The sequence below is a fragment of the Loktanella fryxellensis genome (assembly GCF_900110065.1).
In the GTDB taxonomy this organism is placed as follows: Bacteria; Pseudomonadota; Alphaproteobacteria; order Rhodobacterales; family Rhodobacteraceae; genus Loktanella; species Loktanella fryxellensis.
In genome coordinates, this window is record NZ_FOCI01000013.1 from 1 (window position 1) to 55,243 (window position 55,243).

Consider the following 55,243-nt stretch of genomic DNA (forward strand, 5'->3'; position numbering starts at 1 on the left):
GGGGGCAGTTGCGAGGTCAGCCGTGATTGCCGGCGTTCTGCAGGTGCGCGATGGACTGCCCCTGTGCCGCGCCCTTGCCTTGGGCGGCCCAGAGGAGGCCACGGCGCAGCATCTCTCGCGGGGTGCCGCTGGCGATGACGTCTGGCGCATGGCCCAGCGCGTTGTAATAGATGCGACCAAGGCCCCAGGCGCGGGTCCACGCGACGGGCATGTCCACCGGGCCGTTGGGGCTGTGATACCACGTGACGACGTCGGTCCGGGTGGTGGCGAGGACCCGGTTGGCGGGGTCGGTGTGCAGGTAGTATTGCTCGGTCTCGACCTCGAAATCCGCCAGCCCCGCCACGAGGGGGTCGTCGCTGGTGATCGTCACGCGGTGGCGGATGCCGTCGCCGCCCGGATGGGCGACCCAGTTCGCCCCGGTGATGAACTGCCACAGGGGATTGCCACGGAACGCATCGCACATGCCGCCGTGGCAGCCCGCAAGGCCGGTGCCGCGGGCGACCGCCTCCGACACATTGGTGGCGGCCTCGCGCGACAGGTCGGCCATGGTCCAGACCGGCACGATCAGGTCGAGCGTGGCCAGGTAGTCGGGATCGTCGAAGGCGTCGAGGGTGTCGGTCACGTCGACCTGCAGCCCTTCGGCGGTCAGCATATCGTGGAACAGGGCGGCTGTGCGCTCCGGCTGGTGGCCGGGCCAGCCGCCCCAGGTGATGAGGGCCTTCATGGGGTCAATCCTTCGTGTCAGGGGTGGCGGCGCACGCCGGCCAGGCGTGGGACCGGCGATGGGTTGGCCGTGATCGCCGCAGCCACAACGGGTTCGCCCCGGTGTGGGGACCGGATCGGTCGGTGACGGGGCTGGACGCGGGCCGCAATGGCGCGGCGCAGGATCGCCCACAGCGCGCGCAGCGCGCCCCAGCCCAGCACGAAGCCGACGCTGCCCGACAGGATACCCGCCACCGTCAGCGGCATGGCGGGCTGGAAGTCGGCCCACGTGGCGGCGAAGGTCGCGGGATCGCTGACCCGCAGCGGCATGGCGATGCGGGCCACGGGACCGGCGGCCCGCAGGGTGGCCAGATCGTCCGACAGCACCGCATGGCGGCGGAACGTGCGGCGCAGGTCCGCCTGCCGGTCACTGAGGAAGGCGGTGCCCGTCATCTCCTCCAACGCCTGATTGCGCGTCAGGCCGGACCGCAGGGCGGAGGCGTCGAAGTCGTCCACCACCATGCCCAGCGCATCCACTTGGCCCCCGAGCCGTTGCAGGTATTGCTGCGTGAACTCCGGGTATTGCGATGTGACCCCCGCCCCCGCGAGGCCCGCAGCCAAGGCCAGCGTGCGGATCATGCCGTCACCGGATCGTCGAGCCACGCGATCACACGGGCGGCGTCCTGATCGGGCGGGAACACGGGATAGTGGACGCGGACGATCACGCCGTCGCGCAGGATCAGCGTGCAGCGCTTCAGCAAGGTCATGCCGTCCGCCTGAAAGGTCGGCAAATTCAGCGCACGGGCAAGCCGCAGGTCCGCGTCGGACAGCAGCGCGTACGGCAGGTGCAGACGGCCCGCCGCCTCGGCCTGCCAGTCGGTGGATTGCGTCGACAGGCCGAACAGATGCGCCACGCCCCGCGCCGCAAGGTCAGCCGCATGGTCGCGGTAGGCGCAGGATTGCGGCGTGCAGCCGCGCGCGCCCGGCGTGGCGTCCCAGCCATCCGGCAGCGGGCGGTCGGGCCGCCCGGTCATGGGATAGAGGTAGACCACCGCAAGACCCGGCAAGCTGGACAGGTCCACGTGGCGGCCATCGGTGGCGGGCAGCGGCACGGACGGCAGCGCAAGGCCGTCCAGATGGGCCGCGCCGCCGTCATCGACCGGCTGCGGCAAAGCCTGCCAGTCCACATGCGTCAGCGCGTGTTGTGTCAGCGACATTCTGTGCCTCGGACTGCTTCTTGTTTTGTGGCCACGATGCCGCAAACCGTGCCACGAGTCCATGCGGTTGCGCGGGACCGCCCCCGCGCAACCCGCAGCCGTCAGATGCCGTCGTAGACGGCCACAAGGCGCGCCACCGCGTCGGCGGGCGACACCTCGACGCTTTCGCCTGTGCGGCGCGAGGTCAGCTCGACCACGCCGGACTTCAGCCCGCGCGGGCCGACGGTGATCCGCCACGGCAGGCCGATCAGGTCCATCGTGCCGAACTTGGCCCCTGCCCGCTCGTCCCGGTCGTCGTACAGCGGATCGAGGCCCGCCTTGCGCAATTGCGCATAGAGGTCCTCGCAGGCGGCGTCCGTCTCGGCGTCGCCCTGACGCAGGTTGACGATGCCCGCGTGGAAGGGGGTGACGCCTTCCGGCCAGATAATGCCCTTGCCGTCGTGATGCGCCTCGATGATGGCACCCAGCAGGCGGGACACGCCGATGCCGTGCGACCCCATGTGGACGGCGGTGGGCTTGCCGTCGGGGCCCTGCACGGTGGCCCCCATCGCGTCGGAATACTTGGTGCCGAAGTAGAAGATCTGCCCCACCTCAATCCCGCGCGCGGTGCGGCGGCGCGCCTCCGGCACCTCGGCGAAGACGGCCTCGTCGTGGGTTTCGTCGGTGCGGGCATAGCGGCTGGTGAACTCGGCCAGCACGGCGGCGCAGGCGGCCTTGTCATCGAAGTCGATGTCGCGGTCGCCGAATGTCAGATCGGTGATCTCGCTGTCGTAGAACACCTCGGACTCGCCGGTCTCGGCCAGCACGAGGAACTCGTGCGTATCCTCGCCGCCGATCGGGCCACTGTCCGCGCGCATCGGGATCGCCTGCAGCCCCATCCGCTCGTAGGTGCGCAGGTAGGTCACGAGGTGACGGTTATAGGAATGCAGCGCATCCTCGGCCGTCAGGTCGAAATTGTAGCCGTCCTTCATCAGGAACTCGCGCCCGCGCATGACGCCGAAGCGGGGCCGCGTCTCGTCGCGGAACTTCCACTGGATCTGGTACAGCGTCAGCGGCAGGTCCTTGTAGCTGGACACGTGGCTGCGGAAGATGTCGGTGACCAGCTCCTCCGCCGTCGGCGTGAACAGCATCTCGCGCCCGCCACGGTCCTTGATGCGCAGCATCTCGTCGCCGTAGGCGTCGTAGCGCCCGCTTTCGCGCCACAGGTCGGCGGACTGGATCGTGGGCATCAGCATGGCAAGGTGGCCTGCGCGGGCCTGTTCCTCGTGCACGATGCGGCTCAGCCGCTCCAGCACCTTGTAGCCCATGGGCAGCCAGGAATATATGCCGGCGCTGGCCTGCTTGATCAGGCCTGCCTGCAGCATCAGGCGGTGGCTGACGATCTGCGCCTCGCGCGGGGTTTCCTTGAGCACGGGGAGGAAGTAGCGCGACATCCGCATGGGTGTTGACCTATCGTTATGCAATCCGCGCCGTTCTAGTGGGCGGCCCTGCGCCACGCAAGCGGACATGGGTGCGCGTGTGGTACCCGACCCTTGCCCAAGCTGCGGCAACAGGTCATCTAGAGGCAGCAGGACAGCAACGGACCCACGCCCATGACCACCCGCCAACAAACGGTTTACTGGGGGATCGCCACGGCGGTCTTTCTGCTGCTGCTCTATGGGCTGGGCAACGTCATCATGCCGTTCCTGCTGGGGGGTGCCATCGCCTATGTGCTGGACCCGGTCGCGGACCGGCTGCAGCGGCTCGGCCTCAGCCGCGCGCTGTCGGTCGCGATCATCGCGCTGGTGGCGTTGCTGATCTTCGTGCTTCTGGTGCTGCTGGTGATCCCGACGCTGATCTCGCAGGCGTCACAGCTGATCGCCACGGCGCCCGCCCTGCTCGATCAGTTGCAGGAATGGCTGACCGCCCGCTTCCCCGACATCCTCGACGAAGGCTCGACGATCCGCACCCAGCTCGACAACATCGGCACGATGATCCAGTCCCGCGGCGGAGAGGTGCTGAACACGCTCCTGTCCTCCGCCCTCGGCCTCGTGAACGTGGCGGTCCTGCTGGTGATCGTGCCGGTCGTGGCGATCTACCTGCTGCTGGACTGGGACCGCATGACGGGCCGCATCGACGCACTGCTGCCGCGCGACCACGTCCACACGATCCGCGACCTGTCGCGGCAGATCGACCAGACGCTGGCCAGCTTCATCCGGGGTCAGGGCCTCGTGTGCCTGATCCTCGGCGTCTATTACGCGGCGGGCATGGCGCTCATTGGCCTGAACTTCGGCCTCGTCGTGGGGGCCGTGGCCGGGGCGCTGACCTTCATTCCCTATGTCGGCGCGATCGTGGGCGGCGGGCTGGCGATCGGTCTGGCGCTGTTCCAGTTCTGGGGCGACTGGCCGTGGATCATCGCGGTCTATGCGATCTTCCAGTCGGGCCAGTTCGTCGAAGGCAACATCCTGACGCCCAAGCTGGTGGGTGACAGCGTCGGCCTGCATCCGGTGTGGCTGTTGTTCGCGCTGTCGGTGTTCGGCTCGCTCTTCGGCTTCGTGGGGCTGCTGGTCGCGGTGCCGGTGGCCGCCATCATCGGCGTGCTGATGCGCTTCGCGCTCGACCGCTACCGGGCCAGCCCGCTCTATCGCGGCACGATCGACGACTAGGGCATGGCGCAGCAACTGATCTTCGACTGGCCGGTCGGCGTCGCATTGGGGGCGGGCGATTTCTTCGTCTCTGATGCCAACCGCGCCGCCTATGGGATGCTGGCGGCACCAGAGGTGTGGCCGCAATCGCGGCTGGTGCTGACCGGACCGGAAGGGTCCGGCAAAAGCCATCTGGCCCGCGTCTTTGCCGCCCGCAGCGCCGCGCAGGTCTTGTCGGCCACCGCCCTGCCGCCGGACCTGCATCCTGACACGGCCACGGTGATCGAGGATGCGGACCGCCTGCCGCAGGCGTCGGAGGAGGCGCTGTTCCACCTGCACAACCATCTGGCATCCCATCGTCTGCCGCTGCTGCTGACCGCCCGGACACCGCCCGCCCGCTGGCCCCTGCGCCTGCCCGATCTGGTCAGCCGTATGCAGGCCGCGACACCCATCGCCATCACGGCCCCCGACGATGCCCTGCTGACCGCCTTGTTGATGAAGCTGTTCGCCGACCGTCAGATCATGCCCCAGCCCAGCGTAATCGCATATCTGGTGCAGCGCATCGAGAGGTCCTTCGTGGGGGCCCAGCGCATCGTCGCGGCGCTGGATGCGGCGGCGCTGCGCGACCAGCGCCCGGTCACCGTGCGGCTGGCCGCTGCGGTGTTGGACGCCGCCGCATGACGACCCGGACTGTCACGAAACTGCCATGAAGAAAGCGCACAACACGCCCATGATGAATGCTGACTTTCTGGAACACGGCGCCTCTGCCCCGGTGACGCTCGACATCGACCTCGCCTCTGCCGACCGCTTCGTGAACCGCGAACTGTCGTGGATCGGTTTCAACATGCGCGTGCTGGAAGAGGCCGAGAACGTCCGCGTGCCGCTGCTGGAACGTCTGCGCTTCCTGTCGATCTCGGCCACCAACCTCGACGAATTCTACACCGTCCGCGTCGCGGGCCTGCGCGAGCTTGCGAATGCGGGCAACACGACGCAAGGCCTCGACGGTCGCACGCCTGCGGAACAGCTGCTTTTGATCGATGCGCGCGCGCGCGAGCTGATGGACCGCCAGCAGGCCGTGTTCCGGATGCTGACGACCGAGATGGAGGCGGTGGGCATCGCCATCCTGCACCGCGATGCGCTGACCGAGGCGGACGTGGCGTTCCTTGGTGATTTCTTTCTCGAACAGGTGTTCCCGATCCTGTCGCCGCTGGCGATCGACCCGGCGCACCCGTTCCCGTTCCTGCCGAACGAAGGCTTCGCGCTGGCGCTGCAACTGGAACGCGGCAGCGACAAGCGGGTGCTGCGCGCCCTGCTGCCGGTGCCCGCGCAGATCCGCCGCTTCATCGCGCTGCCCGGCGACGGCCACCGGTTCCTTGCGCTGGAACAGCTGCTTCTGCTCTTCGTGAACCGCCTCTATCCCGGCTACAAGGTCAAGGGCGACTGCGCCTTCAAGGTGCTGCGCGACAGCGATCTGGAGCTCGAGGACGAGGCCGAGGATCTGGTGCGCGAGTTCGAGACCGCCCTGAAGCGCCGCCGTCGCGGCGAAGTGGTGCGGCTGAAGATCTCCGACAATGCCCCCGGTGCGCTGCGCACGATGATCATGCAGGAACTGCACGTCACCGAGGAAGAGGTGGTGAACGTCGCGGGCATGATCGGCATTTCGGACCTGTCCGAACTGGTGCTGGACGCCCGTCCCGACCTGCTGTGGCCCAGTTTCACGCCGCGCATCCCGGAACGGGTGCAGGACCACGACGGCGACATGTTCGCCGCGATCCGGCAAAAGGACATGCTGCTGCATCACCCCTACGAGACGTTCGACATGGTGATCCGGTTCCTGACGCAGGCGGCGCGCGATCCCGATGTCGTGGCGATCAAGCAGACGCTGTACCGCACGTCGAAGAAATCCCCCATCGTCGAGGCGCTGTGCGAGGCGGCAGAAGACGGCAAGTCGGTCACGGCACTGGTCGAGCTGAAGGCCCGTTTCGACGAGGCTGCCAACATCCGCCAGTCCCGCCGTCTCGAGCGGTCCGGCGCGCACGTGGTCTACGGATTCCTGAACTACAAGACACACGCCAAGATCAGCACCGTCGTGCGACGCGAGGGCGAGAAGCTGGTGACCTACACCCATTTCGGGACCGGCAACTATCACCCGATCACGGCGCGGATCTATACCGACGTGTCGCTGTTCACCTGCGACGCGGGTCTGGGCCGCGATGCGACCAAGGTGTTTAACTACCTGTCCGGATATGCCCAACCCGACGGGTTGGAAAACCTTGCGATTTCGCCGATCTCGCTCAAGGATCGCCTGATCGAGATGATCGCGGCAGAGGCAGAGAACGCCCGCAACGGCAAACCGGCGGTGATCTGGGCCAAGATGAACAGCCTGATCGAAAAGGACGTGATCGACGGGCTCTATGCCGCGAGCCAGGCAGGCGTGAAGATCGACCTTGTCATCCGCGGCATCTGCGGCCTGCGTCCCAATGTGGCGGGCCTGTCCGAGAACATCCGCGTGAAATCCATCGTGGGCCGTTTCCTGGAACACAGCCGCATCGTCTGCTTCGGCAACGGCAGCGGCCTGCCCGGCAAGAAGGCCCGGGTGTTCATCAGTTCCGCCGACTGGATGAGCCGCAACCTGAACCGCCGGGTCGAGACGCTGGTCGAGATCACCAACGGCACCGTCAAGGCGCAGATCGTCAGCCAGATCATGGCCGCCAACATGGCCGACGTGGCGCAAAGCTGGATCATGCAGGCGGACGGCAGTTTCGTCCGCGCGACGTGGCCCGACGGGGAGTTCGCGTTCAACTGCCACCGCTTCTTCATGGAAAATCCGTCCCTGTCGGGTCGCGGGTCCGCCGGTGCGGCGGATGTGCCGCAACTGACCCATACGGGCGACTGAACGCGGGCCCGCGCCGTTGACAGCGGCGCGCGCTGTGTCACATGGTGGTCCACTGCAACGACCGGGACGCACCATCCATGACAGAGAGCCCAGCCACCGAGACGATCGACTGGGGCCCGTTCGGTCGCCCGCTGTTCAATGACGAGCTGACGCAAAGCCTGGGACGTGTGGGCGTCGTCGACGTGGGGTCGAACTCGGTCCGTCTGGTGGTCTTCGATGGCGCGGCCCGCAGCCCCGCCTATTTCTACAACGAAAAGATCATGTGCGCGCTGGGGGCCGGCCTGTCCGAGACGGGCAAGCTGAACCCGCAGGGCCGCATCCGGGCGCTGTCGGCGATCCGGCGTTTTGCCGCCCTTGCACGTGGCATGGGCATCGCCCCGCTGACCGCAGTGGCGACGGCGGCGGTGCGGGAGGCCAGCGATGGTGCCGATTTCCGCGCCGAGGTGGAACGCGAGACGGGTATCAAGCTGTGGGTCATCGACGGCGAGGAGGAAGCCCGCCTGTCCGCGCAAGGCGTCTTGCTGGGCTGGCCCGGCAGTTACGGCATGGTCTGCGACATCGGCGGGTCCAGCATGGAGCTGGCCGATCTGATGGATGGCCGCGTCGGACGACGCGTGACTTCGCCCCTCGGGCCGCTGAAACTGCGCGAGGTGAAGGGCGGCAAGAAGGAACTGAAATCCCACATCAAGGGCATCATCGCCGACCTACACGACCAGATGAAGAACGAGACGGGCATGCGCCTGTTTCTGGTCGGCGGATCGTGGCGGGCCATCGCGCGCGTCGACATGGAACGCAGCGCCTATCCGCTGACCGTCCTGCACGAATACCGCATGACCGCGCGCGGCATCGGCGAGACGGCGAAATACATCGCCGACAGCGACCTGCAGGAGTTGCGCAGCCGCTGCGGCATCTCCGACAGCCGCATGTCGCTGGTGCCGCTGGCGGTGCTCGTGCTCAAGGAACTGGTGCGCGTGTTCAAGCCAAAGGACATCACCGTATCCTCTTACGGCATCCGCGAAGGGATGCTCTACGAACAGATGCCGCGCAGTCTGCGCGAACGCGATCCTCTGATCGAGGCGTGCCGCTTTGCCGAGGCGAAGGACGCCCGCCTGCCCGGCTTCGGACGCCTGCTGTATGATTTCGTCAAACCGCTGTTCCCGCGCGCCAACTGGCAGCGTCTGCGGATCATCAAGGCGGCCTGCCTGCTGCATGACGTCAGCTGGCGCGCGCACCCCGATTACCGCGCCGAAGTCACCTTCGACAACGCCACGCGGGCCAATCTGGGCGGCCTGAAGCACGCCGAGCGGGTGCAGCTGGGGCTGGCGCTGATGAAGCGCTATTCCACCAAGGTGCCGGACGGGCGCTTCGACGCCCTGTTCGCCATGCTGACGCCCGAACAGATGAAGGAAGCCGACATCTTGGGCCGCGCCATGCGGTTCGGCGCGATGCTCTGGCTCGACGGCGATACCCCGCCGGGCGAGATCAAGTGGAACGCCCGCACGCGCCATCTGGTGCTGACGCTGGTGGATGGGGCGCGGCCGCTGTATGGCGAGGTGGCCGAGGCGCGGCTTGCCTCGCTTGCACAGGCCCTGAATGCGACGTTCGAGGTGCGGTTCAAGGGATGACCCTGCGGCGCTACAGGTCGAACTCCGGCGCCGGGGCCGCATCGCGCGGTTGCGGCACGAAGCGGGGCGCATCCGGGCTGCGGCGCATCAGGATGTCGCCGTTCGGCAGCAGAACCGGGGCGTCGTAATTTCCGATATCGTCGATCTGCGCCATGATCTGCGCCAGCGCCGGCCCCATTTCCTGACCCAGCAGCCGCATCGCGGGGGCGACATCACCTGCGAAATTCTCCAGCTCGCGCAGGGCGGGCTCCGCTTCGCTCAGCAGACCGCGCAGCAGCAGGCGCGCGCCCTCTTCCATCAGGTTGCGCCCGATACCGGGTTCATCGCCGGGCGCGGCGTCCGGCAGAGACGGGTCCACCTCCTGCGGCGGATCGGACAGCTGCGCCATGACGGGTGCTGCGGTCAGTGCGATCAGGCTGGCGAGGATGAGATGTTTCATGCCTTGCGATGTAGGGTCGCACCATCTCCCTGCCAAGGGACGCGGACATCCACCGGCCATCGCCCGCGCAGTGGCCGCTCAGGCGTGCCGGTCGGTGATTTCCTCCCACGCGCGGTTGATCGCGACCAGCCGCTTTTCCGCCAGCTTGACCGCCTCTTCCGGCACGCCGCGGGCCAGCATCCGGTCGGGATGCGTATCGCGCACCTGTGTCCGCCATGCGGCGCGGATCGTGGCCATGTCCGCGTCGGGGTCCACCCCCAGCACATCATAGGGGTCGCGCACCGCATCGGGCACGAATTGCGCCCGGATGCGGCCGAACTTCCTCTCGTCAAAGCCGAAGATGTCGGCCACGCGGCCCAGAAACGCATCCTCTGCCGCGTGATAGCGTCCGTCGGCCATGGCGATGTGAAAGAGCCCCTCCAGCAGGTCCGACAGGGGTGCCGTGTCGGTGCCGAACATGCGCTTGATGCGGGCGGCATATTCCTCGAACCCGGCGATGTCGGTGCGGGCCATGTCGAACAGCCGCGCGGCATGGGCCTCGTCGCGGGCGGGGATGTGGAACACCTCGCGGAACGCCGCCACCTCGACCCGGCGCACGGTGCCGTCGGCCTTGGCCATCTTGGCGCCCAGCGCGATCACCGCGATGGTGAACGCCACGGACCGGTCAGGTGCACCGCGCATCAGGTCGAACACCACCGACAGGCTTTCGCCCGCGCGCAGGGCGGCAATGGCGTCGGCGATGCGGGTCCAGAGTGACATGGCGCGACCCTACAGCATCTTCTGCAGCAGGTGTAGGTCGATCCAGCGGTCGAACTTGCGCCCGACCTGCGGCAGAACAGCGACCGGCCTGAACCCGATCGCGGTGTGAAACGCAATGGCGCCGGGGTTTTCTGCACTGCACCCGGCGAACAGACTGTGCATCCCGGCGGTGCGTGCATGGGCGCACAGCGCCTCCATCACCGCGCGCCCCACCCCCTGCCCCCGCGCGGCAGGACCAAGGATGACGGTATGCTCGCCCGTGTGGCGATAGCCGTCGCCACCGCGAAACTGGCCATAGGTCGCAAAGCCCGCCACCTGCGTCGCAACCGTGGCCACCAGAAACCCATGCCCCGCCGCCGTCCGGTCGGCGATCATCCGCGCCACGTCGTCTGGCGATTTCGGCACCGGGTTGAAGGTGATCGTGGTGTCACGGATCACCGGGTTCCACAGATCCGCCAGCGCCGCCGCGTCGTCCGGTGCGGCTTGCCGGATCAGCACCCCCCCGGCATCAGGTCCGTGCGGCACGGATCAGGCGATCCGCGCGGCACGGATCAGGTCGAGGATATCCGCCGCAGCCTTCGGAATGTTCGTGCCAGGACCAAAGATCGCCTTCACCCCCGCATCCGTCAGGAACTTGTAATCCTGCTGCGGAATGACCCCGCCACACACCACGAGGATCTCGCCCGCCCCCGCGGCCTCCAGCGCCGCGATCAGCTTGGGCGCCAGCGTCTTGTGCCCGGCGGCCTGAGAGCTGATGCCGATCACGTGCACGTCGTTGTCGATGGCGTCCTGCGCCGCCTCTTCCGGCGTCTGGAACAGCGGGCCCACGTCCACGTCGAACCCAATATCGGCAAAGGCGGTGGCGATCACCTTGGCGCCCCGGTCGTGACCGTCCTGCCCCATCTTGACCACCATCATGCGGGGACGGCGCCCTTCCTCTACGGCGAAATCCTCCACCGCTTTCTGGATCATCGCAAAGCCTGCGTCGCCGTCATAGGCGGCACCATAGACGCCTGCCAGCGTCCGCACCTCGGCCCTGTGGCGGCCAAAAACCGCCTCCATCGCCTGCGTGATTTCGCCCACGGTGGCGCGCTGCCGCGCAGCCTCGACCGCCGCCTCCAGCAGGTTGCCACCGTCGCGGGCGCAGCGCTTCACCTCGGCCAGCGCCGCATCGCAGGCAGCCTGATCGCGGGCGGCGCGGGTTTTCGCCAGCCGCGCGATCTGTCTGTCGCGCACGCTGGCGTTGTCGATGTCGCGGATGTCGATGGGGTCTTCCTTATCTTTCCGGTACTTGTTCACACCCACGATGACGTCGGTGCCCCGGTCGATGTCCGCCTGACGCCTGGCCGCAGTCTCCTCGATCCGCAGCTTCGGCATGCCGGAGGCGACGGCCGTGGTCATGCCGCCCATCTCCTCGACCTCCTGCATCAGGGCCCAGGCAGCCTCTGCCAGATCGTGGGTCAGCTTCTCGACGTAATAACTGCCCGCCAGCGGGTCGATGACGCGTGTGACACCCGTCTCCTCCTGCAGGATCAACTGGGTGTTGCGGGCGATGCGCGCAGCAAAGTCGGACGGCAGCGCGATCGCCTCGTCCAGCGCGTTGGTGTGCAGGCTTTGCGTGCCGCCCAGAACCGCGCTCAGCGCCTCGTAGGCGGTGCGCACCACGTTGTTGTAGGGGTCCTGTTCCTGCAAACTTACACCGCTGGTCTGGCAATGGGTGCGCAGCATGGACGACTTCGGGTCAGATGGCGCAAACTCCTCCATCACGCGGGACCACAGCAGGCGGGCAGCGCGCAGCTTGGCCGCCTCCATGAAGAAGTTCATGCCGATGGCGAAGAAGAACGACAGGCGCCCCGCGAAACTGTCCACGTCCATGCCCGCCGCAATCGCCGCGCGCACGTATTCGCGCCCGTCCGCCAGCGTATAGGCCAGCTCCTGCACCAGGTTCGCGCCCGCCTCCTGCATGTGATAGCCGGAGATCGAGATCGAGTTGAACTTCGGCATCTGGTCGGACGTGAACCGGATGATGTCCGAGATGATCCGCATCGACGGTTCCGGCGGATAGACATAGGTGTTGCGCACCATGAATTCCTTGAGGATGTCGTTCTGGATCGTGCCGGACAGCACCGCGCGGTCGTGGCCCTGTTCCTCTCCCGTGACGATGAAGTTGGCGAGGATCGGAATGACCGCGCCGTTCATGGTCATCGACACCGATACCTTGTCCAGCGGGATGCCATCGAACAGGATCTTCATGTCCTCGACGCTGTCGATGGCCACGCCCGCCTTGCCCACGTCCCCCTCGACCCGGGCGTGGTCGCTGTCATAACCGCGGTGCGTCGCCAGATCGAAGGCGACCGACACCCCCTGCTGCCCCGCCGCCAGCGCGCTGCGATAGAAGGCGTTGGATTCCTCTGCCGTCGAAAACCCCGCATATTGCCGGATCGTCCACGGACGGCCTGCATACATCGTGGCCTTGACCCCGCGCGTATAGGGCGCGGCACCGGGAATGCCTCCCATGTGCGGCAGGTCCGCCACGTCGTCGGCGGTATAAAGCGGTTTGACCGCGATCCCTTCCAGCGTGTGCCATGTCAGATCGTCCGGCGACCGGCCCCGCAGTTCCTCGGCGGCAAGCTTGGCCCAGTCGGATGTATCGGTCATTGGTGTCCCCCCGGTTTTCAGCCATGTTTGTCGAAAGGCCAGCCGTCCGCAATGGGCATCCGGTCGCGGGCGGGCAACACCGTGATCGCGGCCCGGTCCGCAAAGGTCGTAAGGGGATCGTCCAGCGCCCGCAGCAGCGTCAGGTCGTCCGCATAGACCGCCGCCATGCGGGCCCGCTGACCGGCGTCGAACGGCTGCCACGGGCCCGGGGACGCGGGGATCGCCGCCGCTTCGCCGTGGCGTCCAAGGTGGATCAGCCGCGCCCGCAGGGTATTGCCGTCGCGGCTGCGGTTGGCCCAGATCGGCGCGGCGTCCGGCGCCCGTCCCATGGCACCGCCGATGGCCGGGTCGCAGGTCGCAGGCCCAGCTGGCGGCGCGGGCGGCTGGCGAATGCATCGAACGTCCAGACCTGCAGCGGTGCGTCGGGGAACACCTGCCGCACGTCGTGCACCACGTCGGCCCAGGTGCGTCGCTGATCGGCGATCCGCGCCAGTGCGGCGGCATCGGGGACCGGATGCCCCGCCATCACCGCGAAGGCGATGGAGGAGGTCCAGAACGCGGCATAGTCGCGGATCACCAGTCCGATGCGATCGACCCGCCCGTCGAAGGCGCGGGCGAACCGCGTCAGGCGCGGCACCAGACCGGGATAGAGCACCGCCCGCCCCAGATTGTCGCGCGGCGTGCCGATCATGTTTTCCTCGCTGACCAGCAGGCGGACGATCCCCCGGTGCCCGATGCTGGCCCTGCGGTTGGCGATGCGCCGCGCCACGGCGGCGTCGCCCGCATCGTCGACCACATCCGGTTGTCGCACCAGATGGTCGAACATCATCTCCCGCGTCACCGACGGCGTCCACGGCATCAGGCCCGCCCGGATCAACGGCCGTCGCGCGCGGTCCAGTGCACGCTGGAACGTCGTCGTGGCGCAGCGATGCGCGCCGATGTGAAAGATCGTCTCGACCATGTGACGCATCCCGATCAGCGGGGCCCCTGCAACCGAACCTCGACTGCTGCCCCGGCACGGCGAAGCCTGCACCACCGACCCTCAAGGCCGCGTTAAACGCATTTTTGATCCGCCGCGGACCTGGAACGCCTGTGTCGCACTTCGCAATCGCGTGTGCGAAGCCTATGTCATGGTCATGAACACATCCACACGCGCGACCGCGACCTTCGCCCTTGCCCTTGCCCTGACCCTCGGTTGGACCCTGCCCCTCGTGGCGCAGACCCCCGTTGCCACCGCTGACACTGACGCCGCGCCGGACGACATCGTGGCCGTGTGGGAAGCCGACCGCACAGTGCCGCTGGAGGCGGAAGGGCTGGATCTGGACGATTTCCGCTACGTCGCCCGCCCGGTCGTGGTGTTTGCCGACAGCCCGCGCGATCCGCTGTTCATCGAACAGATGGCCTTGCTGGCTGACGGTCCTGACCGGCTGGCAGAACGCGACGTCGTCGTGATCTTCGACACCGACCCCGATGGGGCGGGCGACGTGCGCCTTGATCTGCGGCCACGCGGTTTCATGCTGGCGCTGGTCGGCAAGGACGGCCAGATCGAGGCTCGCAAGATCCGCCCCTGGGACGTGCGCGAGTTGACGCGGTCGATCGACAGGACCCCGTCGCGTATCCAGGAAGTCAGGGATCGTCGCGGCACCAACTAGCCCGCGTCACCGCCGCCCGCCTGCGGCGCTGACGGCGACCCAGGCGATCGCCATCAGCACGCCCAGCGTCAGAATCCACGCCAGCGACGGACTGACGCCGGTGACGGCCAGCACGCGGCCCACAGCATAGACCAGCGTATAGACGGCCAGTGCGCCCAGCACGAACGTCCGCATCGGGTCCAGCGGCACGCCGCAGGCGCGCACGATGCCCCAGAACACCACCACGGCGATCATCGGCGTGGTATAGGTCGTGGGCGGCAACGCGGTGGCATAGGTGATGTCGCCTTCCGGGATCATCACGGTCAGCGCGGCGAAGGCCGCCAGCGCCGCCGCCACGCAGGCCACGGCCCAGATCAGGATCAGGCGACGTGTGGATACGCTCATGTCGGGGTCACTCGAACTCCAGGATCACGTCGTCGACGGCCAGACTGTCGCCCGCCTTGGCATTGACCTTGGCGACCACGCCGCGCCGTTCGGCCCGCAGGATGTTCTCCATCTTCATCGCCTCGACTGTGCACAGGGTCTGCCCCTCCTGCACCTCGTCGCCCACAGCCACGTCGACGCGCACGATCAGACCCGGCATCGGACACAGCAGCAACCGCGAGGTATCGGCAGGCACCTTCTCCGGCATCAGCCGCGCCAGTTCCGCCTGACGCGGGCTGCGCACATGCACCTTCAGGTCCGCGCCCCGGTGCCGCACGCGGTAGCCGCCGGGAATGCGGGTGGCCTTGAACACCAGCGGCGCGCCGTCCACCACCAGCCGCACCAGCGGCTGGCCCGGCAACCAGTCGCCGCTGACGCGCAGGGTGCGCCCGCCGATGGTCACGTCAGACCAGGACTTGTCCGCGCTCGCCACGACCGTGTCCAGCGACAGGCCCTGCAGCGCCACGTTCCAGTCCGCGCCGACATGGCGTTCGTGGTTGTCCATGCGCCCGGAGATGCGCGTGCGACGGATCTCGCTGATCCGGTGCATCGCGGTCGCGGCGGCGGCGATGCGCTCCAGCGTCTCGTGCGGCAGCGCGACCCCGTCGAAGCCGTCGGGAAATTCCTCGGCGATGAAGGCGGTGGTCATGTCGCCGCTGGTGAACTTCGGATGGTCCATCACGGCAGCGAGGAACGGCAGGTTGTGCCCGATCCCCTCCAGCTCGAACCCGTCGAGCGCCAGACGCATCTCCTCGATGGCCGCTGCCCGCGTGGGCGCCCATGTGCACAGCTTGGCGATCATCGGGTCATAGAACATGCTGATCTCGCCGCCCTCGAAGACGCCGGTGTCGTTGCGCACGGCGCGGGTGGGCGTCGCCTCCTCGACGGGCGGACGATAGCGGGTCAGCCGCCCGATCGACGGCAGGAACCCGCGATAGGGGTCCTCGGCATACAAGCGGCTCTCGATGGCCCAGCCGTTGATCTTCAGATCGTCTTGGGCAAACGGCAGCTTCTCGCCCGCCGCGACACGGATCATCTGTTCCACAAGGTCGATGCCGGTGATCAGCTCGGTCACCGGATGCTCCACCTGCAACCGGGTGTTCATCTCGAGGAAGTAGAAGTTCCGCTCACCATCCACGATGAACTCGACCGTGCCCGCGCTGGTGTAACCCACCGCCTGCGCGAGCGCGACCGACTGCGCCCCCATGGCGGCACGGGTCGCCGCGTCAAGGAACGGGCTCGGCGCCTCTTCGATGACCTTCTGGTTGCGGCGCTGGATCGAACACTCCCGCTCGTGCAGGTAGACCGCATTGCCGTGACCGTCGGCCAGCACCTGAATCTCGATATGGCGCGGCTGGGTGACGAACTTCTCGATGAAGATGCGGTCGTCGCCGAAACTCGCCGCCGCCTCGTTCTTGGACGACTGGAAGCCTTCGCGGACCTCGTCCTCCTTCCACGCGATGCGCATGCCCTTGCCGCCGCCGCCGGCGCTGGCCTTGATCATCACCGGATAGCCGATCTGCCCCGCGATGCGGATCGCCTCGTCCGCGTCGGCGATCAGGCCCATGTGACCGGGCACCGTGCTGACGCCCGCCGCCTGCGCCAGCTTCTTGGACGTGATCTTGTCGCCCATCGCCTCGATCGCCTTCACGGGCGGACCGATGAACGCGACGCCCGCCGCCTCCAGCGCCTGCGCGAACTTGGGGTTCTCGGACAGAAAGCCATAGCCCGGATGCACCGCCTCCGCCCCCGTCTGGCGCACGGCGTCCATGATGCGGTCGATCACGATATAGGACTGGTTCGCGGGGCTGGGGCCGATGTGCACCGCCTCGTCCGCCATGCGCACGTGCAGGGCGTTGCGGTCCGCGTCGGAATAGACCGCCACGGTGGCGATCCCCATGCGGCGGGCCGTCTTGATGACGCGGCAGGCGATTTCGCCACGGTTGGCGATCAGGATCTTCTTGAACATAGCTCAGCCCTTTGAACGCAAAATCGCCGCCGGGGACGGACCCCGACGGCGAAGGATGGTGGTCGTTGGCGCCCGGCGGGCGCCGCGTGACTTAGCGGGCCGGGCGGCAGATGCCGGCGTCGTCGCACAGCAGGCCAGCGGCCACACCGGCGATGGCCGTCGCGGTCGGATCGGTACCCAGCACTTCTGCTGCGACCAGACCGCCGCCGGCGCCGATGACGCCACGCTCCAGATCGGTGTCGCCCACGCCTGCACAGGCGGACAGGGCCAGAGCGGCGACGGGTGCGAGGATCCAAGAAGTCTTGAACATGTGATGTTCCTTTTGTTGAGGTTCAGGATGCACCCTACGTCGCCTGTGTGATCGGACGACTCAAGTACGAATGAGGTCAAAAGGCGCTTTGCCGCCGAAAAGTTCCAGCAAAAACGACTGCTATCCGATAACACCGGACCCAGAGCCGTCCTGCGGCGCGACATGCCGCGAAAAGCCGTTCCGTAAGACGCAGTCCCGGTCGAACGCCGGCCTGCGGGCAGCGGTCCGCATCCGCAGGCAGCAGCGCGCCGGTCCGCGCGACCTGCGATCTGGTCCCCCGCGGGGACCGCGATCTGCCCGCGGGCGACGGTCATGCAAAGATCTCGGGAAAGCTCATCTGCGCGCGCGCGGCGTCGATTCGCAGCAGCGCGTCATAGCTTTCGGGATCGAAGGGATCCTCCGCCGCGACCACCTCGCGTCCGAACAGCCAGCTCAGCCGCCCAGCGTCGAGGTTGCCGCGCACGAAGGGCTCTTCGCCGAAGTGCTGCCACAGCGCCAGCATGAAGCCCGCATCCGCCTTGCGGTCTGCGGGCCTGCGGTCGGCATAGCGTTCGCGCGCGACCAGTTTGGTGGCGCCGTCCTTGTGGGCGTGCCGGATCACGAACTGATAGTCGGTGCCGGTCAACCGCCCCGGAAAGCCGCGATGCTTCTCCATCATGCGGCCCCCCCAATGACTGACGCGATGTCAGTGGATCGCTGCGATCCCGGCGGCATCGGTGGCCGTGGGGTTGAGTTGGGCCTGACCGCGCGACCCGCTGACGGCGATGACCGCCATGAGGGCGAGGACGCTGAAAATCTTGATTCCGTTCGACATGTGCCTGATCTGCCTGCCTGATGTGGCCTGCGTTGATCGCAGGTCCGCATGATGTGCCGGGGCGCACGGTTCATTGTCCCCGCGTCATGCATATCAGCGAAATCCGACAGCGCCAGACGGCTGCGACGTGCCGCGCCGCAGCGTGGCAGGATTGCACCGAAGACGCGGCGGATCGCCGCCACTTGATCGTCACCCATCAGAAATCCTCCCAGATGCAGGCGGCGTCCTGCAGCCGAAATGGCTGAAAGAACTGCGTCACCGCGGGGTCGTATTCGCCAAAATCGACGGGCTGGTCCGACAGGGACATCACCACGTCGCCGCTGGTCCAGCCTTGGCTCTGCAGTGCAGGCACGATGACCGCGTCGCACAGATATTGCAGGTCGTCCACCACGTCGCCGAATGTGACGGCGTCCGGCCCTTCGGCAATCGCGGGTGCGATGAACCGGAACCGCGCCGTCTGCGCCTCCGCTTCCAGGATCACGTCGTCCAAGGCAACCGACAGGCCGGAGGGCACGTCGATCTGCTGGGCCACCAGTGGACCCGCAGCGCCGACGACAACCATGACGCACAAGACCTGCACCGCGCAGGCCCGCATCATCTTGCCGAAAATACTCCGGGGGGCTGGCCCCCTGGCACGGTCTGCGGCGTCACAGCGGAATGTTGTCATGCTTCTTCCACGGGTTCTGCAACGACTTGCCGCGCAGGCTTGCGAAGGCGCGACAGACGCGGGCGCGGGTCGAGCGGGGCAGGATCACCTCGTCGATGAACCCCTTGCTGGCCGCGACGAAGGGATTGGCGAAACGGTCCTCGTATTCCCGCGTCAGCGCCGCAATGTCGTCGGCACTCTTGCCGCGGTGGATGATCTCGGTCGCGCCCTTGGCCCCCATCACCGCGATCTCCGCCGTGGGCCAGGCATAGTTGAAATCGCCGCGCAGGTGCTTGGACGCCATCACGTCGTATGCCCCGCCGTAAGCCTTGCGGGTGATGACCGTGACCTTCGGCACCGTCGCCTCGCCATAGGCGAACAGCAGCTTCGCACCATGCTTGATAACGCCGCCGTATTCCTGTGACGTGCCCGGCAGGAAGCCCGGCACATCCACCAGCGTCAGGATCGGGATCTCGAAAGCGTCGCAGAACCGCACGAACCTTGCGGCCTTGCGCGAGCTTTCGATGTCGAGGCAGCCCGCAAGCACCATCGGCTGGTTCGCCACGACACCCACGGTCGAACCGCCCATCCGCACGAACCCGGTCAGGATGTTGCGCGCGAAATCCGCCTGAATCTCGTAGAAGTCGCCCTCGTCCGCCAGTGACAGGATCAGTTCCTTCATGTCGTAGGGCGTGTTGGCGTTGTCGGGTATCAGCGTGTCGAGGCTGTCGCACACCCGGTTCACGTCGTCGAAGAAGGGCCGCGTCGGCACCGTCTTGCGGTTGTTTAGCGGCAAAAAGTCGATCAGGCGGCGACACTCGGCCAGCGCCTCCACGTCGTTGTCGAACGCGCCGTCGGCCACGCTGGATTTCCTGGTGTGCGTGGTGGCACCGCCCAACTCCTCGGCGGTGACGACTTCGTTCGTGACGGTCTTCACCACGTCGGGCCCCGTGACGAACATGTAGGACGTGTCGCGCACCATGAAGATGAAGTCGGTCATGGCGGGCGAATAGACCGCACCACCCGCGCAGGGCCCCATGATCAGGCTGATCTGCGGCACCACGCCCGACGCCATGATGTTGCGCTGGAACACCTCGGCATAGCCCGCCAGTGACGCGACGCCCTCCTGAATCCGCGCACCGCCGGAATCGTTGATGCCGATGACAGGCGCGCCGTTCTGCATCGCCATGTCCATGATCTTGCAGATCTTCTGCGCGTGGGTTTCCGACAGCGATCCGCCGAACACGGTGAAATCCTGCGAAAACACATAGACCATGCGACCGTTGACGGTGCCCCAGCCCGTCACCACCCCGTCGCCCAGCGGCGTGCTGTCCTGCATCCCGAAGTCGATGGCGCGATGCGTGACGAAGGCGTCGAATTCCTCGAAACTGCCCGCGTCCAGCAGCAGGTCGATGCGTTCGCGTGCGGTCAGCTTGCCCTTGGCGTGCTGCGCGTCGATCCGTGCCTGACCGCCGCCCAGTTGCGCATCGGCCTGACGGGCCGCCAGTGCGTCCAGATGATCCTTCATGGTGCCTCCCCCCGGTGCCCTGCCGCGCGGCGGTGGGCCTTTTGCGGGGATCATAGGTGTGGCATCGGTGCAGGTGAAGGCCGAATGCGCGAAATTCCCCACTGTCTTGTCAACAAGTTTTCCAAGCCTGTCCGCGCCTTGGCCGGCACGGTGATCGTTAGCGCAACCGCGGCGCTGGGCCCCCTGCCGGCAGATCGGTGCCAAATTGCACAGGTCACCGGGCAATTATGGCCGATGGACACCGCCGCTGCGGCCCGTAGCGTGCGCCGATGACAACAGCCCCCCAGATCCGGTTCTTCGACCGCACCACGCCGCCGCATGTCGCCACCCTCGTGCTGCTTGCGGGGATTCCGGCGCTGAACATGTCGATCTTCCTGCCGTCGCTGACGCGCATGGCGGACTTCTTTCAGACCGACTATGCCACGATGCAGTTCGCCGTGTCCGGCTATCTCGCGGCAACGGCGGTGCTGCAGATCATCGTGGGGCCGCTGTCGGACCGGTTCGGGCGCAGGCGTCTGATGCTGGTATCGCTGGTCGTGTTCATCGCGGCCACCATCGGCGCGCTGTTCAGCACCAGCATCGCGGCCTTCCTCGGCTTCCGCATCCTGCAGGCTGTCGTGGCGACCGGCATCGTCCTAAGCCGGGCCATCGTGCGCGACATCTATCCACCGGACGAGAGCGCGTCCAAGATCGGCTACGTCACGATGGGCATGGCGGTGATCCCGATGATCGGCCCGACCATCGGGGGCATCCTCGATCAGGCGTTCGGCTGGCAGTCGTCCTTCGTGTTCCTGTCGCTGGCGGGGGCGCTGGTGTTCGTCTTCGTCCTGTTCGATCAGGGCGAGACGGGCCAGCCCGGCGGCATCACCTTCGCGGATCAGCTCAAGGGCTATCCCGACCTGCTGCGCGCGCCCCGGTTCTGGGGCTATGCGCTGTGCGCGGCCTTCGCCTCGGGGTCGTTTTTTGCCTTCCTCGGCGGGGCGGCCTTCGTCGCCGACACGATCTATGGGCTGTCGCCGATGCTGACCGGTGCGGCACTGGGCGCGCCGGCGATCGGCTATGCGCTGGGCAACTTCCTGACCGGACGCTACGCGGTCCGCTACGGCATCGACCGCATGACCGTCGTGGGATGCATCATCGGCATCGCGGGGCTGGCCGTGTCGCTGGCCCTGTCGGTGGCAGGCTACAATTCGGCCTGGCTCTTCTTCGGCTTCAGCACCTGCCTTGGCCTTGGCAACGGGCTGACCCTGCCCAATGCCACGGCGGGCCTGCTCAGCGTGCGACCCCATCTGGCGGGTACGGCCAGCGGTCTGGGCGGGGCCTTGATGATCGGCGGCGGTGCGGCCCTGTCGCAGTTCGCCGGCACGTTGCTGGATGTCGAAAGCGGAACCGTGGCCCTGCAGGCGCTGATGCTGGTCAGCATGGTGCTGGGCCTTGCGTCGATCATGGTCGTCCTGTGGCGCAGCCGCCAGCTTGCACGGCGCAGGAAAGCCTAGCGGCGGGCCGGTCGCCAGCCTGCCGCCACAGCCTCCTGCGGCGAGCAGAACCACCGCTCGCCTCGGTCCACGTCGATCTGCGTGTCGTCGTAAAAGGCCTGACCGGGACTGTGATAGATCCGGCCATTGCCGCTGATGTTGCCCTTGATCGCGCATGATCCGGGTGTGGCGTCGGTCGCTGCACCGGCTGCGCGCACTGCGGCGGGGTCCTGCATCTCGGTCGCCCACAGGCCTGCCCGGCTGGCACGTGCGCGATCCTCTTCGCCGACATAGGCCGTGCTGTAGCGGCGGTAGGCCAGCGCATAGCCTGCCGCCACCATGCGCCGCCCCAGATCGCCGTCCACGGTCCGGCACTGGGCCACGGTCCGGCCATAGCGGTCCACGTCGACCGCGGTGCAGGCCAAGTCGTGACCGTCCGTCATCGCCCGCAGCGCGGCGCTGGCGACGTCGCCGCAGGCCAGGGTGTCGCCATGTGGCGTCAGGCACAGTTGTGCGGATTCAGGCGCATCGATGCCGTGCATGCGGATCGTCACGTCGGCGATCTGCAGGGTGTCGCCGTCGACGACACGCGCCGGACCCCGGATCTCGGCCTGAAGGGCAGATCCAGAAATTAGTAAACAAATGATTAAGAACCGATGCATGACCCCAAGATGATGGCGAAATGTGGCAAGGAAAGGGCTGAGTGTCACTTGCATGGCGCAGATTTGCATCTATTGCCGGATGCCTGCCACGCCGACCGCGTGCAGTTCGCTGCGCCATCGCCGAATCGCTAACGGCTGGCACACCGCCGGGGACGGTGGGCGGGGCGCCTCGGTTGCACGGCTGCCGACAGCGCCGGACAGCGCCGGACCTGACGTGAGGCATGACTTTACCCGCCCGTGATCTTGCGTCAGGTCTGCCCCATGACGATCCGCACCCCATTCGCCGACCCGCCCGCCCCCGGTTGCGCCGTGACAGTCGCCCCCGGCGTGCTGTGGATGCGCATGGCGCTGCCAATGGCCCTCGACCACGTCAACGTCTATGCGCTGGACGATGGCTGCGGCTGGACCCTGATCGACACCGGCTTCGACACGCCCGCCACACGCGCGGCATGGCAGACCCTGCTGGCGGGTCCCTTGGCCGGGCGGCCGGTGACCCGGCTGATCGTCACCCACCACCACCCCGACCACGTCGGGCTGGCGGGCTGGTTCGTGGCACAGGGTGCCGCGCTGTGGATGTCGCGCACCGCCTGGCTGATGGCCCGGATGCTGACGCTGGACGTGCAGGCGACGGCGACCCCTGCCCAGATCGCCTTCTGGCAGCGCGCCGGCATGGATGCGGCCATCCTCGACCAGCGGCGCACCGCGCGGCCCTTCAACTTTGCCGACTGCGTGCATCCCATGCCGCTGGGCTTTAACCGCCTGTGCGAAGGCGACACGATCCGCATGGGCGGGCGCACCTGGGACATCCGCATGGGCGACGGTCATGCGCCGGAACACGCCACGTTCTGGTCGCGCGACGACGATCTGGTGATCGGCGGCGATCAGCTTCTGCTGTCGATTAGCCCCAACCTCGGCGTCTATCCGACGGAACCAGACGCCGACCCGGTGGGCGACTGGATCGCCAGTTGTACCCGGTTCCAGTCCCACGCCCGTGCCGATCAGCTGATCCTAGGCGGTCACAAGTTGCCTTACACCGGCCTGCCGCAGCGGCTGATACAGATGATCGACAACCACCACGCAGCCCTCGACCGGCTTGCGCTGCACCTGGACGTGCCACGCGCTGCCGGCGACTGCTTTGCCCCGCTGTTCAAACGCCCCATCGGCGCCGACACCTACGGTCTGGCCCTGGTCGAGGCGGTGGCCCACCTGAACCACCTTCACCGCACAGGCCGCGCGACCCGCACGCTGGGGCCGGACAACGCATGGACTTTTCAGGCGATCCGGTGACGCCGCCTGACCTGCAGGACGGCATGGTGTAGTAATGCCGCCGCCTGCGCCGGGGGCGTCGCCCCACGATCCGGGCAAGCGCGGTGTCATCGGTCAGGTGCAGGACAAACCCGGCAAGCCGGATACCGACGACCGCAGCGTTCTGCGCAGCCATCCGGCAGGGGGGCAGCGATCCTGTCGCGGACCGGAGCAGTCGCCGATGTGGTCGCGCCCCGCGACCGCTGCACGGCATCCGACGGGGATTGCATCGACGCGCGGCGCGCCGCCGTGTCGCACCCTGCACTGGCGCAGACGTGACGGCGGGCACCCTCCGCTTGGGCGTGACAGGCCATGCGCAATGGTCTAACAGGTCGCCAAGCCCGCGCGAAAGGATACCCCATGGCAGACCACCACACCCACGGCGAGATGGACACGACGGAGCAGGAAAAGACCTACGACAGCTTCATCTGGTTCGTGTCCCGCGGCACCATCGCCATCATCGTGTTCCTGATCTTCCTCGCGCTCGTCGGCGCCTGATGATCTCTCGACGCGCGGTGTTGCTGGGTCTGCCGCTGGTCGCGGCAGGCTGCAGCGCGCCGCAGACCTCATCTCCGCCTGAGATGATTGCGCAGAACCGCTATGCCGGCCCCGGCCCGCGGGTGCTGTCGCTGTTCACCATGCGCAACACATCCAGCGACGGCGGCGCCCACAGCAGCCTGCTGATCGACGCGCCCAGCCAGCGGATCATCTTCGATCCCGCCGGCAGTTTCCGCCATTCCACCATCGCGGAACGCAACGACGTCCTGTTCGGCGTCACGCCGGAGGTCGAGGCCTACTACATCAGCTATCACGCGCGCGAGACGTTCTACGTGCTCCAGCAGACCGTGACCGTCGGCGATGCGGTGGCCGAACAGGCGGCCAGCCTGGCCTTGGCCAACGGCCCCGTGGCGCAGTCGTTCTGCGCCCGCGCGACATCGCGGCTGCTGCGCCAGCTGCCGGGCTTCGGCAGCGTGCCGCAGACGCTGTTTCCCAATGCCCTCGCCACCGGCTTCGGCCGCCTGCCCGGCGTGACGGAACGCACCTGGCGCGAGGATGATCCCGACAACAAGGCCCTCGCGCTGGCCGAAATCGCGATGCAGCTGCGCTAGTGCAGCAGCTGCGCTAACCCAACAGCGCCGCGACGCCGAGCCCGGCATAGAGGGCCATGAACCCCGCGACGATCGACCAGATCACCGCCCGCGTCCACAGGCCCACCGCCAGCGCCACACCCGCCGCGATCAGGCGCACCGCGTCGGGATCACCGCCCGTGGCCGCAGGCCACAGCACCAGCGGCGCGACCAGCCCCGGCAACACCGCCACGGGCGTATAGCGCAGCAGCCGCATCACCAGATCGGGCATCGGGCGATTGCCGATCAGCCCGACGAACGAAAACCGGATCAGAAACGTCCCGACGGCCAGGATCGCGATGATCGCCCAGATCTCGCCCGTGCCATACCCGGTCATGTCCGCTTCTCCACCAGCACACCCACGGCCATGGCGCAGGCGGACGCGATCAGCAGGCCGGTGCCCGCGGGCAATCCGTTCAGCACCAATGCCACGACCGCAGACGTGCCCGCCGCGGCCAGATGCGGCAACGACCGCAGCATCGGCGCCACCATCGCCAGGAACGTGATCGGCAGCGCGAAATCCAGCGCCGCCGCGGGCGGGATCGCGGTCCCCGCCAGCGCACCCACCGCCGTCATCGCGCACCACACCGGCGTGATCGGCGTGGCGACCCCCATGAAATAGTCGAACCGGTCACGGATGCTCATCGCCGGCTGTGCGTCATAGGCGGTGATGCTGGCCAGATAGGTCTGGTCGAACAGCGTATAGGCCACGACGGCGCGTTGCCACAGCGGTGCCGTCCCCAGATAGGGCGCCAGAGACGCAGAATACATCGCCATCCGCAGGTTCACCGCAAGCGCCGCCAGCAACACCAGCGCGATGCCCGCCTGATCCACCATCATCTGCAACGCTGCGAACTGCGATCCACCCGCGATCACCAGCACGGAAAAACCCATCGCCTGCGCCAGCGTCAACCCCGCTTCGGTCGCAGCCACGCCGAACAGCAGCGAAAACGGCACGACCACGAGGATGAAGGGACCACCCGCCCGCACACCTTGCCAATAAACGGATTTCGAGGTGGCAGCGGGCATGGCGATGGCCTAGTTTCGGTGGCGTGACCCGGCTGACCTATCCCCCGCGCACAGGATTGACAATTGGCCACCTCATGCCCCGACGACGCCCACCGCGGCACCCCTGCCCCGCGCGAAACGGCCGCCTCCATCGCGCTCCCCGCCTCCATCGCGCTCCCCGCCTCCATCGCGCCCCCCGCCCCCATCGCGACCCCCGCCCCCATCGCGACCCCCGCCCCCGTCGCATACCCCGACCAGCGGCCCGCCCGGCTGCCACAGCCGACACAGGTCGCCACACAGGACCTCGCCACTTCCCCACGGCAGCATCGCACGACACGTTCCCCGGCTTCTTCTGGTCCCAAATATCCCGGGGGGCGGCGCAGCCGCGGGGGCAGCGCCCCCTCCACCCTGACGCCAATGCACCTCGTCCGGCACAGGTGGACCCCGTCGCGCCCACCGGCGCCGCTTGTCTGGCTCACGTCGACCGAAGCGCCGGACAGCACAGACTTCGCCACCCGGTTTCATGTGATGCCTCGGTCGGGATCGGCCCCTGTCAGCGGCGGTCTTTCGCTGCGTACCCTCCCGATCCTGCATCGCCAACAAGGCCCGTCTTCCGCATGAAGATCTTCGGCATCACCGGCTTCAAGAACGCGGGCAAGACCACCCTGATGGAACGCCTCGTGCAAGAGATCGTCGCGCGTGGCCTGACCGTGTCGACTGTCAAGCACGCCCACCACGACGCCGACATCGACCACCCCGGCAAGGACAGCCACCGTCACCGCGCGGCGGGTGCGTCGCAGGTGATCCTGTCCACCCCCACCCGGTGGGCGCTGATGACCGAACTGCGCGGCGCCGCCGAACCGTCGCTCGCGACGCTGCTGACACAGCTCGCCGCCGTCGATCTGGTGCTGGTCGAAGGCTACAAACGCGACCCCCACCCCAAGATCGAGGTGCACCGCAGCGCCGCCGGCCACGCCCTGATCGCACCGGACGATCCCACGATCGTGGCCATAGCCTGCGACACGCCCGTGCGGACGGACAGGCTGCAATTGCCGCTCGACGACACCGCCGCCATCGCCGACCTCATCCTGTCGCAGACGGGCCTGCTGCAAACGGCCCCTCTCCAAACGGGCGATCTGCCGCGTCCGCAACCCGCGACCGTACCACCATCCCCCGCCCAACCGTTCGACACGGTGATCGCGGTGGACTGGTCCGGTGGCAACGACAAGGGGCCCACCCCCAAGCCTGACGCGATCTGGACCTGCATCGCGCGGGCAGGCGTCGCCGAGACACCCGCCTATCACCGCAACCGGCAAGTGGCCGAAGGCTGGCTCACCGCGACCCTCGCCACTGAGCAGGCCGCGGGCCGCCGCACGCTGGCGGTGTTCGACCTGTGCTTCGGCTATCCCTCAGGCTTCGGAACTGTACTGACCGGCAGCGACGATCCCCTCGCGCTGTGGGACTGGTTCGCCGCCCGGGTCACCGACACCCCCACCGCCAACAACCGTTTCGCCCTTGCCGGACAGATCAACGCCCGCTTTCCGGGGATCGGCCCGTTCTGGGGCAACGGCCGCCCGCATCACGACGTGGATCACCTGCCGCGCAAGGGGCTGGACCGCACTGCGCACGGCTTGCCGGAACACCGCGCCACCGACATGGCAGCCAAGGGCGCCTTCTCGCCCTGGCAACTTTCGGGCGCCGGAGCCGTCGGCAGCCAGGTCATCATGGGGCTGCCGATGCTGTCGCGCCTGCGCCACCACTTCGGCGCCGCCCTGTCCGTCTGGCCGTTCCAGCCCGCCGACACCCCCCTCGTGCTGGCCGAAACCTATTTCTCGCTGCTGCCAAAGGCGTGGCTGACCGATCACCCGATCCGCGACGCGGCGCAGGTCTCGCTCTATGCCCGCGCCCTGTCCGCCCTCACGCAGGACCAATGGACAGAATTGCTTGCGATCGCCCCCTCGTCCGAGGGGTGGGTGCTCGGCCTCGGCCACACCGCGACCCTGACCGACGCGCTCGCCCGCCGATGACCGTCCGGATCGCCATCGGCCTGACCGAGGCGCAACGCGCCGCCGCCGCCGCCCTCTATTGGGAAGCGTTCGGTGCCAAGCTCGGCCCCGTCCTCGGCCCATCCGCCCGTGCGCTGGACTTCGTCGCAGCCGCCATCGACCCCAGCCACGTGATCGCGGCCACCGATGCGCAGGACCGCCTCGTGGGCGTGATCGGCTTCAAGACCCACCGCAGCGCCTTCGTCGCGGGCTGCCTTCCCGTCATGGCCGCCAGCTATGGCTGGCCGGGTGCGCTGTGGCGCACGGGGCTGCTTAATTTGCTGGCGCGCGATACGGAAACCACGTGCCTGCTGACCGACGGCCTCGCCGTTGCCGCCCATGCCCGCGGTCAGGGCATCGGCACCGCCCTGATCGCAGCCCTCGCGGCAGAGGCGCACCGCCGCCACTATCCCGCGCTGCGCCTCGACGTGATCGACACCAACCCCCGCGCGCAGGCCCTTTATGCGCGCCTTGGTTTCCGCGCGGTCAAGACCACCCCCATCGGCCCGCTGCGTCACATCTTCGGCTACCGCCACACGATCACGATGACGCGCCCCACCTGACTGGCGTGACGGGCCATCGTCGTCCCGCCTCGTCCTGCACCGGCGACCTCTGCCCACGAACAGCGCCCGGCCACGCCCCCCGGTCCCCCGTTCTTCTGGTCGCAAATATCCCGGGGTGCGGGGCAGCGCCCCGCGACGGTCGCTACCCGGCCCCGATCAGCGCGCCCGCCGCGAACACCAGCGCCCCGCCCACCACGACCTGAAACGCCGCCCGCAGGAACGGCGTCTGCATGTAGCGGTTCTGGATCCACGCGATTGCCCACAACTCGACGAAGACCACGATCATGGCGATCACCGTCGCCGTCCAGAAATCCGGGATCAGATAAGGCAGCGCATGGCCAAGGCCGCCCACCGTGGTCATGACCCCGGCCGCAATGCCGCGCTTGACCGGCGACCCGCGGCCAGAGATCGCGCCGTCGTCCGACGCCGCCTCCGTGAACCCCATCGAGATGCCCGCCCCGATGCTGGCCGCGAGCCCCACCAGCAGCGTCGTGTGCGTGTCCTGCGTCGCGAATGCGGTGGCAAAGATCGGCGCCAGCGTGCTGACCGATCCGTCCATCAACCCCGCCAGCCCCGGATGCACCCACGTCAGCACGAACTGCCGATGCGCCGCCTCCGCTTCGCCCGTTCCCGCCGCCTGCACCCCTGCCGTCAGCGCATCGGCGGTGGCCACATGACCTGCCTCGGCCCGTGCCAGATCGCCCAGCAACGCCCGCGAGGCGGCATCCGATGTGGCCTGCGCCGCGCGGTGATAGAACTGCGCCGCGTCACGCTCCATCTGGCCTGCGGCGGCGCGGATCTTCTCGAGCCCCAGATTGGCGGTCAGCCAGACGGGGTTGCGCGCGTAAAAGCCCGACACATGCTCGCGCCGGATCAGGGGGATCACGTCGCCGAAGCGCGCCCGGTGCAGGTCGATCAGGCGGATGCGGTGCTGATCCTCCTCCACCGCCATGCCGTCGAACAGCGCGGCACTGGCCGGATAATCGCTGCGCAGCATCTGCGCATAGCTGCGATAGATGCGCCCATCGTCCTCCTCCGACGAGATCGCCAGCGCCAGAACCTCCTGCTCGGACAGATCGGCAAAGCGGCGACGGCTTGCAAACCCTGGAATCATGGCGCGGCTCCTGACTTAGAATGATTCCTAGTTACGCCGTTCGTGCCGCTGCGCAAGTCCGCGTGGCGTCAGTCCAGTCGACGCACGTCCAGATGGTTGCTGCCCGCCCGCTGCGTCACCTGAAACCGCCCGGTCTTGCGCAGCAGATCGCTCAGCTTGGCGCTGCCATAGGTGCGCGGATCGAACTCCGGGTTCGCACTGACCAGGTATTGTCCCAGCTGCCCCATGGAATACCAGTCGCCGTCGGGATCGATGCTGTTCATGGCAGAAATCACCAGCGGCACCACCTTGCTCGGCTGCTCCTTGGTGTTGGCCTCGGGCACCACCGGCGCGCGTGCCGGCGCGACCTCGGCACCGCCCGTGGGCGCGGCCGGCGCCACCTCGACCAGATCGCCGCCCAGGTTCTCGACGAAGATGAACCGCTTGCAGGCCCGCCGGAAGGCGTCCGGCGTCTTCTTCTGCCCGATGCCATAGACATCCAGACCCTGTTCGCGGATGCGGCTGGCCAGAGAGGTGAAGTCGCTGTCCGAGCTGACCAGCACGAAGCCTGCGAACCGCCCGGTGTGGAGCAGGTCCATCGCGTCGATCACGAGTGCTATGTCGCTGCTGTTCTTGCCGGTGGTATAGGCGGGTGACTGCTGCGGGTTCAGCCCGTGCTCCAGCAGGATGCGGTTCCACCCCCCCAGTTGCGGCGAGGCGAAATCACCGTAGATCCGCCGCACCGACGCCTCGCCGAAACTCGCGATCTCCTCGAAGATGGCGGCGGCGAACTTGGGGCTGGTGTTGTCGGCATCGATCAGCACGGCCAGCAGCGGGCGACGTTCGGGCATGGGGCGGTGTCCTTTGCGGTTTCACCGGCTCTACCGCAGACCTCGCCTCCACGCCACCCCGGCGCGGTCCACGAGGCGATGGCCGCACAAAGGCGATCCACCCGCATCGCCCGCCGCCGTGCCCCGTTCTTCTGAACGCAAATATTCCGGGGGTCGGGGGCTGGCCCCTCGCACGCTGCAACCCGCAAACCCTGCAATGGCCGGACGCTGCAACACCCGGACGCCGCAGCTTCCGAATGCTGCGCCACCGGCACATCGCCCCTTGCCACCTCGCCCCACCGCCAACCAGTCGACCGCGGCCCCGCCGCCGCCCAACACCCCAGTCGCCGCCGTCCCCCGTTCTTCTGGTCGGAAATATCCCGGGGGTCGGGGGGCTGGCCCCCCGGGATTGCATCGCATGCGGTCAGTAGATCACCACACCCCGGATGCTCTCGCCGTGGTGCATCAGGTCGAACCCCTTGTTAATGTCCTCCAGCGGCATGGTGTGGGTGATCATCGGATCGATCTCGATCTTGCCCTGCATGTACCAGTCCACGATCTTGGGCACGTCGGTGCGCCCACGGGCACCGCCGAACGCGGTGCCGCGCCACGACCGCCCGGTGACAAGCTGGAACGGTCGCGTGCTGATCTCGGCACCTGCGGGGGCCACGCCGATGATGATGCTTTCGCCCCAGCCCTTGTGGGCCGATTCCAGTGCCGTGCGCATGACGTTCACGTTGCCCGTCGCGTCAAAGGTATAGTCCGCCCCGCCGCGCGTCAGTTCCACCAGATGCCCGACCAGATCGCCGGTCACCTCCTTGGGGTTGACGAAATCGGTCATGCCGAACCGCTTGCCCATGGTCACCCGCTCGGGGTTGATGTCCACGCCCACGATCTGGCTGGCCCCCGCCATGCGCAGACCCTGAATGACGTTCAGGCCAATCCCGCCCAGACCGAACACGATGGCGCGGCAGCCGTATTCCGCCTTGGCCGTGTTGATCACCGCACCGATGCCGGTCGTGACGCCGCAGCCGATGTAGCAGACCTTGTCGAACGGCGCGTCGGGCCGGATCTTGGCCAGCGCGATCTCCGGCAGGACCGTGTGGTTGGCAAAGGTCGAGCAGCCCATGTAATGCAGGATCGGCGTCCCATCGAGCATCGAGAAGCGCGAGGTCCCGTCGGGCATCACGCCGCGGCCCTGGGTCGTGCGGATCTTCTGGCACAGGTTCGTCTTGGGGTGCAGGCAATACTCGCACTCGCGGCATTCGGGGGTATAGAGCGGGATGACGTGATCGCCGGGCTTCAGACTGGTGACGCCCTCGCCCACCTCCAGCACCACGCCTGCGCCCTCGTGACCAAGGATCGCGGGAAACGCGCCTTCGGGATCGTCGCCGGACAGGGTGAAGGCGTCGGTGTGGCACAGGCCGGTTGCCTTGATCTCCACCAGCACCTCGCCTGCGCGGGGACCATCGAGGTTCACTTCCATGATTTCGAGGGGCTGGCCGGCCTTCAGGGCCACGGCTGCACGGGTTCGCATGGGATCGCCTTTCGAGGGGGAAAATGTCCCGTGCAGGTTCGGCGAAATCCGACCCGAGTGCAAGGCGGTGGCTTGCCAAGCGACCGGCCCCGGCGCAATCATCGCCGCATGAAACACCTTATCCTGATCCTGCCGCTGCTGGCGGCCTGCACGCCCGTACCGGGCACCACCCCCATCCCCGCACCCGGTGGCCCGGATACCTGCGGTGCGGCGGATTATGCCGACCTCGTCGGCCTTTCGCTGGCAGCGACGACGCTGCCGGTCGGCCTGAACATGCGCGTGACACAGCCCGGCGACATGGTGACGATGGATTTCGCCCCCGACCGCCTGAACATCCGCGTGGACGAGGCGGGCCTCATCACCAGCGTGACATGCGGCTGACCGGACGACACAGGGGGCGGCTGATCTGGCTGGCCCCGCTGGCCTTGGCCGCCTGCGGCGCTGCCGTCCCGTCCCCGCCGCCCGCGGCACCGGGCGCACAACCCGTCGCGGCAGGGACCGTGCCGACAGGTCCGGGCGTCGAAAACTCCTGCGGGGCCGGCCGACACGCCAGCCTTTTGGGCAAGGATGCGACTGTTCTGGAACGGGTGCTCATCATGGCGCCGGTGCAGGTGTTGCGGCCGGGTGGCATCGCCGCACAGGATTTCATCCCGGACCGCATCAATTTCATCATCGGGGCCGACAACCGCATCACCGCCATCACCTGCGGCTGATCCCCTTGATTTGTGCCGATCCGGTGCGCAAGTCTGTCACATGACACTTCTGACCCCACCCCCGTTCATCGCGGGCCCGGACGACCGCGTGTCGTTCCACCGGACCGAACTCGGGCCGATCCTGACGCTTTATGGCCGGATGGTCGCGGCGGGCGAATGGCGCGACTACGGCATTTCGAGCTTGCGCGACCTCGCGGTGTTCAGCGTGTTCCGCCGGACGGCCGAAAACCCGATTTACCGGATTGAAAAGCGGCCCAAGCTGCGCCTGAAACAAGGGCAGTATGCGGTCGTGGCGATGGACGGCCAGATCCTGAAACGCGGCAACGACCTGCCCGCCGTGCTGCGGGTTCTGGACCGCAAGCTGATCCGCTCCGTGGACTAAGGGCGGCGTCTGGACCCGTTCAACGACGCCGTCATACAACGCCGCATCCCGCCCTCGGCCGCGCCGCCCGTGCTCAGCCGTCCAGCCCCGGTATCCGGCGGCGCGACGTGACCTCGCTGGCATCCGTGGTGCGGATCCGCAGGATCGCCGTGGCGATGGGTTCATAGGTGACGGCCATCGCGTGACCGTTGGCGTGGATCAGCGTGTCCGCATCCACCATCATCCCCACATGACCGCGCCAGAACACCAGATCACCGCGCATCAGCGGCGCATCGGGGGCCAGCGGCACACCCAGCGCCGCCTCCTGCAAGTCCGCATCCCCCGGACAGGCGATGTCGCAGGCCCCCAGCGCCGCGGCGATCAGGCCGGAACAATCGATCCCCCGCGTGCTGTTCCCGCCCCACAGGTAAGGCACGCCGAAATGCAACTGCGCCACGGTGGCGGGGCTGGCGAAGGGCCGGTCCAGCGGCCGCAGATGCCGCTTCGGCACGAACCCCTGCGGCGTCTGATAGAAATGCCGCCGCTCGTCCACGACCTGCACCCGCGCGCCAAAGGGCAGCGCCATCACGTCCGGCGATTTCAGATCCGCGTCGCAGTAGGCGTGCGTGGCAAAGGTGCCGACGCGGTGCGTGGTCCCCACGCCTGCGACCAGCGCGGCACTGGGCACATACCCCACATAGCCGTCGGCACAGCGGATGAACGCCCAGCCGTCGCGGTCCTCCAGCACCAGAACGCCCTGCCCCAGCAGCACCTGCCTGTCGCGGCGACTGGCAGGCGCGGTGGCGGGTGCCGTCATCAGGTCGGTAACGGGCCGCGACAGCACGGCCTCCACTCCGTCCACCGCCAGCAGACCCGGCACGTCACCCATGCCGCGCCACGCCACGCGGGCGTTGGCAGCGGTCAACCGGCGGTCCGTCACCGCGACAGCCCCAGCAGGTCGGGCAGCGCATCGAGGATCGCACGCGCCCCGATCCCCGCCCCGCCCTTGGGCCGGGCGGGTTTGCTGATCGGCGTCCAGCCGTAGATGTCGAAATGGATGTAGGGCTTGTCCGTGAAGCGCCGCAGGAACAGCGCCGCCGTGATCGCCCCCGCCATGCCCCCACCGGGCGCGTTGTCCAGATCCGCGATCCCCGGCTCGATCATCTCCTCATAGGGGTCGTGGAACGGCAGGCGCCAGACCGGATCGGCCACGCGGGCGGCAGCGGCGGTCAGGGCCGCCGCGTGGCCGTCGTCGTCCGTAAAGAACGGTGCGATGTCGGGCCCCAGCGCCACCCGCGCCGCCCCCGTCAGCGTCGCCATCGAGATCACGAGGTCGGTGTCGCCCTCGCAGGCCAGCGCCAGCGCATCGGCCAGCACGAGGCGGCCTTCCGCGTCGGTGTTGTTGATCTCGACCGTCAGCCCCTTGCGGCTGGTCAGGATATCCTGCGGACGGAACGCGTCGGCGGAGATGCTGTTTTCCACCGCCGGGATCAGCACGCGCAGACGCAGGGGCAGGTTCAGCGCCATGATCATCTGCGCCAGACCCAGCACCGTGGCCGCCCCGCCCATGTCCTTCTTCATCAGCCCCATGCTGCTGCCGGGCTTGATGTTCAGCCCGCCGGTGTCGAAACACACGCCCTTGCCGACCAGCGTCAGATGTGGCCCGGTGTGGCCCCAGTTCATCTCGATCAGGCGCGGCGCACTGGCACTGGCGCGACCGACCGCGTGGATCAGGGGAAAGTTTGCGGCGATCAGATCGTCGCCCACCGTCACCGTGCAATCGGCCCCATGGGCTTGCGCCAGCGCCTGTGCGGCATCGGCCAGATCGGCGGGGCCCATGTCGTTGGTGGGCGTGTTTATCAGGTCGCGGGTCAGCGCCTCGCCGTCCGCGATCGCCTGCAGGCGCGCGGCACCGACGTCATTTGGCGCAACCAGACGGGCGGCTGCGGGGCGCGGCGCGCCATAGCGGGCGAAATCATAGCTTTCCATCAGCCAGCCGAGGGCCGTTTCAGCCTGCGCAGGTCCGGTCAGCCCAGATGCAATGGCATAAGTGCCGGGTGGCAGGCGACGGGCAGCGGGGGCCACGACGAAGCGGCTGCGCCGACGCTGCGCGGCACTGCCCTGCCCGACCAGCGCCATGGCGATGCCACCGCCCTCGCCGGGGACGACCAGCGTGGTCCCGGCGGCGGCGGTGAACCCGCACGCCGCGGCCCAGGACCGGGCACCGGCGGGGATGGCGGCAAGGTCGTCCGCATCGATGACGTGCAGCGGAATGGCGGCACTGTCGGCGGCGGCGAACGTGGCGATGTGGGGGGATGGGGGTGTCTGGCGGGTCATGTCGGCGGGGGGTCCATTCTAGATCCCCGCAAGCCTAACGGTCTGGTCGGTGACGGCAAGGGTCGGTCGGTGGGTGCTAGACGGTGCGGATGTCCCAGATCTGGCTGATCGCCAGATCAAAGCCACGCTCCAGACGCGACAGCGTCGCCTCCAGTGCGACGCTGTCGGTCTGGCGGGCGCAGTCGGCGACGTGTCGGGCGGCGGTCACGACCTCGGTCAGACCGATGCCCAGCGCGATGACGGCCATGCGGTCGGACTGCCGCGCCAGATCGGCAAAGCCCGCGATGCTGCGCAGATCCTGCAACCGGTTCAGGCGAATCGCCAGATCCTCGAGCGCCTGGCAGATCGTCTCCTCGGCGGCGCGTTCACCGAGATCGCGATAGATCTGGGACAATGGCCCCGGATCGATCACGGGATTGCGGATACATTCGAGAACGGTCACGGTGTTCATGGGCGGCCCCTGTGAAAGCTGCTGGCGATGGGACCTTCTAGGGTCGGCGTGGTCACCATTTCATTGATGCAAGTCTGCGAAATCCCTCGAAGACCGCTCAAATGCCGCCTAATATCGCGACAAATCCGAAGGAAACGATCCATCATGCGAGATGACACGCAGCACGCCCTTTGCCACGTCAAGCCGCTGCCCGACTATCTGGTGAAGCGCTATCACGGCTGGCGGGCGACCACCTATACCGAGAACCGCAGCTGGTATCGCAGGTTGGCCGACGGCGGGCAGCATCCGCGTGCGATGGTGATCTCGTGCTGCGACAGCCGGGTGCACGTCACGTCCATCTTCGGCGCGGATCAGGGAGAGTTCTTCATCCACCGCAACATCGCGGCGCTGGTCCCGCCGTTCGCGGCGGACGGCAAGCAACACGGCACGTCGGCCACGGTGGAATACGCGGTGACAGCGCTGAAGGTGGCGCATGTCGTCGTGTTGGGCCATTCGTCCTGCGGCGGCGTTCAGGGATGCCTGAGCATGTGCGACGGCCACGCGCCGGAGCTGGAGGAGGAGACGAGCTTCGTCGGACGCTGGATGGACATCCTGCGGCCCGGCTACGCCCGCCTGCCTGCGGGGTCGGACGCCGAGCGGCTGCGCGCGCTGGAGAAGGAAGCGGTCATCGTCAGCCTGCAGAACCTGATGACCTTCCCCTTCATCGCGTCGGCGGTCGAGGATGGCGCCCTGACCCTGCACGGGCTGTGGCATGACATCGGCGAAGGCGCGCTCGAGGCTTACGTGCCGGAACAGGGGCGCTTTTCGCTCATCTGACCCGGCCCTGCCTGTGGCACGTTTTTGCCACAGGCAGGGCTTGTCGCCCGCAAAGGCTGGGCAAACGCGGGCGCGCCTCCTACCTGCGCCACATTGCGGGCGGACCGCACAAGAGGTGAAGCGTGGATTACGTCTATATCGTGGCCGGTTTGATCGGCCTGTTCCTGGGTGGCGAGGCGCTGGTGCGCGGCAGCGTCGGCATCGCCAAGCGGCTGGGGATGTCGTCCCTGCTGATCGGCCTGACGGTGGTGGGGTTCGGCACCTCGACGCCGGAACTGCTGGTCTCGGTGCAGGCGGCACTGGCCGGATCGCCGGCCATCGCCATCGGCAACATCGTGGGGTCGAACATCGCCAACATCCTGCTGATCGCGGGTCTGACCAGCCTCGTCTGGCCGATCCGCGTGTCGGGCAGCACGCTGAAGCGCGACCTGTCGGTGATGCTGACGGCGGTGATCGTGCTCGTCCCGATCTTCATGACCGGGCAGATCGGGCGGCTGACCGGCCTGCTTTTGCTGGCATCTCTGATCGGCTACCTCGTATGGGCCTATCTGCAGCCGGGCGACGCACCGGAGGACGAGGTCGGCGATGCTGCCCCGAAATCCATCCCCGTCTCGGTCTTGTGGGTGGTGGGCGGCCTCGTGGTGCTGATCTTCGGCGCCCGGTTCCTCGTGACTGGGGCCACCAACGTGGCCCGCGACTTCGGCCTGTCGGAGGCGTTCATCGGCCTGACCATCGTGGCGGTCGGCACGTCTTTGCCGGAACTTGCGACCTCGATCATCGCGGCGTTCCGCAAGCAGTCGGAAATCGCCATCGGCAACATCGTGGGCTCCAACATCTTCAACGTGCTGGGCATCCTCGGCGTGACGGCGATCATCGCGCCGATCCCGGTCGAGGCGCGATTCCTGTCGTTCGACCTTCCGGTGATGATCACGGCGGTGGTGCTGTTCGCGGTGCTGCTGCTGACGCGACCCGTTATCGGCCGCGTGATCGGCGTGGGCCTGCTGGTGGCCTACGTGGCCTACGTGTATTTCGCGCAGTAAGGCACCGTCCTCACACACGAAAGGCGGGCCAATCGGCCCGCCTTTTTTCTTGGCCTCAGATGAAGATCAGCCTTTCTTCAGGCACTCGCGGCCCAGCAGTTCGGCGATCTGCACGGCGTTCAGGGCTGCACCCTTGCGCAGGTTGTCGGACACGACCCACAGGCTGATGCCGTTGTCGACGGTGCTGTCGTCGCGGATGCGGCTGACGAAGGTCGCATAGTCGCCCACGCATTCGATGGGCGTGACGTAGCCACCGTCCTCGCGCTTGTCGATCACCATGATGCCGGGGGACTCCCGCAGGATGTCGCGCGCCTCGTCGGCGTCCAGCGGGTTCTCGAACTCGATGTTCACCGCCTCGGAGTGGCCGACGAAGACCGGCACGCGCACGCAGGTCGCCGTCAGCTTGATCGCAGGGTCAAGGATCTTCTTGGTCTCGGCGACCATCTTCCACTCTTCCTTGGTCTCACCGGAATCGAGGAACACGTCGATGTGCGGGATCACGTTGAATGCGATCTGCTTGGTGAACTTGGTCGCGGGCTTGCTGTCGGTGGGGTTGTAGATCGACTTCGTCTGATCCCACAGCTCGTCCATGCCTTCCTTGCCCGCACCGGACACGGACTGATAGGTGGCGACCACGACGCGCTTGACCGTGGCGCGGTCGTGCAGCGGCTTCAGCGCCACCACAAGCTGTGCGGTCGAACAGTTGGGGTTGGCGATGATGTTCTTCTTGGCATAGCCGTGGACCGCCTGCGGGTTCACCTCTGGCACGATCAGCGGCACGTCGGGGTCGTAGCGATAGAGCGACGAGTTGTCGATCACGACGCAGCCTGCGGCGGCGGCCTTGGGGGCATAGGTCTTGGTCGCGTCGGATCCCACGGCGAACAGCGCGATGTCCCAGCCGGTGAAGTCGAAGGTGTCCAGATCGGTCGTCTTGAGGGTGCGGTCGCCGAAGCTCACTTCGGTGCCCAGCGAACGGCGGCTGGCGAGTGCGGCGATCTCATCCACGGGGAACTCGCGCTCCGCCAGGATGTTCAGCATTTCGTGGCCCACGTTGCCCGTGGCGCCGACGACGACGATTCTGTAACCCATCTGATTGGTTCCTTTTCCAGACCGTGCGGGTCTTACGCGCTTGGGCGCGGGAGGGAAAGGCCCGCCACGGTGTCAGTCGGTGCGGTCCTGCGCCGCAAGATAGGCCAGCGTGCCAAGCGCCAACACCAGCGCGAAGCTGCCGAAGACGAGGGTATAGGACAGCGCGGGCGTCGTGCCGAGGCGGGAGATCGGACCGGTGACGGTCTGCATCAGCCCGGCCCCGCCGATGCCGAAGAGATTCATCAGCGTGACGCCCCGCCCCGTCAGATGCGCCGGGATGAACGCACGGGCATGGGCGATGATCATGCCATAGCCCGATGCGGCAAAGCCCACGACGGCGAGCAGCACGGTCGCCCACCCCAGTCCTGCGGGAGCCAGCGCGAGCGCAATCAAGGCCACTAAGCCCAACACGTTGCCGCCGAAGATCACCCATTTGCGCGTGCCCAGCAGCCGATCGAGCGGACCGTAGGCAAAGCTGCCTGCCACCATCGCCAGCCCCATCACCAGCGTGACGCGCCCGATGGTGGCCGTGTCGGCATCAAAGATGTCGGCGACGTAAGGCCCCGCCCACAGCCCCCGCACACCGGCGGCGGGCGCATAGCTGACCAGCATGACCGCGAACAGCGGCCACAGCGCGCGGATGCGCAGCACGTCCAGCACCGATCCGGGTTGTGTCGTGCCCGCCCGCGCAGGGTCGCGCACCCAGACGGCGATGCCGCCGGCCACCGCCAGCGACACCACGGCCAGCGCCAGCAGCGTCGGCCGCCAGCCCCACGCAGCGACCGCGGCAGCCAGCGGCGCGCTGCCCGCGATGTTCCCGAGAGAGCCGAGGCCGATGGTCGCCGTCGCCAACGTGGCGAACAGCGCGGGGGGAAACTGGCGCGCGAAGATGAAGTAGCAGGCCATCAGCACCGGCGCGCAGCCGATGCCCAGCAGCGCCATCGCCAGATGGATGTGCAGCGGCGTCTGCGCAAAAGCGAAGGCCAGCGCCCCGCCCGCCCCGCCAACCGCGAACAGGACCGCCGTGGTCCAGCGCGGCCCAGTGCGGTCCAGCGCCGCCCCCACCGGGATCTGCATGGCCGCGAACACCAGAAACCAGATGCCCGACGCCGTCGCCAGATCCTGCGCCGTGGCCCCCACGTCGGTCGCCAGGACCGGGGCCAGCACCGGCAGGAACGCGCGGTAGAACTGCGACAACCCGTAGGACAGGGCAAGGACGACGAGGCCGGGGATCATGTAGGGTGCCTTGGTAGGTGTTTGGCGGTGGTGCCATGCGGCACAGACCTGCGCAAGGTTGCGGACCTTTCTGGGGCGCTGCCCCAGACCCCGGGATATTTTTGACCAGAAGAACGAGGGGCATGGTGAGGCGGAGGTGCGGGCGGGGACGCGGCGGCGGTGCGGGCGGCGAGGTGCGCGCCACCGCATGTGTCAAACTGACTGGACAGTGCGGGGGGCTGCGGTATGGTCCCCACATGATCCAGACAACCGCCAATGCCCCGACCCTGCCCCGCTTCGCCGATGCCGCGCCGCGCGGGCTCTGCACCGATTGCGGCGTCAGCCGGATGGCCGATCCGGCGGCCTGCGGGCGGGCCTGCCAGTTCATCAAGCCCGATTATCCGGCCCTCGAGGCGCAGGTTCACGGCCGCGCGGCGCAGGAGGGAGGCGACGAAGGCTTCTTCGGCGTGCACAGCGCGATGTATCGCGCGCGCATGACGGCCCCGGCCACGGGCGCGCAATGGACCGGAATCACGACCGGCCTCGCGGCGGAGCTGTTGCGGCGCGGCACCGTGGACGCGGTGCTGGCGATGGTGCCCGACGCCGACGATCGCTGGGCCCCGCGCCCGGCGATCCTGACGACGCCTGACCAGATGCAGCAGGCGCGCGGCATGCGCATGGGCTATGCACCGCTGCTGGCGCTGCTGGAACCCGCGCTGGCGGCGGGCCACCGGCGCATCGCCGTCATCGGCATCCCCTGCCAGATCCACGCCCTGCGCGCACTGGAAAGCGAACTGGGGTTCGAGCGGATCTACGTCATCGGCACGCCCTGTTCGGACAACACCACGACCGCGAACTTCCACGGCTTCCTCGCCCGCCTGACCCCCGCGCCCGACACAGTGACTTATCTGGAATTCCGGGCCGACTACCACGTGGAGCTGCGCTTCACCGACGGGTCGCGGCGGCTGATCCCGTTCCTGCAACTGCCGCTGTCGGACCTGCCGGGGGATTTCTTTCCCCTCACCTGCCGGACCTGCGTGGATTACACCAACCGGCTGGCAGACATCACCGTGGGCTACATGGCGGGCATGGGCGACCAGTGGCTGATAATCCGCAACGCGCGCGGGGCCGAGATGCTGGCGGCCCTTGGCGATGCCGTGCTGCTGGAGGCACCGCAATCACATGGCAAGCGGGCCTCGGCGGTGAAGGGTTTCATCGCCAACACCGCGCGGGCGGCGGGCGGACTGCCCCTGCGCCGGATGCCCGACTGGCTGCGCCCCGTCATGGGCTGGCTGATGCCGCGCCTGGGGCCGAAGGGGCTGGAATTCGCCCGCGCACGGGTCGAGATGAAGGCCGCCGAGGCGATCCTGCACCTGCGCCGCGAGCGGCCCGCGATGATGAAGAACATGATCCCGGGCCACGTCTGGCGCATCGCCGCCCCCTACGGGCTGGTGCCGGACGACGGCGAGCAACGCGACGACGCGCCGCCGACGACGTGACTGAGTTCACTGCGGCGCCCGCCTGCAGGGCCGCAAGGTATCCACACCGCGACCGCCCTCAGGCACCACCAGCCGTCAGGTCGGACTAGACCGCGACCTTACGGCTTTCCTCGAGGTAGATCTCGCGCAGGCGGGCGGCGACGGGGCCGGGCTTGCCCGCGCCCACGGCGACTCCGTCGATCTCCACCACCGGCATAACGAAGGTCGAAGCCGAGGTGATGAATGCCTCGTCCGCTTCCTGCGCCTCTGCAATGGTGAAGGGCCGCTCCTCGATCTTCATCTGCGCCTCGGCGGCGAAGCGCAGGACGGCGGCGCGGGTGATCCCGTGCAGGATGTCGTGGTCGCGCTGGCGCGTGACGATGGTGTTGCCCTTGACGATATAGGCGTTGTTGGACGTGCCTTCGGTGACGGTGTCCTCCTCGACCATCCACGCGTCGTCGACGCCGGCGGCCTTGGCCATCATCTTGCCCATGCTGGGGTACAGCAACTGCACCGTCTTGATGTCGCGGCGGCCCCAGCGCATGTCGGGGATGCTGATGACCTTCATCCCCGTCTTGGCCATCGGGCTGTCGGCCATGCCGGGCTTGTCCTGCGTGAACAGCACGATGGTCGGCGGCGTGTCCTTCGGCGGATAGGCGAAATCGCGATCGCCGGGCGCGCCGCGGGTGATCTGCAGATAGATCATGCCGTCGGTGATGCCGTTGCGCGCCACCAACTCGCGGTGCACCTCCAGCAGCGTGTCCTTGTCCGACGGATGCGTCATGTCGAGGGCGTCGAGCGAGCGTTGCAGGCGCACGGCGTGCCCGTCGAAGTCGATCAGCTTGCCGCCCAGCACGCTCGTCACTTCATACACGCCGTCCGCCATCAGGAAGCCGCGGTCGAAGATCGACACCTTCGCCTGATCCTCGGGCAGGTAGTCGCCATTCAGGTAAACGGTGCGCATGATCTCATCCCCACAGTGCGGCGCTGGGCGGGTGCACGCCAGCGGTGTCATAATGCAAAGCATGAACGCGGTCGTGCGCCAACAACAGCGGCCCGTCAAGGTCCACGAACGCCGCATCCTGCGCCAGCAGCGTGGCGGGCGCCATCGCGAGCGACGTGCCGACCATGCAGCCGACCATGACGGCATAGCCCTCCACCACCGCCGCGCCCTTCAGCGCCAGCGCCTCGGTCAGGCCGCCGGTCTTGTCGAGCTTGATGTTCACCATGTCGTATTTGCCCCGCAAACCGGGCAGCGATGCGCGGTCATGACAACTTTCGTCCGCGCAGACTGGCAAGGGTCGGGCGATCTCTCCCAGCATGTCGTCTGCGCCTGCGGGCAAAGGCTGTTCCACCATCGCGACGCCAAGGCGCAGCAGATGCGGGGCGAGATCGGCATAGACCTCTGCCGTCCAGCCTTCGTTGGCATCCACGATGATCGTGGGGTCTGGCGCGCCGCGCCGCACCGCCTCCAGCCGGGCCATGTCGTCCGGGGTGCCCAGCTTGATCTTCAGCAGCGGACGGTGGGCGTGCAACGCCGCCTGCGCCTGCATCGCGTCCGGCGTATCGAGCGACAGCGTATAGGCCGTGACCTGCGGCATAGGCTGCTTCACGCCCGCCAGATCCCAGACCCGCACGCCCGCCCGCTTCGCCGCCAGATCCCACAGCGCGCAATCGACGGCGTTCCGCGCCGCCCCCGCAGGCAGCAACGCCTGCAACCCCTCGCGCGTCAGATCCGCAGGCAGCCCCGCGATCTGCGCCGCGACGCTGTCCGACGTTTCGCCATAGCGCGCATAGGGCACGCATTCGCCGCGCCCCACATGCGCCCCGTCCGTCACCGTCACCGTCAGCACATGCGCCGCCGTCCGCGACCCGCGCGAGATGGTGAACACCTGCACCAGTGCGAACGTGTCCTGCGTCACCGCGATCTGCATGACCTTGTCCTCGCTTTTTTGGAAATACTCCCGCCGGCGGCTGTCCTCGTCGTCAGACGAGGGCATCCACAAGACGCCCCGCGCCTTGCCGGTACGGATCGACTGTCGCCAGCCCCATCCGGTCCTCGACCTCGGCCAGATATGCTTCAAAAGCGTCCTCGGCCAGATGCTGCGTGTTCACCGACACGCCGACGACGCGGCACGCCGGATTGGCGATCTGTGCCAGCGGCAGGGCGGTGTCGCGCAGCGCCTCCAGCGTGGGCAGGCCGCGTTCCGGCAGGCCACGCAGATGGGTGCGCGTGGGCTCGTGCGCGAGGATCAGCGCATCGGGGGCACCGCCGTGGATCAGCGCCAGCGTCACGCCGGAATAGCTGATGTGGAACAGGCTCCCCTGCCCTTCGATGTGGTCCCAGTGGTCGGGGTCGGCGTCTGGCGTCAGCCATTCCACCGCACCGGCCATGAAATCGGCGATCACCGCATCCAGCGGCACGCCCTGCCCGGTGATCAGGATACCAGTCTGCCCCGTGGCGCGGAAAGTCGATTTCAGCCCCCGCGCCTGCATCTCGGCGTCCATGGCGAGCGCCGTATACATCTTGCCCACGGAACAGTCGGTGCCGACGGTCAGCACGCGGTGGCCCGTCCGCGCACAACCGTTGGCGATGGGATAGGCCACCGTGGGCACGCGCACGTCGTGCAGGGCGCGGCCATGCGCCCGTGCCGCCGCCACCAGATCGGGGTCGTCGCGCAGCAGGTTGTGCAGGCCGGAGGCGACGTCATAGCCCAGCGCCAGCGCCTCCAGCAAACACGCCTTCCAATGCGGGCCGATCACGCCGCCCCGGTTGGCCACACCGATCACCAGCGTCTGCGCCCCCGCAGCACGCCCTTCGGCCAGCGTCATTTCCGACAGCTTCAGGTCGGCCTGACAGCCGGGCAGGCTGATCTGGCCCACCGCATGATCGGATCGCCAGTCGCGGATGCCGATGGCCACCTTGGCCGCCAGCATGTCGGGCGCGTCGCCCAGAAACAGCAGATAGGGGGTGCGGATCACGGCATCTCTCCAGCCTGTAGTGACGTCAGCCTGACACGGAAACGGGCGCTGCACCAGCGGTGCAACGCCCGGTCACCGCGCCTGATCGGGCTCAGCTGTGGTAGGCGGTCTCGCCATGCGCCGACAGGTCGAGGCCCATACGCTCTTCCTCTTCGGTCACACGCAGGCCGACGACCAGATCGACCAGCTTGTAAAGCACGATGGACGCGATGCCACACCAGACGATGGTGATGCCGACCGCCTGAATCTGGATCCAGGTCTGCGCGCCCATCGAAAAGGCAGGATCGCCCAGACCCGTGCCACCCAGGGACGGCGCCGTGAAGATGCCCGTCCCGATCGCCCCGACGATGCCGCCGATGCCGTGCACGCCAAAGACGTCGAGGCTGTCGTCGTACTTCAGCTTCTGCTTCACCACCGCCACGAAGAAATAGCACGCACTGGACGCGATGGCGCCCAGCACGATGGCACCCACCGGACCGATCGTCCCGCAGGCCGGTGTCACGGCGACAAGGCCCGCCACCATGCCCGATGCCGCACCCAGCATGGATGCCTTGCCGCGCGTCACCGCCTCGATCCCGCACCATGCGAGGATCGCACCAGCGGTGGCGGTGAAGGTGTTGATCATCGCCAGAGTGGCGCCGCCGTTCGCCTCGAGGTTAGAGCCCGCGTTGAAGCCGAACCAGCCGACCCACAGCATCGCACTGCCCACCATGGTCAGCGTCATCGAATGCGGCGCCATGTTGTCACGGCCCAGACCCACGCGTTTGCCGATCATGATCGACCCGATCAGCGCCGCGATGCCTGCGTTGATGTGCACCACGGTGCCGCCTGCGAAATCGATGGCCCCCATGTTGAAGATCAGACCCGACGCGTCCCAGACCAAGTGCGCGACGGGGAAATAGACGACCGTCACCCACAGCAGCACGAACAGCATCAGCGCGCTGAACTTGATCCGTTCCGCGAATGCGCCGACGATCAGCGCCGGCGTGATCGCGGCAAAGGTCATCTGGAACGCGATGAACAGGTATTCCGGGATCACCACGCCGTCGGTGAATGTCGGGGCCATGCTGTCCGGTGTGACACCGACCAGAAACACCTTGCCCCAGCCACCCCAGAACGGGCCGGTGCCACCGCCGAAGGCCATGGAATAGCCGTAGACGACCCACACGACCATCACCATCGCGGTGATCAGGGTGCACTGCATCAGCACCGACAGCATGTTCTTGGACCGCACGAGGCCGCCATAGAACAGCGCGAGGCCCGGCACGATCATGAACAGCACCAGCACGGTCGCCGTCATCATCCAGGCGACGTCGCCCTTGTCCATCGTGGGCGCGGCGGCATCCTGTGCGGCCGCAAGTTGTGGCAGCAGTCAGGCCACGGTGGCCGCTGCGATTGTCGTCAGTCTCATCTGTGGATGTCCCCCTGGCGCTGCCTACAGCGCGTCGTCGTTCGTCTCTCCGGTGCGGACGCGCAGTGCGCCCGCAACGTCGAGGGTGAAGATCTTGCCGTCGCCGATCTTGTTGGTGCCGGCGGTGCGGGCGATGGTGGTGACAACCTGCTCGGCCAGATCGTCGGGCACGACGATCTCCAGCCGCAGCTTGGGCACGAACTGCACCACGTATTCCGCGCCGCGATAGACCTCCGTGTGCCCGGACTGGGTGCCGAACCCCTTGACCTCCGACACCATCATGCCGCGCACACCGACATCCATCAGCGCGCTGCGCACCTCGTCGAGCTTGAAGGGTTTGATGACGGCGATGATCAGATTCATGACGGATCCCCATGTCGCTTCCTGACGCCAACAGCGCCCCGAAACGAACATCGGACAAGGGCAAGCGCCGGCCTGTGCCTGAAAGCACGGCACATCACGCACTCGCGGCGTAGAGTTTAACCATGAAGCGTAAAAATACGGCTGTAGATAAATCAACCCAAAGGAGGAAAGGTTCAGTCACGGCAGGGTCAGGACATGAAAAGGCCCGGACGCGCACGTCCGGGCCACTCGCGATCAGCCGATGGGAGGGATCAGCCCTTCGCGAATTCGGGGTAGGCCTCCATGCCCATCTCGGCCTGGTCGAGGCCGGTCATCTCGGCCTCGGCGGTGACGCGCAGACCGATCGTCGCCTTGAGGATGATCCACACGATCAGCGACAGGACGAACATGAACGCACCGACCGACACGAAACCGACGAGTTGCGTCACATAGGACGTGTCGGCGGTGTTGAACGGGACGATCATGGTGCCCCAGAAGCCCGCGACGAGGTGCACCGGGATCGCTCCCACGACGTCGTCGATCTTCAGCTTGTCCAGCACCGGCACGACCAGAACAGCGATGATGCCACCCACGGCGCCGATCAGCAGCGCACCGAACAGCGACGGGTCGAGCGGACCCGCGGTGATCGACACGAGGCCGGCCAGCGCACCGTTCAGCACCATGGTCAGGTCGACCTTGCCATACGTCACCTGCGTGAGGACCATTGCGGCCACCGCACCGGCGCTTGCCGCCATGTTGGTGTTCGCCATGATGCGGGCGATGTCGCTGATGTCGCCCACAGTGCCCGCGGCCAGCTGGCTTGCGCCGTTGAAGCCGAACCAGCCCATCCACAGGATCAGCGTGCCCAGCGTGGCAAGGGCCAGGTTGCTGCCCGGCATCGGGAACGCACGACCATCCTTGTAGCGTCCGATGCGCGGACCCAGGATCAGCGCACCCGCCAGTGCCGCGAAACCGCCTGCCGCATGCACGAGGGTCGAGCCTGCGAAGTCATAGAAGCCCATCTCGCTCAGCCAGCCGCCGCCCCACTGCCACGACGCCTCGATCGGATAGAGGACGCCGGTCAGCACGACGGTGAAGATCAGGAACGGCCACAGCTTGATGCGCTCGGCCAGCGTGCCCGACACGATGGACGCGGTCGTGGCGCAGAACATCACCTGATAGAAGAAGTCCGACGCACCGGAGGCATAGTCGAGTGACGCCGCATCCGCGGCAAGGCCCACAGGCTCCAGCGACGCGGGCGAGAACAGCGTGCCGAGATAGCCTACGATGGTCCAGCCGTCGCCGGGATACATCAGGTTGTAGCCGATCAGCCAGTACATGATGCCCGCAATGGCAAAGAGCGCGATGTTCTTGGTCAGCTGCGTGGTCACGTTCTTGGACCGCACCAGCCCCGCCTCGAGCATGGCAAAGCCCGCGGCCATCCACATGACGAGGATGCCACCGATCAGGAAAAGGAAGGTGGTCATGACGTAGGCGCCGATGTCGTCGAACGACGGCGTGGCCGCCTCGACGACCTCCGCGGCGGCTTCGGCCGCGGGTGCCGCGGCGTCCTGCGCCAGCCCCATGACCGGCAGCGCCAGCAGCAGGGCCGCCAGCGGCAGGGTTGATTTGAGCAGTGATGGATTCATCGTGGTCTGTCCCCTTGTTGCGCAGCTGTTACAGCGCGTCGTCGTTCATTTCGCCGGTGCGGACGCGCATCGCGGCTTCCACATCGAGGGTGAAGATCTTGCCGTCGCCGATCTTGTCGGTCTTGGCGGTGCTGGCGATGGTGCCCACGACCTGTTCGGCCATGCTGTCGGGCACCACGATCTCCAGCTTGACCTTGGGCACGAAGTTCACGGCGTATTCCGCGCCGCGATAGATTTCCGTATGCCCGGACTGGGACCCGAACCCCTTGATTTCGGACACCATCATGCCGCGCACGCCGATGGCGGTCAGCGCCTCGCGGACCTCCTCGAGCTTGAACGGCTTGATCGTTGCGATGATCAGTTTCACGTGATGTTTTCCCCATTCGCTATGACGGGGACGGGCCCCGGTGGTGCATGTGCCTGCCAAACAGGCGGTACCGGAGGACCGAGGCACAAGAAAAGTCACGCCATTCCACAGGCTGAGTCACCAAATGTTGCACATTTTTTGCACAATGGGACATCTGCGCCTGTTTCTTGTGCAGTCGGGAAAACGAATCCCCCTCCCGGCAACAGCACGGGACAATCCCGCTGCGGGGCGGTAAGAAGGGCGAAACGCGCAAGAAACGGACCGGGCAGCGATGGCGAAGAACAGCAAGACGGGCAAACCTCTTGTCGCGGACCGCCGCTATGGCGCGGCTGCAGCGACTCCGTCCAAGGCGACGACCGCCCCGCGCCCGCGCAAGGCCCGCACCCCGCGGCGCAGCCGTCCGCGCGGCCCCATCGGTCTGTTGCTGCTGCCGTTCACGTGGGCGCTGGGCCTGATCCTGCGCGTGACGTGGAAACTCGGGCTGGCCGTCGTCGTGCTGATCGCCGGCGCGGCCTTCTGGTATTCGATGCAGATGCCCGCGATCACTGCCCTCGTGGACGGACGCACGCGCGGGTCCGTGACATTGCTGGACCGCGACGGCGCGGTGTTCGCGTGGCGCGGCGACCAGTTCGGCGGGATGATCACCGCCGATCAGGTCTCGCCCTACCTGCACGACGCGGTCGTCGCGACCGAGGATCGCCGCTTCTACCGCCACATCGGCGTCGATCCGCGCGGCGTCGCGGGCGCCATCCGCATCAACATGAGCGAGGGGCGCAGCCCCCTGTCCGGCAACGGCGGCTCGACCATCACGCAGCAGACCGCCAAGCTGCTGTGCCTCGGCGTGCCCTTTGACCCCGCGACGTGGGACAGCGAACGCGCCTATGAAGAGGACTGCCGCCGCACCACGATCTGGCGCAAGGTCAAGGAGGCGATCTACTCCATGGGCATGGAGATCGCCTACGGCAAGGAAGACATCCTGACCGTCTATCTGAACCGGGCCTATCTGGGCGCGGGCAGCCGCGGATTCGAGGCGGCGGCGCAACGCTATTTCGGCAAGTCCGCCAACGAGGTGAACGTCGCCGAAGCGGCGATGCTGGCAGGTCTGCTGAAGGCACCCAGCAGCTATGCGCCCACATCCAGCATGGAGCGGGCGGTGGACCGCGCCAACGTGGTCGTCGGCCTGATGGAGGCGCAGGGCTACATCACCGCCGCACAGGCCGCCGATGCGCGCGCAAACCCCGCGCAGCTCAGCACTGCGGCCGAGGCACGGGCGGGCGGATACTTTGCCGACTGGGTGATGGACCAGGGGCCGGATTTCTTTACCCAGAACACAACCGAGGATGTGATGATCCGCACCACGCTGGACCAGCGCATCCAGACCGCGGCGGAAACCGCGCTGTTGTCGGTGTTCGATGCGCGGCTGAAGGAAAGCAGCGAAGCCGAGGCCGCCGTCATCGTGATGAGCGCCGATGGCGCCGTGCGCGGCATGGTCGGCGGGCGCGACGTGCGGGCGACGGGCGCGTTCAACCGCGCCACGCAGGCCAAGCGGCAGCCGGGATCGGCCTTCAAGCCGTTCATCTATGCGGCAGCCCTCGATCTCGGCTTCAGTCCGAACGACATGATCGTGGATGCGCCACTGACGATCGACGTGCCGGGATCGGGTCCGTGGCGGCCCGAAAACTATGACCGGCAGTTCCGGGGTCCGGTGACGCTGACGCAGGCGCTGGCGGAATCCCGCAACATCCCCGCCATCCTTCTGTCAGAGGAGGTCGGCCGCGAACTGGTCCGCACCGTGGCGCAGAAATTCGGCATCACCAGCGATCTGGCCGCCGGTCCCGCGCTGGCGCTGGGCGTGTCGGAAACCACGCTGATCGAAATGACGGGTGCCTATGCCGGGATCCTGAACGGCGGGTCCGCCGTCGTGCCTTACGGCCTGATCGACCTGCGGCTGCAGGGCGACGATGCGCCGCTGATGGACAATGCGGGCGTAGGCCTGCAGGAGCGTGTGATCCAGACCGGGGCCGCACGACAACTGACCTACATGATGAGCGAGGTGATCCGTGCCGGCACAGGCACCCGCGCGCAGATCCCCGGCTGGGAACTGGCGGGCAAGTCGGGCACGACGAACAGCGCCCGCGACGCATGGTTCGTCGGGTTCAACGCGGATTACGTCGTCGGCGTCTGGATGGGCTACGATGACAACAGCCCGATGCAGGGCGTCACCGGCGGCGGCCTGCCGGCCGAGATCTGGCAGGCGACCATGGCCGGCGTCGTGGCGGGAGAGACGCCGCGTCCCCTCCCCTATGACCTGCCGACCATGGGCACCCGTGGCGAGATGGTGGCGGATTCCACGATGACGGCCGACACCCAGATCCTCGACGTGCTGGACAACATCCTGAACGGTCTGGCGAACTGAACGGCCTGGCGAACTGAACGGCCTGGCGAACTGAACGGCCTGGCGAACCGAACGCCGCAGCGGCCTAGTCGGCGGGTGGCGTGTCGATGACCAGCGGCACGGCATCCGGGTCGGGGCACCGGTCGTAGACAAAGGCGTATCCGTCCCAGACCATGATGATCCCGTCGCTTTGTGCGCTGTTCAGCAACATCGCCCGCTCGTTGAAGGTCTGACCTTCACCGCTGCAGGCCATGGTATAAAGCTGCGCATCCATATCCACGACGTTGACGGGGTTGGTCATCCGGCACTCGACCTCGACGCCATAGAAGATGCCCTCGGCGATCCGGACAGACCCTCCGTCGATGCCCACGAGGGCACATTCCGCATTGGCGGCCTGCCGATAGGTCCCGTCGAACGGCCCCGCAGCGACCGGCGCCGCCAGAACCGTGCCCAGTCCGGCACATGTCACATATGTGGTAAGACGGACCACGCCGCACATCCTTTTGCTTGCGCCCCGGACCCGCCGGGCGGCTGACGCAAGGTTATCCCATGTGGCTGACCGTGTCACGCAGGGGCGACCGGCCGTGTGATTGGGTCTGGCGATGATTGCCGTTCTTTCTTTGTTCATGCCTGCGCGGCAGAGTATAGGGATGGGGCTGTCAGCCGGGACTGGTGCCGATGCTCTGCATGTTCAGGACAATCGGGGGGTGGACATGCATAACCCCTATTTTCGCCGTGCATGCGCGATATGCTCCACAGCAGGCAGGACGTGATGCAATTGTGTGGGGCTGACGCGTGAGACAGGATGACGACCGGACAGCGCGGAACGGTGGCGCCGAACTGCTGGCAGTACGGCACGAGGGGCGCGCGCTCTACTGGGCGGTTGGCATCTTCAGCTTCTTCGTGAACATGCTGATGCTGACGGGCCCCCTGTACATGCTGAACGTCTATGACCGGGTGCTGGGCAGCCGCAGCGTGGAAACGTTGATCGCGCTCAGCGTGCTGGTCGTGTTCCTGTATGGTCTGATGGGTGTGCTCGACTTCGTGCGGGGCCGCGTGATGGGGCGGCTGGGTGCCCGCTTTCAGGCGCGTCTCGACCGGCGCGTGTTTGCGGCCACGCTGCAGGCGCAGTCCCAGAACCGCGCCCTGGACGAGGCCAAGACCGGCCTGCGCGACCTCGAAGCGGTGCAGCGCCTGATCACCTCGCCCGCGCTGATGGCGGCGTTCGATCTGCCGTGGACACCGCTGTTCTTTTTTGGGATCTTCATCTTCCACCCGGCGATGGGCTGGCTGGCCATTGCCGGCGGCGTCGTGCTGGTCGGCGTTGCGCTGGCCAACCAGATCGTCACCAAGAAACCGCTGGAAACGGCAAACGCGGCATCGTTCCAGTCCGAAAGCCTCGGCGCACAGATCCGGGGCGAAGCCGAAATGGTGCAGGCCCTGGGTATGCGCGGCGCCGCTTTCGACCGCTGGCAGGTGGCGCGCGGGGCATCGCTGGATGCCACAATCGGCGCGTCTGACAGTGCCGGCACCTTCGGCGCGGCGACCAAGACCTTCCGCCTGTTTCTCCAGTCGGCCATGCTTGGGCTGGGGGCCTACCTGGTGCTGCAGGGCGAGATGACGGCGGGTGCCATGATCGCGGGGTCGATCCTGATGGGCCGCGCACTGGCCCCGATCGAGACGATCGTGGGTCAGTGGGCCGTGTTTCAGAGAGGCCGCGAAGGCTGGGGTCGCCTGTCCCGCCTGCTCGGCGCCATCCCGGAAGAGCCGGCCCGCACCGCCCTGCCCGCGCCGCGCGCGATCATCACGGCCGACAGCGTGACGGTCATCCCGCCGGGCGAACAGCAGGCCAGCCTGCGGTTGATCAGCTTTGCCGTGCAGCCCGGTCAGGCGGTGGGCGTCATCGGCATTTCGGGTGCGGGCAAATCGACGCTGGCCCGCGCCCTGACGGGCGTGTGGCGACCGGCGGGCGGCAAGATCCGGCTGGATGGCGCATCGCTGGATCAGTACGATGCCGATACGCTGGGGCGACACATCGGATATCTGCCGCAGCGGGTGCAACTGTTCGACGGCACGATCAAGGACAACATCGCGCGCATGTCCATGACCCCGGACGATGCGGCCGTGGTCGCCGCGGCCAAGAAGGCCGCCGCCCACGAGATGATCCTGCGCCTGCCGGACGGCTACGACACCCGCGTCACGGCCGGTGGCGGGCGGCTGTCGGGCGGCCAGATCCAGCGCATCGGCCTTGCCCGTGCGATGTATGGCGATCCGGTGATGCTGGTGCTGGACGAGCCCAACAGCAATCTGGACAACGACGGATCATTGGCGCTGAACGCCGCCATCCGCGCCGCCAAGGCCGAGGGCAAGGCCGTGTTCATCATGGCCCATCGGCCCGCAGCGATACAAGAGTGCGATCTGTTGCTGGTGATCGAAAACGGTGCGCGCCGCGCCTTCGGCCCCAAGGACGAGGTCCTGCGCGAGGTGCTGCAGAATGCGCAGGACGTGACGCGGACCAAGGGTCAGTCGGCGGGCGTGCAATGACCGCGCCGCAGGTGCCCAGCCGCTGGTCGGCCACGAAGCCCTTGCTGACGGGGATCGTCACGATCGTCGTGCTGGTGGGTGGGTTCGGGGTCTGGGCCGTGTTCGCCACGATCAGCGGCGCGGTCATCACCCAGGGCCAGATCGAGGTCGATCGCAACCGGCAGGTGATTCAGCACCCGGACGGCGGCGTCGTCGAAGAGATCCTCGTGCGCGAAAATCAGCTGGTCGCGGCGGGTGACCTGCTGATCCGCCTCGATTCGTCGGCCATCGTCAGCGAACTGGCCGTGGTCGAGGGGCAGTTGTTCGAGATCCTCGCCCGCCGCGCCCGGCTGGAGGCGGAGCGCGACGGTGCCGCGACGCTGACCTTCGATCCCCTGCTGCAAGAGACGGGCGCTGCGGCAACGGATCTGATGGACGGGCAGCAGTTCCTGTTCGAGGCGCGGCTGGACACCCTGCTGCGCGCGACCGAACAGCTGGAACAGCAGCGCATGCAGATCGCCAGTCAGGTCGACGGGATCGCGGCGCAACAGACCGCCATGACCGAACAGACCGCCCTGATCGAGGAGGAGCTGACCGATCAGCAAAGCCTGCTCGACCGTGGGCTGGCACAGCAGGGCCGCGTACTGGCCCTGCGGCGAGAGGCCGCCAGCATGCGCGGCCGCATCGGAGAGCTTGCGGCCCAGACCGCACAGGCGGCGGAACGACGCACCGAAATCGAGATCGAGATCCTGGGCCTGACGAGCACGCGGCGCGAAGAGGCGATCAGCCTGCTGCGCGACCTCGAGTTCAACGTGCTGGAACTGTCCGAGCGCCGCCGCACGCTGCGGCAGCAACTCGACCGGCTCGACATTCGCGCGCCGCTCTCGGGTGTCGTCTATGGCCTTGCGGTGTTCGCGCCCCGCTCCGTGATCCGGTCCGCCGATCCGCTCCTTTACCTGATCCCGCAGGACCGCCCGCTGGTGATCGCAACGCAGGTACAGGTGACGGATGTGGACCAGATCTTCGTCGGGCAGGACGTGGTGCTGCGACTCGCGGCCTTTGACCAGCGACGCACCCCGGAACTGACCGGCGAGGTCACGCAGATCTCTGCCGATGCCTTTCAGGACGAACGCAACGGCCTGTCGTTCTATCGGGCGGAGGTGCGGATGGACGATGGCGAGATCGAGAAGCTGCCACCCGGCATGACGCTGATCCCGGGGATGCCGGTCGAGGCCTATGTGCGTACGGCGGATCGGTCGCCGATGGATTATTTCATCAAGCCGCTGGCCGATCACTTTGCCAAGGCCTTCCGCGAGAGCTAGATCGAAGGGGGCGACGTCATGGTGCGCTGCGAACGAGGGGAATTCCGATGAGCGAGATCGAAGCACGGCTGGCACGCATGGGTCTGACCCTGCCCGACGCCCCCGCACCCGCGGCAAACTACGTGCCGTTCGTGCGCAGCGGGTCCATGGTTTGGGTATCGGGCCAGATCCCGCACGGGCCGGACGGCCTGATGCGCGGCAAGCTGGGCCATGACGCCAGCATCGACGATGGCATCATGGCCGCACGCGCCTGTGCGCTGGCCGTGCTGGCGCAGGTCCGCGCCGCCTGCGACGGCGATCTGGGGCGTCTCAAGCGCGTGGTCAAACTGGTGGGCTTCGTCAACTGCACCCCCGATTTCACCGACCAGCCACGGGTCATCAACGGCGCCTCCGACCTGATGGTGGGACTGTTGGGCGACGCGGGCCGCCATGCCCGCTCCGCCGTCGGGGCAGCCTCCCTGCCGCTCGGCGTGATGGTCGAGGTTGAAGCCGTCTGCGAGGTCGCCTGATGCTTCCCAAACTCTTTGTCTCGCGCCCCATCGCGCACCGGGCCTACCATGACACGGCACACGGCCGGGCCGAGAACAGCCTGACGGCGGTGAGATACGCCGTCGAACATGGCTACGGCATCGAGATCGACCTGCAGCTGTCCAGCGACGGTGTGCCGATGGTGTTCCACGACTACGACCTGCGCCGCATGACCGATCAGCAGGGCGCGGTCGCCCAGCGCCATTCCGACCAGCTTACGCAGATCGCCCTGCGCGGGGACAGCACGCCCATCCCGACACTGGCCGATGTGCTCGCGACCGTCGCGGGCCGCGTGCCGGTGCTGATCGAGCTGAAGG

Annotated in this window: 58 protein-coding genes (1 of these 58 cut by a window edge); 22 read left to right on the top strand and 36 right to left on the bottom strand. The window is 67.4% G+C overall.

All coding sequences use genetic code 11. From position 1 onward, the window contains the following. Positions 1-16 precede the first annotated feature (16 nt). The 4 genes from BMX16_RS10835 to proS all read right to left on the bottom strand — a co-directional run bounded on the left by BMX16_RS10835 (position 17) and on the right by proS (position 3,358). Positions 17-724 (bottom strand): ThuA domain-containing protein, encoded by a 708-nt coding sequence (locus BMX16_RS10835; protein ID WP_089903080.1) that lies wholly within the window; start codon positions 722-724, stop codon positions 17-19. Positions 725-741: 17 nt separating this feature from the next. After that, on the bottom strand, positions 742-1,341 hold the full coding sequence (locus tag BMX16_RS10840) for a DUF2937 family protein (protein WP_089903083.1): 600 nt from the start codon (positions 1,339-1,341) through the stop codon (positions 742-744). Continuing rightward, a complete protein-coding gene (locus BMX16_RS10845) occupies positions 1,338-1,919 on the bottom strand; it encodes a peroxiredoxin (RefSeq protein ID WP_089903086.1) in 582 nt (193 codons plus the stop codon). The genes BMX16_RS10840 and BMX16_RS10845 overlap by 4 nt, the downstream gene beginning before the upstream one ends. Positions 1,920-2,020: 101 nt before the next feature. Next, positions 2,021-3,358: a proline--tRNA ligase gene (gene proS, locus BMX16_RS10850; RefSeq protein ID WP_089903089.1), complete on the bottom strand. Its 1,338-nt coding sequence runs from the start codon at positions 3,356-3,358 to the stop codon at positions 2,021-2,023. Between the two features lie 153 nt (positions 3,359-3,511). On the opposite strand from proS, the gene BMX16_RS10855 reads away from it, so the two are divergent. The 4 genes from BMX16_RS10855 to BMX16_RS10870 all read left to right on the top strand — a co-directional run bounded on the left by BMX16_RS10855 (position 3,512) and on the right by BMX16_RS10870 (position 9,064). After that, positions 3,512-4,564 (top strand): AI-2E family transporter, encoded by a 1,053-nt coding sequence (locus tag BMX16_RS10855; RefSeq protein WP_089903094.1) that lies wholly within the window; start codon positions 3,512-3,514, stop codon positions 4,562-4,564. A 3-nt stretch (positions 4,565-4,567) separates the two neighbouring features. Then, the gene (locus BMX16_RS10860) at positions 4,568-5,224 is read left to right on the top strand and encodes a P-loop NTPase family protein (protein WP_089903097.1); all 657 of its coding nucleotides are present in this window, start codon (positions 4,568-4,570) and stop codon (positions 5,222-5,224) included. A gap of 49 nt (positions 5,225-5,273) precedes the next feature. Further along, entirely contained in the window at positions 5,274-7,439 is a 2,166-nt protein-coding gene (locus tag BMX16_RS10865; RefSeq protein ID WP_089903384.1) for an RNA degradosome polyphosphate kinase, read from the top strand. 77 nt (positions 7,440-7,516) lie between these two features. Continuing rightward, complete coding sequence (locus BMX16_RS10870; RefSeq protein ID WP_089903100.1) at positions 7,517-9,064, top strand: Ppx/GppA family phosphatase; 1,548 nt, start codon at positions 7,517-7,519, stop codon at positions 9,062-9,064. A gap of 10 nt (positions 9,065-9,074) precedes the next feature. Here the strand turns inward: BMX16_RS10870 and BMX16_RS10875 are convergent, their stop codons facing one another. From BMX16_RS10875 to BMX16_RS10900, 6 genes are all read right to left on the bottom strand, one after another. After that, complete coding sequence (locus BMX16_RS10875; RefSeq protein WP_089903102.1) at positions 9,075-9,503, bottom strand: hypothetical protein; 429 nt, start codon at positions 9,501-9,503, stop codon at positions 9,075-9,077. A 78-nt stretch (positions 9,504-9,581) separates the two neighbouring features. Next, positions 9,582-10,262 carry a TerB family tellurite resistance protein gene (locus BMX16_RS10880; RefSeq protein ID WP_089903105.1) on the bottom strand — a complete coding sequence of 227 codons (681 nt, stop codon included), beginning with the start codon at positions 10,260-10,262 and terminating at the stop codon, positions 9,582-9,584. Between the two features lie 9 nt (positions 10,263-10,271). Further along, positions 10,272-10,757: a GNAT family N-acetyltransferase gene (locus BMX16_RS10885; RefSeq protein ID WP_177174640.1), complete on the bottom strand. Its 486-nt coding sequence runs from the start codon at positions 10,755-10,757 to the stop codon at positions 10,272-10,274. A 33-nt stretch (positions 10,758-10,790) separates the two neighbouring features. Beyond that, positions 10,791-12,920, bottom strand: a complete 2,130-nt coding sequence (gene scpA / locus BMX16_RS10890) for a methylmalonyl-CoA mutase (protein ID WP_089903111.1) — start codon at positions 12,918-12,920, stop codon at positions 10,791-10,793. Positions 12,921-12,937: 17 nt separating this feature from the next. After that, positions 12,938-13,249, bottom strand: coding sequence for a hypothetical protein (locus tag BMX16_RS10895; protein ID WP_089903114.1), 312 nt, complete (start codon positions 13,247-13,249; stop codon positions 12,938-12,940). Next, positions 13,174-13,881, bottom strand: coding sequence for a hypothetical protein (locus BMX16_RS10900; protein WP_143058016.1), 708 nt, complete (start codon positions 13,879-13,881; stop codon positions 13,174-13,176). Before BMX16_RS10900 ends, BMX16_RS10895 begins: the two co-directional genes overlap by 76 nt. A gap of 175 nt (positions 13,882-14,056) precedes the next feature. Here BMX16_RS10900 and BMX16_RS10905 point away from each other — a divergent pair, with 175 nt between their 5' ends. Then, positions 14,057-14,572, top strand: a complete 516-nt coding sequence (locus BMX16_RS10905) for a DUF4174 domain-containing protein (protein ID WP_089903387.1) — start codon at positions 14,057-14,059, stop codon at positions 14,570-14,572. Positions 14,573-14,578: 6 nt separating this feature from the next. On the opposite strand, the gene BMX16_RS10910 is transcribed toward BMX16_RS10905, so the two are convergent. The 7 genes from BMX16_RS10910 to BMX16_RS10935 form a co-directional block, all read right to left on the bottom strand. Further along, positions 14,579-14,956 (bottom strand): hypothetical protein, encoded by a 378-nt coding sequence (locus BMX16_RS10910; RefSeq protein WP_089903119.1) that lies wholly within the window; start codon positions 14,954-14,956, stop codon positions 14,579-14,581. Between the two features lie 7 nt (positions 14,957-14,963). Beyond that, positions 14,964-16,964, bottom strand: coding sequence for an acetyl-CoA carboxylase biotin carboxylase subunit (locus BMX16_RS10915; RefSeq protein ID WP_089903122.1), 2,001 nt, complete (start codon positions 16,962-16,964; stop codon positions 14,964-14,966). A 91-nt stretch (positions 16,965-17,055) separates the two neighbouring features. Then, on the bottom strand, positions 17,056-17,274 hold the full coding sequence (locus BMX16_RS10920; RefSeq protein ID WP_089903125.1) for a hypothetical protein: 219 nt from the start codon (positions 17,272-17,274) through the stop codon (positions 17,056-17,058). 310 nt (positions 17,275-17,584) lie between these two features. Next, entirely contained in the window at positions 17,585-17,929 is a 345-nt protein-coding gene (locus tag BMX16_RS10925) for a hypothetical protein (protein WP_089903390.1), read from the bottom strand. Positions 17,930-17,959: 30 nt separating this feature from the next. After that, positions 17,960-18,088 (bottom strand): hypothetical protein, encoded by a 129-nt coding sequence (locus BMX16_RS18200; RefSeq protein ID WP_281242596.1) that lies wholly within the window; start codon positions 18,086-18,088, stop codon positions 17,960-17,962. A 196-nt stretch (positions 18,089-18,284) separates the two neighbouring features. Continuing rightward, positions 18,285-18,650: a DUF6497 family protein gene (locus BMX16_RS10930; protein WP_143058017.1), complete on the bottom strand. Its 366-nt coding sequence runs from the start codon at positions 18,648-18,650 to the stop codon at positions 18,285-18,287. 85 nt (positions 18,651-18,735) lie between these two features. Next, the gene (locus BMX16_RS10935; RefSeq protein WP_089903130.1) at positions 18,736-20,262 is read right to left on the bottom strand and encodes an acyl-CoA carboxylase subunit beta; all 1,527 of its coding nucleotides are present in this window, start codon (positions 20,260-20,262) and stop codon (positions 18,736-18,738) included. Positions 20,263-20,531: 269 nt separating this feature from the next. Between BMX16_RS10935 and BMX16_RS10940 the strand changes: the two genes are divergently transcribed. Beyond that, positions 20,532-21,758, top strand: a complete 1,227-nt coding sequence (locus BMX16_RS10940; protein WP_089903133.1) for a multidrug effflux MFS transporter — start codon at positions 20,532-20,534, stop codon at positions 21,756-21,758. Here BMX16_RS10940 and BMX16_RS10945 read toward each other — a convergent pair. After that, positions 21,755-22,291: a thermonuclease family protein gene (locus BMX16_RS10945; RefSeq protein ID WP_245731488.1), complete on the bottom strand. Its 537-nt coding sequence runs from the start codon at positions 22,289-22,291 to the stop codon at positions 21,755-21,757. The two genes, BMX16_RS10940 and BMX16_RS10945, sit on opposite strands and share 4 nt — an antisense overlap. A 369-nt stretch (positions 22,292-22,660) precedes the next feature. On the opposite strand from BMX16_RS10945, the gene BMX16_RS10950 reads away from it, so the two are divergent. The 3 genes from BMX16_RS10950 (at position 22,661) to BMX16_RS10960 (ending at position 24,813) form a co-directional block, all read left to right on the top strand. After that, on the top strand, positions 22,661-23,686 hold the full coding sequence (locus BMX16_RS10950) for an MBL fold metallo-hydrolase (protein WP_089903393.1): 1,026 nt from the start codon (positions 22,661-22,663) through the stop codon (positions 23,684-23,686). A gap of 378 nt (positions 23,687-24,064) precedes the next feature. Continuing rightward, a complete protein-coding gene (locus BMX16_RS10955) occupies positions 24,065-24,202 on the top strand; it encodes an aa3-type cytochrome c oxidase subunit IV (protein ID WP_089903139.1) in 138 nt (45 codons plus the stop codon). Further along, on the top strand, positions 24,202-24,813 hold the full coding sequence (locus BMX16_RS10960) for a hypothetical protein (protein WP_342707818.1): 612 nt from the start codon (positions 24,202-24,204) through the stop codon (positions 24,811-24,813). Before BMX16_RS10955 ends, BMX16_RS10960 begins: the two co-directional genes overlap by 1 nt. 13 nt (positions 24,814-24,826) lie before the next feature. On the opposite strand, the gene BMX16_RS10965 is transcribed toward BMX16_RS10960, so the two are convergent. Together BMX16_RS10965 and BMX16_RS10970 are read right to left on the bottom strand one after the other, a co-directional pair. Further along, positions 24,827-25,168 (bottom strand): AzlD domain-containing protein, encoded by a 342-nt coding sequence (locus tag BMX16_RS10965; RefSeq protein ID WP_089903143.1) that lies wholly within the window; start codon positions 25,166-25,168, stop codon positions 24,827-24,829. After that, a complete protein-coding gene (locus tag BMX16_RS10970) occupies positions 25,165-25,860 on the bottom strand; it encodes an AzlC family ABC transporter permease (RefSeq protein ID WP_089903146.1) in 696 nt (231 codons plus the stop codon). The genes BMX16_RS10965 and BMX16_RS10970 overlap by 4 nt, the downstream gene beginning before the upstream one ends. 596 nt (positions 25,861-26,456) lie before the next feature. Here BMX16_RS10970 and mobB point away from each other — a divergent pair. Both mobB and BMX16_RS10985 read left to right on the top strand, forming a co-directional pair. Next, positions 26,457-27,866, top strand: coding sequence for a molybdopterin-guanine dinucleotide biosynthesis protein B (gene mobB, locus BMX16_RS10980; RefSeq protein ID WP_089903152.1), 1,410 nt, complete (start codon positions 26,457-26,459; stop codon positions 27,864-27,866). Continuing rightward, positions 27,863-28,447, top strand: a complete 585-nt coding sequence (locus tag BMX16_RS10985) for a GNAT family N-acetyltransferase (protein ID WP_089903155.1) — start codon at positions 27,863-27,865, stop codon at positions 28,445-28,447. Before mobB ends, BMX16_RS10985 begins: the two co-directional genes overlap by 4 nt. Positions 28,448-28,589: 142 nt before the next feature. Here BMX16_RS10985 and mbfA read toward each other — a convergent pair whose 3' ends face one another. From mbfA to BMX16_RS11000, 3 genes are all read right to left on the bottom strand, one after another. Continuing rightward, positions 28,590-29,561: an iron exporter MbfA gene (gene mbfA / locus BMX16_RS10990; RefSeq protein WP_089903157.1), complete on the bottom strand. Its 972-nt coding sequence runs from the start codon at positions 29,559-29,561 to the stop codon at positions 28,590-28,592. Between the two features lie 68 nt (positions 29,562-29,629). Then, positions 29,630-30,391, bottom strand: a complete 762-nt coding sequence (locus tag BMX16_RS10995; RefSeq protein ID WP_089903160.1) for an NYN domain-containing protein — start codon at positions 30,389-30,391, stop codon at positions 29,630-29,632. A gap of 403 nt (positions 30,392-30,794) precedes the next feature. Next, entirely contained in the window at positions 30,795-31,907 is a 1,113-nt protein-coding gene (locus BMX16_RS11000) for an S-(hydroxymethyl)glutathione dehydrogenase/class III alcohol dehydrogenase (RefSeq protein WP_089903163.1), read from the bottom strand. A 108-nt stretch (positions 31,908-32,015) separates the two neighbouring features. On the opposite strand from BMX16_RS11000, the gene BMX16_RS11005 reads away from it, so the two are divergent. The 3 genes from BMX16_RS11005 to BMX16_RS11015 are packed head-to-tail and all read left to right on the top strand — an operon-like array spanning position 32,016 to position 33,002. Continuing rightward, complete coding sequence (locus BMX16_RS11005; protein ID WP_089903166.1) at positions 32,016-32,288, top strand: I78 family peptidase inhibitor; 273 nt, start codon at positions 32,016-32,018, stop codon at positions 32,286-32,288. Further along, the gene (locus tag BMX16_RS11010; RefSeq protein ID WP_089903170.1) at positions 32,279-32,620 is read left to right on the top strand and encodes an I78 family peptidase inhibitor; all 342 of its coding nucleotides are present in this window, start codon (positions 32,279-32,281) and stop codon (positions 32,618-32,620) included. Before BMX16_RS11005 ends, BMX16_RS11010 begins: the two co-directional genes overlap by 10 nt. Positions 32,621-32,660: 40 nt before the next feature. Next, entirely contained in the window at positions 32,661-33,002 is a 342-nt protein-coding gene (locus BMX16_RS11015; RefSeq protein WP_089903173.1) for a DUF2794 domain-containing protein, read from the top strand. A gap of 73 nt (positions 33,003-33,075) precedes the next feature. Here the strand turns inward: BMX16_RS11015 and BMX16_RS11020 are convergent, their stop codons facing one another. The 3 genes from BMX16_RS11020 to BMX16_RS11030 all read right to left on the bottom strand — a co-directional run bounded on the left by BMX16_RS11020 (position 33,076) and on the right by BMX16_RS11030 (position 35,769). Continuing rightward, on the bottom strand, positions 33,076-33,921 hold the full coding sequence (locus tag BMX16_RS11020; RefSeq protein ID WP_089903177.1) for a C40 family peptidase: 846 nt from the start codon (positions 33,919-33,921) through the stop codon (positions 33,076-33,078). Continuing rightward, positions 33,918-35,318 carry a leucyl aminopeptidase family protein gene (locus BMX16_RS11025; protein ID WP_089903180.1) on the bottom strand — a complete coding sequence of 467 codons (1,401 nt, stop codon included), beginning with the start codon at positions 35,316-35,318 and terminating at the stop codon, positions 33,918-33,920. The genes BMX16_RS11020 and BMX16_RS11025 overlap by 4 nt, the downstream gene beginning before the upstream one ends. A 76-nt stretch (positions 35,319-35,394) precedes the next feature. Further along, entirely contained in the window at positions 35,395-35,769 is a 375-nt protein-coding gene (locus tag BMX16_RS11030) for a hypothetical protein (RefSeq protein WP_089903183.1), read from the bottom strand. 144 nt (positions 35,770-35,913) lie between these two features. Between BMX16_RS11030 and BMX16_RS11035 the strand changes: the two genes are divergently transcribed. Further along, positions 35,914-36,585 (top strand): carbonic anhydrase, encoded by a 672-nt coding sequence (locus tag BMX16_RS11035; protein ID WP_089903186.1) that lies wholly within the window; start codon positions 35,914-35,916, stop codon positions 36,583-36,585. 122 nt (positions 36,586-36,707) lie between these two features. Then, on the top strand, positions 36,708-37,625 hold the full coding sequence (locus BMX16_RS11040) for a calcium/sodium antiporter (RefSeq protein WP_089903188.1): 918 nt from the start codon (positions 36,708-36,710) through the stop codon (positions 37,623-37,625). Between the two features lie 66 nt (positions 37,626-37,691). Here BMX16_RS11040 and BMX16_RS11045 read toward each other — a convergent pair whose 3' ends face one another. Together BMX16_RS11045 and BMX16_RS11050 are read right to left on the bottom strand one after the other, a co-directional pair. Beyond that, complete coding sequence (locus BMX16_RS11045; protein ID WP_089903191.1) at positions 37,692-38,714, bottom strand: aspartate-semialdehyde dehydrogenase; 1,023 nt, start codon at positions 38,712-38,714, stop codon at positions 37,692-37,694. 72 nt (positions 38,715-38,786) lie between these two features. Further along, positions 38,787-39,950, bottom strand: a complete 1,164-nt coding sequence (locus BMX16_RS11050; RefSeq protein WP_089903194.1) for an MFS transporter — start codon at positions 39,948-39,950, stop codon at positions 38,787-38,789. 236 nt (positions 39,951-40,186) lie between these two features. On the opposite strand from BMX16_RS11050, the gene BMX16_RS11055 reads away from it, so the two are divergent. Continuing rightward, entirely contained in the window at positions 40,187-41,428 is a 1,242-nt protein-coding gene (locus tag BMX16_RS11055) for a Coenzyme F420 hydrogenase/dehydrogenase, beta subunit C-terminal domain (protein ID WP_089903197.1), read from the top strand. Positions 41,429-41,513: 85 nt separating this feature from the next. Here BMX16_RS11055 and BMX16_RS11060 read toward each other — a convergent pair whose 3' ends face one another. The 7 genes from BMX16_RS11060 to BMX16_RS11090 form a co-directional block, all read right to left on the bottom strand. Beyond that, the gene (locus BMX16_RS11060) at positions 41,514-42,371 is read right to left on the bottom strand and encodes a D-amino-acid transaminase (RefSeq protein ID WP_177174636.1); all 858 of its coding nucleotides are present in this window, start codon (positions 42,369-42,371) and stop codon (positions 41,514-41,516) included. Positions 42,372-42,375: 4 nt separating this feature from the next. Continuing rightward, the gene (dgcA, locus tag BMX16_RS11065; protein ID WP_089903402.1) at positions 42,376-43,341 is read right to left on the bottom strand and encodes an N-acetyl-D-Glu racemase DgcA; all 966 of its coding nucleotides are present in this window, start codon (positions 43,339-43,341) and stop codon (positions 42,376-42,378) included. A gap of 52 nt (positions 43,342-43,393) precedes the next feature. Continuing rightward, positions 43,394-44,389: an N-acetyltransferase DgcN gene (gene dgcN, locus BMX16_RS11070; protein WP_089903200.1), complete on the bottom strand. Its 996-nt coding sequence runs from the start codon at positions 44,387-44,389 to the stop codon at positions 43,394-43,396. A 91-nt stretch (positions 44,390-44,480) separates the two neighbouring features. Next, entirely contained in the window at positions 44,481-45,692 is a 1,212-nt protein-coding gene (locus BMX16_RS11075) for an ammonium transporter (RefSeq protein WP_245731489.1), read from the bottom strand. A gap of 132 nt (positions 45,693-45,824) precedes the next feature. Continuing rightward, on the bottom strand, positions 45,825-46,163 hold the full coding sequence (locus BMX16_RS11080; protein WP_089903206.1) for a P-II family nitrogen regulator: 339 nt from the start codon (positions 46,161-46,163) through the stop codon (positions 45,825-45,827). A gap of 251 nt (positions 46,164-46,414) precedes the next feature. After that, entirely contained in the window at positions 46,415-47,791 is a 1,377-nt protein-coding gene (gene amt / locus BMX16_RS11085; RefSeq protein WP_177174637.1) for an ammonium transporter, read from the bottom strand. A gap of 28 nt (positions 47,792-47,819) precedes the next feature. After that, on the bottom strand, positions 47,820-48,158 hold the full coding sequence (locus BMX16_RS11090) for a P-II family nitrogen regulator (RefSeq protein ID WP_089903209.1): 339 nt from the start codon (positions 48,156-48,158) through the stop codon (positions 47,820-47,822). Between the two features lie 271 nt (positions 48,159-48,429). Here BMX16_RS11090 and BMX16_RS11095 point away from each other — a divergent pair, with 271 nt between their 5' ends. Next, positions 48,430-50,574 (top strand): transglycosylase domain-containing protein, encoded by a 2,145-nt coding sequence (locus tag BMX16_RS11095; RefSeq protein ID WP_089903211.1) that lies wholly within the window; start codon positions 48,430-48,432, stop codon positions 50,572-50,574. A 64-nt stretch (positions 50,575-50,638) separates the two neighbouring features. Here BMX16_RS11095 and BMX16_RS11100 read toward each other — a convergent pair whose 3' ends face one another. Next, positions 50,639-51,043 (bottom strand): hypothetical protein, encoded by a 405-nt coding sequence (locus tag BMX16_RS11100; protein WP_245731493.1) that lies wholly within the window; start codon positions 51,041-51,043, stop codon positions 50,639-50,641. A gap of 305 nt (positions 51,044-51,348) precedes the next feature. Between BMX16_RS11100 and BMX16_RS11105 the strand changes: the two genes are divergently transcribed. The 4 genes in view from BMX16_RS11105 to BMX16_RS11120 are tightly spaced (at most 47 nt apart) and all read left to right on the top strand, a layout consistent with a single transcriptional unit that may run on beyond the window. Then, positions 51,349-53,097, top strand: a complete 1,749-nt coding sequence (locus BMX16_RS11105; protein ID WP_089903214.1) for a type I secretion system permease/ATPase — start codon at positions 51,349-51,351, stop codon at positions 53,095-53,097. Continuing rightward, positions 53,094-54,398 carry an HlyD family type I secretion periplasmic adaptor subunit gene (locus BMX16_RS11110; protein WP_089903217.1) on the top strand — a complete coding sequence of 435 codons (1,305 nt, stop codon included), beginning with the start codon at positions 53,094-53,096 and terminating at the stop codon, positions 54,396-54,398. The genes BMX16_RS11105 and BMX16_RS11110 overlap by 4 nt, the downstream gene beginning before the upstream one ends. A gap of 47 nt (positions 54,399-54,445) precedes the next feature. Further along, positions 54,446-54,907 (top strand): RidA family protein, encoded by a 462-nt coding sequence (locus BMX16_RS11115; protein ID WP_089903220.1) that lies wholly within the window; start codon positions 54,446-54,448, stop codon positions 54,905-54,907. After that, a protein-coding gene (locus tag BMX16_RS11120; protein ID WP_089903223.1) for a glycerophosphodiester phosphodiesterase family protein crosses the window boundary here: on the top strand, positions 54,907-55,243 show its 5' end (the start). It continues 416 nt past the right edge of the window; 337 of the gene's 753 nt are visible here — the first part of the coding sequence; the start codon lies at positions 54,907-54,909; its stop codon lies beyond the right edge, outside the window. The genes BMX16_RS11115 and BMX16_RS11120 overlap by 1 nt, the downstream gene beginning before the upstream one ends.

Bases quoted from the DNA above. Each gene is read 5' to 3' on its own strand.
- BMX16_RS10835 (WP_089903080.1), bottom strand. From the start codon at position 724: ATGAAGGCCCTCATCACCTGGGGCGGCTGGCCCGGCCACCAGCCGGAG.
- BMX16_RS10840 (WP_089903083.1), bottom strand. From the start codon at position 1,341: ATGATCCGCACGCTGGCCTTGGCTGCGGGCCTCGCGGGGGCGGGGGTC.
- BMX16_RS10845 (WP_089903086.1), bottom strand. From the start codon at position 1,919: ATGTCGCTGACACAACACGCGCTGACGCATGTGGACTGGCAGGCTTTG.
- proS (WP_089903089.1), bottom strand. From the start codon at position 3,358: ATGCGGATGTCGCGCTACTTCCTCCCCGTGCTCAAGGAAACCCCGCGC.
- BMX16_RS10855 (WP_089903094.1), top strand. From the start codon at position 3,512: ATGACCACCCGCCAACAAACGGTTTACTGGGGGATCGCCACGGCGGTC.
- BMX16_RS10860 (WP_089903097.1), top strand. From the start codon at position 4,568: ATGGCGCAGCAACTGATCTTCGACTGGCCGGTCGGCGTCGCATTGGGG.
- BMX16_RS10865 (WP_089903384.1), top strand. From the start codon at position 5,274: ATGATGAATGCTGACTTTCTGGAACACGGCGCCTCTGCCCCGGTGACG.
- BMX16_RS10870 (WP_089903100.1), top strand. From the start codon at position 7,517: ATGACAGAGAGCCCAGCCACCGAGACGATCGACTGGGGCCCGTTCGGT.
- BMX16_RS10875 (WP_089903102.1), bottom strand. From the start codon at position 9,503: ATGAAACATCTCATCCTCGCCAGCCTGATCGCACTGACCGCAGCACCC.
- BMX16_RS10880 (WP_089903105.1), bottom strand. From the start codon at position 10,262: ATGTCACTCTGGACCCGCATCGCCGACGCCATTGCCGCCCTGCGCGCG.
- scpA (WP_089903111.1), bottom strand. From the start codon at position 12,920: ATGACCGATACATCCGACTGGGCCAAGCTTGCCGCCGAGGAACTGCGG.
- BMX16_RS10895 (WP_089903114.1), bottom strand. From the start codon at position 13,249: ATGGGACGGGCGCCGGACGCCGCGCCGATCTGGGCCAACCGCAGCCGC.
- BMX16_RS10900 (WP_143058016.1), bottom strand. From the start codon at position 13,881: ATGGTCGAGACGATCTTTCACATCGGCGCGCATCGCTGCGCCACGACG.
- BMX16_RS10905 (WP_089903387.1), top strand. From the start codon at position 14,057: ATGAACACATCCACACGCGCGACCGCGACCTTCGCCCTTGCCCTTGCC.
- BMX16_RS10910 (WP_089903119.1), bottom strand. From the start codon at position 14,956: ATGAGCGTATCCACACGTCGCCTGATCCTGATCTGGGCCGTGGCCTGC.
- BMX16_RS10915 (WP_089903122.1), bottom strand. From the start codon at position 16,964: ATGTTCAAGAAGATCCTGATCGCCAACCGTGGCGAAATCGCCTGCCGC.
- BMX16_RS10920 (WP_089903125.1), bottom strand. From the start codon at position 17,274: ATGTTCAAGACTTCTTGGATCCTCGCACCCGTCGCCGCTCTGGCCCTG.
- BMX16_RS10925 (WP_089903390.1), bottom strand. From the start codon at position 17,929: ATGGAGAAGCATCGCGGCTTTCCGGGGCGGTTGACCGGCACCGACTAT.
- BMX16_RS18200 (WP_281242596.1), bottom strand. From the start codon at position 18,088: ATGTCGAACGGAATCAAGATTTTCAGCGTCCTCGCCCTCATGGCGGTC.
- BMX16_RS10930 (WP_143058017.1), bottom strand. From the start codon at position 18,650: ATGGTTGTCGTCGGCGCTGCGGGTCCACTGGTGGCCCAGCAGATCGAC.
- BMX16_RS10935 (WP_089903130.1), bottom strand. From the start codon at position 20,262: ATGAAGGATCATCTGGACGCACTGGCGGCCCGTCAGGCCGATGCGCAA.
- BMX16_RS10940 (WP_089903133.1), top strand. From the start codon at position 20,532: ATGACAACAGCCCCCCAGATCCGGTTCTTCGACCGCACCACGCCGCCG.
- BMX16_RS10950 (WP_089903393.1), top strand. From the start codon at position 22,661: ATGACGATCCGCACCCCATTCGCCGACCCGCCCGCCCCCGGTTGCGCC.
- BMX16_RS10955 (WP_089903139.1), top strand. From the start codon at position 24,065: ATGGCAGACCACCACACCCACGGCGAGATGGACACGACGGAGCAGGAA.
- BMX16_RS10960 (WP_342707818.1), top strand. From the start codon at position 24,202: ATGATCTCTCGACGCGCGGTGTTGCTGGGTCTGCCGCTGGTCGCGGCA.
- BMX16_RS10965 (WP_089903143.1), bottom strand. From the start codon at position 25,168: ATGACCGGGTATGGCACGGGCGAGATCTGGGCGATCATCGCGATCCTG.
- BMX16_RS10970 (WP_089903146.1), bottom strand. From the start codon at position 25,860: ATGCCCGCTGCCACCTCGAAATCCGTTTATTGGCAAGGTGTGCGGGCG.
- mobB (WP_089903152.1), top strand. From the start codon at position 26,457: ATGAAGATCTTCGGCATCACCGGCTTCAAGAACGCGGGCAAGACCACC.
- BMX16_RS10985 (WP_089903155.1), top strand. From the start codon at position 27,863: ATGACCGTCCGGATCGCCATCGGCCTGACCGAGGCGCAACGCGCCGCC.
- mbfA (WP_089903157.1), bottom strand. From the start codon at position 29,561: ATGATTCCAGGGTTTGCAAGCCGTCGCCGCTTTGCCGATCTGTCCGAG.
- BMX16_RS10995 (WP_089903160.1), bottom strand. From the start codon at position 30,391: ATGCCCGAACGTCGCCCGCTGCTGGCCGTGCTGATCGATGCCGACAAC.
- BMX16_RS11000 (WP_089903163.1), bottom strand. From the start codon at position 31,907: ATGCGAACCCGTGCAGCCGTGGCCCTGAAGGCCGGCCAGCCCCTCGAA.
- BMX16_RS11005 (WP_089903166.1), top strand. From the start codon at position 32,016: ATGAAACACCTTATCCTGATCCTGCCGCTGCTGGCGGCCTGCACGCCC.
- BMX16_RS11010 (WP_089903170.1), top strand. From the start codon at position 32,279: ATGCGGCTGACCGGACGACACAGGGGGCGGCTGATCTGGCTGGCCCCG.
- BMX16_RS11015 (WP_089903173.1), top strand. From the start codon at position 32,661: ATGACACTTCTGACCCCACCCCCGTTCATCGCGGGCCCGGACGACCGC.
- BMX16_RS11025 (WP_089903180.1), bottom strand. From the start codon at position 35,318: ATGACCCGCCAGACACCCCCATCCCCCCACATCGCCACGTTCGCCGCC.
- BMX16_RS11030 (WP_089903183.1), bottom strand. From the start codon at position 35,769: ATGAACACCGTGACCGTTCTCGAATGTATCCGCAATCCCGTGATCGAT.
- BMX16_RS11035 (WP_089903186.1), top strand. From the start codon at position 35,914: ATGCGAGATGACACGCAGCACGCCCTTTGCCACGTCAAGCCGCTGCCC.
- BMX16_RS11045 (WP_089903191.1), bottom strand. From the start codon at position 38,714: ATGGGTTACAGAATCGTCGTCGTCGGCGCCACGGGCAACGTGGGCCAC.
- BMX16_RS11050 (WP_089903194.1), bottom strand. From the start codon at position 39,950: ATGATCCCCGGCCTCGTCGTCCTTGCCCTGTCCTACGGGTTGTCGCAG.
- BMX16_RS11055 (WP_089903197.1), top strand. From the start codon at position 40,187: ATGATCCAGACAACCGCCAATGCCCCGACCCTGCCCCGCTTCGCCGAT.
- BMX16_RS11060 (WP_177174636.1), bottom strand. From the start codon at position 42,371: ATGCGCACCGTTTACCTGAATGGCGACTACCTGCCCGAGGATCAGGCG.
- dgcA (WP_089903402.1), bottom strand. From the start codon at position 43,341: ATGCAGATCGCGGTGACGCAGGACACGTTCGCACTGGTGCAGGTGTTC.
- BMX16_RS11075 (WP_245731489.1), bottom strand. From the start codon at position 45,692: ATGATGACGGCGACCGTGCTGGTGCTGTTCATGATCGTGCCGGGCCTC.
- BMX16_RS11080 (WP_089903206.1), bottom strand. From the start codon at position 46,163: ATGAATCTGATCATCGCCGTCATCAAACCCTTCAAGCTCGACGAGGTG.
- amt (WP_177174637.1), bottom strand. From the start codon at position 47,791: ATGAATCCATCACTGCTCAAATCAACCCTGCCGCTGGCGGCCCTGCTG.
- BMX16_RS11095 (WP_089903211.1), top strand. From the start codon at position 48,430: ATGGCGAAGAACAGCAAGACGGGCAAACCTCTTGTCGCGGACCGCCGC.
- BMX16_RS11110 (WP_089903217.1), top strand. From the start codon at position 53,094: ATGACCGCGCCGCAGGTGCCCAGCCGCTGGTCGGCCACGAAGCCCTTG.
- BMX16_RS11115 (WP_089903220.1), top strand. From the start codon at position 54,446: ATGAGCGAGATCGAAGCACGGCTGGCACGCATGGGTCTGACCCTGCCC.